The organism is Bowmanella yangjiangensis, assembly GCF_018531185.1.
GTDB lineage: Bacteria > Pseudomonadota > Gammaproteobacteria > Enterobacterales > Alteromonadaceae > Bowmanella > Bowmanella yangjiangensis.
This window is the reverse complement of the sequence record NZ_JAHDJU010000001.1, coordinates 632,058-688,328: the sequence shown is the minus strand read 5'-3', so window position 1 is coordinate 688,328 and position 56,271 is coordinate 632,058. Positions and strand designations below refer to the sequence as shown.

Annotated in this window: 59 protein-coding genes and 1 riboswitch (2 of these 60 running past the window's edge); of the genes, 27 read left to right on the top strand and 32 right to left on the bottom strand. The window is 49.2% G+C overall.

Annotated elements, in window-relative coordinates; translation table 11 throughout:
- From soxR to KJY73_RS03115, 6 genes are all read left to right on the top strand, one after another.
- A protein-coding gene (soxR, locus tag KJY73_RS03140) for a redox-sensitive transcriptional activator SoxR (RefSeq protein WP_214340257.1) crosses the window boundary here: on the top strand, nt 1-439 show its 3' portion. 38 nt of this gene lie to the left of the window's left edge; 439 of the gene's 477 nt are visible here — the last part of the coding sequence; its start codon lies beyond the left edge, outside the window; the stop codon is at nt 437-439.
- A 168-nt stretch (nt 440-607) separates the two neighbouring features.
- Nucleotides 608-784: a DUF1328 domain-containing protein gene (locus tag KJY73_RS03135; protein ID WP_214340256.1), complete on the top strand. Its 177-nt coding sequence runs from the start codon at nt 608-610 to the stop codon at nt 782-784.
- 28 nt (nt 785-812) lie between these two features.
- Nucleotides 813-1,121, top strand: coding sequence for a hypothetical protein (locus KJY73_RS03130; RefSeq protein WP_214340255.1), 309 nt, complete (start codon nt 813-815; stop codon nt 1,119-1,121).
- Nucleotides 1,122-1,229: 108 nt separating this feature from the next.
- Entirely contained in the window at nt 1,230-2,846 is a 1,617-nt protein-coding gene (locus KJY73_RS03125) for a diacylglycerol kinase family protein (protein WP_214340253.1), read from the top strand.
- A gap of 327 nt (nt 2,847-3,173) precedes the next feature.
- Nucleotides 3,174-3,716, top strand: a complete 543-nt coding sequence (locus tag KJY73_RS03120; RefSeq protein ID WP_206592437.1) for a BON domain-containing protein — start codon at nt 3,174-3,176, stop codon at nt 3,714-3,716.
- Between the two features lie 123 nt (nt 3,717-3,839).
- On the top strand, nt 3,840-4,526 hold the full coding sequence (locus tag KJY73_RS03115; protein ID WP_214340251.1) for an SDR family NAD(P)-dependent oxidoreductase: 687 nt from the start codon (nt 3,840-3,842) through the stop codon (nt 4,524-4,526).
- A gap of 6 nt (nt 4,527-4,532) precedes the next feature.
- Here KJY73_RS03115 and KJY73_RS03110 read toward each other — a convergent pair whose 3' ends face one another.
- The 7 genes from KJY73_RS03110 to KJY73_RS03080 form a co-directional block, all read right to left on the bottom strand.
- A complete protein-coding gene (locus tag KJY73_RS03110) occupies nt 4,533-5,375 on the bottom strand; it encodes a lysophospholipid acyltransferase family protein (protein ID WP_214340249.1) in 843 nt (280 codons plus the stop codon).
- The gene (locus tag KJY73_RS03105; RefSeq protein ID WP_214340247.1) at nt 5,368-5,616 is read right to left on the bottom strand and encodes a phosphopantetheine-binding protein; all 249 of its coding nucleotides are present in this window, start codon (nt 5,614-5,616) and stop codon (nt 5,368-5,370) included. The genes KJY73_RS03110 and KJY73_RS03105 overlap by 8 nt, the downstream gene beginning before the upstream one ends.
- Nucleotides 5,617-5,797: 181 nt before the next feature.
- Nucleotides 5,798-6,154 carry an OmpA family protein gene (locus KJY73_RS03100; RefSeq protein ID WP_214340245.1) on the bottom strand — a complete coding sequence of 119 codons (357 nt, stop codon included), beginning with the start codon at nt 6,152-6,154 and terminating at the stop codon, nt 5,798-5,800.
- A gap of 95 nt (nt 6,155-6,249) precedes the next feature.
- Nucleotides 6,250-6,468 carry a calmodulin gene (locus KJY73_RS03095; RefSeq protein ID WP_214340243.1) on the bottom strand — a complete coding sequence of 73 codons (219 nt, stop codon included), beginning with the start codon at nt 6,466-6,468 and terminating at the stop codon, nt 6,250-6,252.
- Between the two features lie 72 nt (nt 6,469-6,540).
- Complete coding sequence (locus tag KJY73_RS03090) at nt 6,541-6,759, bottom strand: EF-hand domain-containing protein (protein ID WP_214340241.1); 219 nt, start codon at nt 6,757-6,759, stop codon at nt 6,541-6,543.
- 77 nt (nt 6,760-6,836) lie between these two features.
- The gene (locus KJY73_RS03085) at nt 6,837-7,061 is read right to left on the bottom strand and encodes an EF-hand domain-containing protein (RefSeq protein WP_214340239.1); all 225 of its coding nucleotides are present in this window, start codon (nt 7,059-7,061) and stop codon (nt 6,837-6,839) included.
- A gap of 445 nt (nt 7,062-7,506) precedes the next feature.
- Nucleotides 7,507-9,132 carry a methyl-accepting chemotaxis protein gene (locus KJY73_RS03080; RefSeq protein WP_214340237.1) on the bottom strand — a complete coding sequence of 542 codons (1,626 nt, stop codon included), beginning with the start codon at nt 9,130-9,132 and terminating at the stop codon, nt 7,507-7,509.
- A 439-nt stretch (nt 9,133-9,571) separates the two neighbouring features.
- Here KJY73_RS03080 and KJY73_RS03075 point away from each other — a divergent pair, with 439 nt between their 5' ends.
- Entirely contained in the window at nt 9,572-10,375 is an 804-nt protein-coding gene (locus KJY73_RS03075; protein ID WP_214340235.1) for a putative porin, read from the top strand.
- Between the two features lie 546 nt (nt 10,376-10,921).
- On the opposite strand, the gene KJY73_RS03070 is transcribed toward KJY73_RS03075, so the two are convergent.
- From KJY73_RS03070 to KJY73_RS03060, 3 genes are all read right to left on the bottom strand, one after another.
- On the bottom strand, nt 10,922-12,811 hold the full coding sequence (locus tag KJY73_RS03070; RefSeq protein WP_214340229.1) for a PhoX family protein: 1,890 nt from the start codon (nt 12,809-12,811) through the stop codon (nt 10,922-10,924).
- 145 nt (nt 12,812-12,956) lie between these two features.
- A complete protein-coding gene (locus KJY73_RS03065; RefSeq protein ID WP_214340227.1) occupies nt 12,957-13,820 on the bottom strand; it encodes a universal stress protein in 864 nt (287 codons plus the stop codon).
- Nucleotides 13,820-15,307 carry a SulP family inorganic anion transporter gene (locus KJY73_RS03060; RefSeq protein ID WP_214340219.1) on the bottom strand — a complete coding sequence of 496 codons (1,488 nt, stop codon included), beginning with the start codon at nt 15,305-15,307 and terminating at the stop codon, nt 13,820-13,822. The genes KJY73_RS03065 and KJY73_RS03060 overlap by 1 nt, the downstream gene beginning before the upstream one ends.
- 243 nt (nt 15,308-15,550) lie before the next feature.
- On the opposite strand from KJY73_RS03060, the gene KJY73_RS03055 reads away from it, so the two are divergent.
- Nucleotides 15,551-16,669 carry an S-(hydroxymethyl)glutathione dehydrogenase/class III alcohol dehydrogenase gene (locus tag KJY73_RS03055; RefSeq protein ID WP_214340218.1) on the top strand — a complete coding sequence of 373 codons (1,119 nt, stop codon included), beginning with the start codon at nt 15,551-15,553 and terminating at the stop codon, nt 16,667-16,669.
- An 18-nt stretch (nt 16,670-16,687) separates the two neighbouring features.
- A complete protein-coding gene (fghA, locus tag KJY73_RS03050) occupies nt 16,688-17,536 on the top strand; it encodes an S-formylglutathione hydrolase (protein WP_214340217.1) in 849 nt (282 codons plus the stop codon).
- A 62-nt stretch (nt 17,537-17,598) separates the two neighbouring features.
- Here fghA and KJY73_RS03045 read toward each other — a convergent pair whose 3' ends face one another.
- The 5 genes from KJY73_RS03045 to KJY73_RS03025 are packed head-to-tail and all read right to left on the bottom strand — an operon-like array spanning nt 17,599 to nt 21,875.
- Nucleotides 17,599-18,255 carry a tetratricopeptide repeat protein gene (locus KJY73_RS03045; protein ID WP_214340216.1) on the bottom strand — a complete coding sequence of 219 codons (657 nt, stop codon included), beginning with the start codon at nt 18,253-18,255 and terminating at the stop codon, nt 17,599-17,601.
- Nucleotides 18,252-19,058, bottom strand: coding sequence for an SDR family oxidoreductase (locus KJY73_RS03040; protein WP_214340215.1), 807 nt, complete (start codon nt 19,056-19,058; stop codon nt 18,252-18,254). Before KJY73_RS03040 ends, KJY73_RS03045 begins: the two co-directional genes overlap by 4 nt.
- Nucleotides 19,059-19,067: 9 nt before the next feature.
- Nucleotides 19,068-19,739, bottom strand: coding sequence for a TenA family transcriptional regulator (locus KJY73_RS03035; RefSeq protein ID WP_214340214.1), 672 nt, complete (start codon nt 19,737-19,739; stop codon nt 19,068-19,070).
- On the bottom strand, nt 19,726-21,189 hold the full coding sequence (locus KJY73_RS03030) for an AMP-binding protein (RefSeq protein ID WP_214340212.1): 1,464 nt from the start codon (nt 21,187-21,189) through the stop codon (nt 19,726-19,728). Before KJY73_RS03030 ends, KJY73_RS03035 begins: the two co-directional genes overlap by 14 nt.
- Nucleotides 21,189-21,875 carry a thermostable hemolysin gene (locus tag KJY73_RS03025; protein WP_214340210.1) on the bottom strand — a complete coding sequence of 229 codons (687 nt, stop codon included), beginning with the start codon at nt 21,873-21,875 and terminating at the stop codon, nt 21,189-21,191. Before KJY73_RS03025 ends, KJY73_RS03030 begins: the two co-directional genes overlap by 1 nt.
- Nucleotides 21,876-22,061: 186 nt before the next feature.
- On the opposite strand from KJY73_RS03025, the gene KJY73_RS03020 reads away from it, so the two are divergent.
- On the top strand, nt 22,062-22,817 hold the full coding sequence (locus KJY73_RS03020; protein ID WP_214340208.1) for a hypothetical protein: 756 nt from the start codon (nt 22,062-22,064) through the stop codon (nt 22,815-22,817).
- Between the two features lie 94 nt (nt 22,818-22,911).
- On the opposite strand, the gene KJY73_RS03015 is transcribed toward KJY73_RS03020, so the two are convergent.
- Nucleotides 22,912-23,463, bottom strand: a complete 552-nt coding sequence (locus tag KJY73_RS03015; protein WP_214340206.1) for a TMEM165/GDT1 family protein — start codon at nt 23,461-23,463, stop codon at nt 22,912-22,914.
- A 3-nt stretch (nt 23,464-23,466) separates the two neighbouring features.
- Nucleotides 23,467-23,660: riboswitch (yybP-ykoY riboswitch) on the bottom strand.
- A 124-nt stretch (nt 23,661-23,784) separates the two neighbouring features.
- Here KJY73_RS03015 and KJY73_RS03010 point away from each other — a divergent pair.
- On the top strand, nt 23,785-24,057 hold the full coding sequence (locus tag KJY73_RS03010) for a hypothetical protein (RefSeq protein ID WP_214340204.1): 273 nt from the start codon (nt 23,785-23,787) through the stop codon (nt 24,055-24,057).
- Here the strand turns inward: KJY73_RS03010 and KJY73_RS03005 are convergent.
- Nucleotides 24,018-24,296 carry a hypothetical protein gene (locus KJY73_RS03005; protein ID WP_214340202.1) on the bottom strand — a complete coding sequence of 93 codons (279 nt, stop codon included), beginning with the start codon at nt 24,294-24,296 and terminating at the stop codon, nt 24,018-24,020. The two genes, KJY73_RS03010 and KJY73_RS03005, sit on opposite strands and share 40 nt — an antisense overlap.
- Nucleotides 24,297-24,416: 120 nt before the next feature.
- On the opposite strand from KJY73_RS03005, the gene KJY73_RS03000 reads away from it, so the two are divergent.
- Both KJY73_RS03000 and KJY73_RS02995 read left to right on the top strand, forming a co-directional pair.
- Nucleotides 24,417-24,827 carry a hypothetical protein gene (locus tag KJY73_RS03000; RefSeq protein WP_214340200.1) on the top strand — a complete coding sequence of 137 codons (411 nt, stop codon included), beginning with the start codon at nt 24,417-24,419 and terminating at the stop codon, nt 24,825-24,827.
- A 53-nt stretch (nt 24,828-24,880) separates the two neighbouring features.
- Nucleotides 24,881-25,498: a YigZ family protein gene (locus tag KJY73_RS02995; RefSeq protein ID WP_214340198.1), complete on the top strand. Its 618-nt coding sequence runs from the start codon at nt 24,881-24,883 to the stop codon at nt 25,496-25,498.
- A gap of 12 nt (nt 25,499-25,510) precedes the next feature.
- On the opposite strand, the gene yjjG is transcribed toward KJY73_RS02995, so the two are convergent.
- The 6 genes from yjjG to KJY73_RS02965 form a co-directional block, all read right to left on the bottom strand.
- A complete protein-coding gene (gene yjjG, locus KJY73_RS02990; protein ID WP_214340196.1) occupies nt 25,511-26,188 on the bottom strand; it encodes a pyrimidine 5'-nucleotidase in 678 nt (225 codons plus the stop codon).
- 9 nt (nt 26,189-26,197) lie between these two features.
- Nucleotides 26,198-26,761, bottom strand: coding sequence for an inosine/xanthosine triphosphatase (yjjX, locus tag KJY73_RS02985; RefSeq protein WP_232848375.1), 564 nt, complete (start codon nt 26,759-26,761; stop codon nt 26,198-26,200).
- A gap of 82 nt (nt 26,762-26,843) precedes the next feature.
- Nucleotides 26,844-28,028 carry a hypothetical protein gene (locus tag KJY73_RS02980; RefSeq protein WP_214340194.1) on the bottom strand — a complete coding sequence of 395 codons (1,185 nt, stop codon included), beginning with the start codon at nt 28,026-28,028 and terminating at the stop codon, nt 26,844-26,846.
- A gap of 10 nt (nt 28,029-28,038) precedes the next feature.
- Nucleotides 28,039-28,836 carry an outer membrane lipoprotein-sorting protein gene (locus tag KJY73_RS02975; RefSeq protein ID WP_214340192.1) on the bottom strand — a complete coding sequence of 266 codons (798 nt, stop codon included), beginning with the start codon at nt 28,834-28,836 and terminating at the stop codon, nt 28,039-28,041.
- Complete coding sequence (locus KJY73_RS02970; RefSeq protein ID WP_214340189.1) at nt 28,802-31,135, bottom strand: efflux RND transporter permease subunit; 2,334 nt, start codon at nt 31,133-31,135, stop codon at nt 28,802-28,804. Before KJY73_RS02970 ends, KJY73_RS02975 begins: the two co-directional genes overlap by 35 nt.
- Nucleotides 31,132-31,977 (bottom strand): TetR/AcrR family transcriptional regulator, encoded by an 846-nt coding sequence (locus KJY73_RS02965; RefSeq protein WP_214340188.1) that lies wholly within the window; start codon nt 31,975-31,977, stop codon nt 31,132-31,134. Before KJY73_RS02965 ends, KJY73_RS02970 begins: the two co-directional genes overlap by 4 nt.
- Before the next feature lie 675 nt (nt 31,978-32,652).
- Between KJY73_RS02965 and KJY73_RS02960 the strand changes: the two genes are divergently transcribed.
- The 5 genes from KJY73_RS02960 (at nt 32,653) to KJY73_RS02940 (ending at nt 35,977) form a co-directional block, all read left to right on the top strand.
- Entirely contained in the window at nt 32,653-33,231 is a 579-nt protein-coding gene (locus KJY73_RS02960) for a thymidine kinase (RefSeq protein WP_206592393.1), read from the top strand.
- 9 nt (nt 33,232-33,240) lie between these two features.
- On the top strand, nt 33,241-33,846 hold the full coding sequence (locus KJY73_RS02955; RefSeq protein WP_214340186.1) for a LysE family translocator: 606 nt from the start codon (nt 33,241-33,243) through the stop codon (nt 33,844-33,846).
- A gap of 51 nt (nt 33,847-33,897) precedes the next feature.
- Nucleotides 33,898-34,116 carry a hypothetical protein gene (locus KJY73_RS02950; RefSeq protein WP_214340184.1) on the top strand — a complete coding sequence of 73 codons (219 nt, stop codon included), beginning with the start codon at nt 33,898-33,900 and terminating at the stop codon, nt 34,114-34,116.
- 84 nt (nt 34,117-34,200) lie between these two features.
- Nucleotides 34,201-35,364, top strand: a complete 1,164-nt coding sequence (locus KJY73_RS02945) for a benzoate/H(+) symporter BenE family transporter (RefSeq protein ID WP_214340181.1) — start codon at nt 34,201-34,203, stop codon at nt 35,362-35,364.
- 1 nt (nt 35,365) lies between these two features.
- The gene (locus KJY73_RS02940) at nt 35,366-35,977 is read left to right on the top strand and encodes a GntR family transcriptional regulator (RefSeq protein ID WP_214340179.1); all 612 of its coding nucleotides are present in this window, start codon (nt 35,366-35,368) and stop codon (nt 35,975-35,977) included.
- 4 nt (nt 35,978-35,981) lie between these two features.
- On the opposite strand, the gene KJY73_RS02935 is transcribed toward KJY73_RS02940, so the two are convergent.
- The gene (locus KJY73_RS02935; RefSeq protein ID WP_214340177.1) at nt 35,982-37,739 is read right to left on the bottom strand and encodes a monovalent cation:proton antiporter-2 (CPA2) family protein; all 1,758 of its coding nucleotides are present in this window, start codon (nt 37,737-37,739) and stop codon (nt 35,982-35,984) included.
- 138 nt (nt 37,740-37,877) lie between these two features.
- Here KJY73_RS02935 and KJY73_RS02930 point away from each other — a divergent pair, with 138 nt between their 5' ends.
- Complete coding sequence (locus KJY73_RS02930; protein ID WP_214340175.1) at nt 37,878-39,812, top strand: alpha/beta hydrolase family protein; 1,935 nt, start codon at nt 37,878-37,880, stop codon at nt 39,810-39,812.
- Nucleotides 39,813-39,913: 101 nt separating this feature from the next.
- Complete coding sequence (dgt, locus tag KJY73_RS02925; RefSeq protein ID WP_214340166.1) at nt 39,914-41,398, top strand: dGTPase; 1,485 nt, start codon at nt 39,914-39,916, stop codon at nt 41,396-41,398.
- Nucleotides 41,399-41,629: 231 nt separating this feature from the next.
- On the opposite strand, the gene KJY73_RS02920 is transcribed toward dgt, so the two are convergent.
- Nucleotides 41,630-42,298: a hypothetical protein gene (locus KJY73_RS02920; protein ID WP_214340164.1), complete on the bottom strand. Its 669-nt coding sequence runs from the start codon at nt 42,296-42,298 to the stop codon at nt 41,630-41,632.
- A gap of 519 nt (nt 42,299-42,817) precedes the next feature.
- Between KJY73_RS02920 and KJY73_RS02915 the strand changes: the two genes are divergently transcribed.
- Together KJY73_RS02915 and cspE are read left to right on the top strand one after the other, a co-directional pair.
- Entirely contained in the window at nt 42,818-43,969 is a 1,152-nt protein-coding gene (locus KJY73_RS02915; protein WP_214340162.1) for a helix-turn-helix domain-containing protein, read from the top strand.
- A 344-nt stretch (nt 43,970-44,313) separates the two neighbouring features.
- Nucleotides 44,314-44,526, top strand: a complete 213-nt coding sequence (gene cspE, locus KJY73_RS02910) for a transcription antiterminator/RNA stability regulator CspE (RefSeq protein ID WP_214340160.1) — start codon at nt 44,314-44,316, stop codon at nt 44,524-44,526.
- 86 nt (nt 44,527-44,612) lie between these two features.
- Here cspE and KJY73_RS02905 read toward each other — a convergent pair whose 3' ends face one another.
- On the bottom strand, nt 44,613-45,314 hold the full coding sequence (locus tag KJY73_RS02905) for a hypothetical protein (protein WP_214340158.1): 702 nt from the start codon (nt 45,312-45,314) through the stop codon (nt 44,613-44,615).
- A gap of 208 nt (nt 45,315-45,522) precedes the next feature.
- On the opposite strand from KJY73_RS02905, the gene KJY73_RS02900 reads away from it, so the two are divergent.
- Together KJY73_RS02900 and KJY73_RS02895 are read left to right on the top strand one after the other, a co-directional pair.
- Nucleotides 45,523-46,086, top strand: coding sequence for a LemA family protein (locus KJY73_RS02900; protein ID WP_214340149.1), 564 nt, complete (start codon nt 45,523-45,525; stop codon nt 46,084-46,086).
- A gap of 10 nt (nt 46,087-46,096) precedes the next feature.
- On the top strand, nt 46,097-47,086 hold the full coding sequence (locus KJY73_RS02895; protein ID WP_214340147.1) for a DUF3137 domain-containing protein: 990 nt from the start codon (nt 46,097-46,099) through the stop codon (nt 47,084-47,086).
- A gap of 3 nt (nt 47,087-47,089) precedes the next feature.
- Here KJY73_RS02895 and KJY73_RS02890 read toward each other — a convergent pair whose 3' ends face one another.
- Nucleotides 47,090-47,605, bottom strand: a complete 516-nt coding sequence (locus tag KJY73_RS02890; RefSeq protein WP_214340145.1) for a zinc dependent phospholipase C family protein — start codon at nt 47,603-47,605, stop codon at nt 47,090-47,092.
- Nucleotides 47,606-47,867: 262 nt separating this feature from the next.
- On the opposite strand from KJY73_RS02890, the gene KJY73_RS02885 reads away from it, so the two are divergent.
- Together KJY73_RS02885 and KJY73_RS02880 are read left to right on the top strand one after the other, a co-directional pair.
- Complete coding sequence (locus KJY73_RS02885; RefSeq protein WP_214340143.1) at nt 47,868-49,241, top strand: serine hydrolase domain-containing protein; 1,374 nt, start codon at nt 47,868-47,870, stop codon at nt 49,239-49,241.
- Nucleotides 49,242-49,498: 257 nt separating this feature from the next.
- The gene (locus tag KJY73_RS02880) at nt 49,499-49,816 is read left to right on the top strand and encodes a hypothetical protein (RefSeq protein WP_214340141.1); all 318 of its coding nucleotides are present in this window, start codon (nt 49,499-49,501) and stop codon (nt 49,814-49,816) included.
- 198 nt (nt 49,817-50,014) lie between these two features.
- Here KJY73_RS02880 and KJY73_RS02875 read toward each other — a convergent pair whose 3' ends face one another.
- From KJY73_RS02875 to KJY73_RS02865, 3 genes are read right to left on the bottom strand one after another with little or no spacing between them, the layout of a single operon-like run.
- Nucleotides 50,015-51,184, bottom strand: coding sequence for a metallophosphoesterase (locus KJY73_RS02875; RefSeq protein WP_214340140.1), 1,170 nt, complete (start codon nt 51,182-51,184; stop codon nt 50,015-50,017).
- The gene (locus KJY73_RS02870) at nt 51,181-51,759 is read right to left on the bottom strand and encodes an HAAS signaling domain-containing protein (protein WP_214340139.1); all 579 of its coding nucleotides are present in this window, start codon (nt 51,757-51,759) and stop codon (nt 51,181-51,183) included. The genes KJY73_RS02875 and KJY73_RS02870 overlap by 4 nt, the downstream gene beginning before the upstream one ends.
- Before the next feature lie 26 nt (nt 51,760-51,785).
- Complete coding sequence (locus KJY73_RS02865) at nt 51,786-52,130, bottom strand: PadR family transcriptional regulator (protein ID WP_214340138.1); 345 nt, start codon at nt 52,128-52,130, stop codon at nt 51,786-51,788.
- Between the two features lie 472 nt (nt 52,131-52,602).
- Between KJY73_RS02865 and KJY73_RS02860 the strand changes: the two genes are divergently transcribed.
- Nucleotides 52,603-53,352 carry a class I SAM-dependent methyltransferase gene (locus tag KJY73_RS02860; RefSeq protein ID WP_408611358.1) on the top strand — a complete coding sequence of 250 codons (750 nt, stop codon included), beginning with the start codon at nt 52,603-52,605 and terminating at the stop codon, nt 53,350-53,352.
- 50 nt (nt 53,353-53,402) lie between these two features.
- Here the strand turns inward: KJY73_RS02860 and KJY73_RS02855 are convergent, their stop codons facing one another.
- Nucleotides 53,403-54,527, bottom strand: coding sequence for an ABC transporter permease (locus KJY73_RS02855; RefSeq protein ID WP_214340136.1), 1,125 nt, complete (start codon nt 54,525-54,527; stop codon nt 53,403-53,405).
- Between the two features lie 2 nt (nt 54,528-54,529).
- Nucleotides 54,530-56,271, bottom strand: the 3' portion of a protein-coding gene (gene rbbA, locus KJY73_RS02850; RefSeq protein WP_214340133.1) for a ribosome-associated ATPase/putative transporter RbbA. Its footprint extends 1,003 nt past the window's final position; 1,742 of the gene's 2,745 nt are visible here — the last part of the coding sequence; its start codon lies off the right edge, out of view; it ends in the stop codon at nt 54,530-54,532.

Here is a 56,271-nt window from a genome sequence, read left to right as displayed (position 1 = left end):
CAAGCACACAACACTGAGCGTTGGCCAGGTTGCCAAACGCAGCGGCATTGCCGTCTCGGCGGTACATTTTTACGAACAGAAAGGACTCATACAAAGTCGCCGCAATGCGGGCAATCAGCGTCGCTATCATCGCGATGTACTGCGACGTATTGCAGTGATTAAAACCGCTCAACAAGTCGGCGTGCCTCTGGCCAAGATAGCCCATGCCCTGTCGTCGTTACCCGACAACAAAGCACCTAATGTTGAAGACTGGGCGCACATGTCGAGTCTGTGGCTGGACGATCTGAACCACAGAATTGATACCCTCATCGCCTTGCGAGACAACCTCAGTAATTGCATTGGTTGCGGCTGCTTGTCCCTACAACATTGTTGGCTGAGAAATCCCGGTGATACCTTATCCCAGCAGGGTTGTGGCGCCAGACTGATTGACCCGGACTGAGACTCAGCTCCTGCCCAAAGCAGCATGAAGAAATGCCTTCAGAGTAACGCGCTGAGCAATTAAAAACCCCCTGACCAGATAGGTGTTGGCACAGTTCTGGCTTATTAACTTTTGCGACTCATTGGCTGGCAAGCAGAAGGATCGCCGGCCGAAACAACAGGAGGCTTTATGTTAGGCTGGGCACTTACCTTTTTAATTATTGCCATTATCGCCGCGTTATTAGGATTTGGCGGTATAGCAGGAGCGGCAACAGGTATCGCGAAAGTCATCTTCTTCGTGTTTATTCTGTTGATGCTGATATCACTGCTAGCCAATGCGTTAAGAGGAAAACGACCAAAACTGTAAATTCAGCTTAATTAACGGAGTAAATATCATGAACAACAAAACTTTAGCAGTGGCAATGTTACTGGCGACCCTTGGCCTGACGGCTTGTGATAATGCTGGCAAAGCCGAACAAGCTGGCGAGAAAGTTGACCAAACCGTTGAGCAAGCCGGTGAAAAGCTGGATGACGCGTTGGAACAAGCAAAAGACAAGATGCAAACCGCTAAGGACGATCTTGAGAACCTTGCAGAAGAAACCGGCGAGAAGCTGGATGACGCTGCACAGACCAGCGCCGATAAATTAAAGGAACTTTGCGAAAAAGCGAAGGAGAAAGCCGAGTTTAAAGACAAGGAATGCTAATAATCAACAGGGGGGCGAAAGCCCCCCTTTTCACTTTGACTCAATAGCCATTTTTAGCTGCGAGGCTTTTTATTCGGCAAATCGCCAGTCTGGTTAAAAGGAGGACGAATGCCGGTTGCGATGTATTACCTAAGTGGCTGTCTAGCTGCCTTTGTTCTGTTTTTACTCTCTCCATGGATGGCCCTCAGTATCATCCTGGCCTGGACCAGTTTGTCATTACTTGCGGTGGGTCTAGCCTATCTTTTCAACTATCCGGCCTTATTTCGCAAACGGGCTGACGGCTCGATTCCCATAGCCATTCGCTGGCTTTTCATTCCATTTTTATTTGGTGCCACGCTTTACAACTATTGGGCCAGGAAGCGGGACAAGGTGCCGCAGGTACAGAAAATCACGGATCAGCTTTACCTTGGTGCCCGATTATTTAGCCGCGACTTGAACTACCTAAAAGCACAGGGTATTCGAGCTGTGTTAGACGTTACTGCTGAGTTCAATGGTCTGGATTGGGCCATTGAAGAACAGCCCCTTCACTACCTGAATGTACCCGTATTGGACCATAGCGCACCGAATGCCGCACAACTAAATCAGGCCATCAACTGGCTACACCAACAGCACCGCCAAGGGCGTAAAGTGCTAGTGCATTGTGCCCTGGGGCGGGGACGCTCGGTGTTAGTCGCCGCTGCTTACCTTTTGGCTACACAGCCAGATAAATCGGCAAATGAGGTGCTGGACAGTATCCGCGCTATACGCCAGACAGCCAGACTAAACCGCTGGCAATTTAAACAACTAGAGTACTTGCATCAGGAAGACAAGTTGAGATTTGCGGTAAACGCCTGGTTAATTGCAAATCCAGTGGCGGGCGGCGGCAAATGGCAGGACTGTAAAGCGCAGATAGAACAACAACTTGCCCCTAGGCTCGCGCTAAAAATAAAACTCACCAGCCCTGACGAGAACGGCCGAAAGTTGGCTGAGCAAGCCATCAAGGCGGGGGCAGACATAGTAATAGCCTGCGGCGGCGACGGTACCATCACAGAAGTCGCTTCGGTGCTGACTGACACCCAAGTGCCGCTGGGCATCATTCCGATGGGAACCGCCAATGCCCTAAGCTATGCAATTTGCGGCATCAAAAGCAAAGTATTTCCCATAGATACGGCCTGCCAGGCTATTTTGGAAGGGGAAGTTCGCGCCATTGATACTGCCAGATGCAACGGCAAGCTGATTTTGCTATTAGCCGCCGTCGGTTTTGAACAGCAGATGATTGAAGCCGCCAATCGTAAAGAAAAGAATGCACTGGGGCAATTTGCTTACTTATTGGGACTTTGGCGCGCAATTGAGCAAAATCAAAACCTGCAACTTGAGGTGCAGTTTGATGATGAGCCCGCGCAGACTCTCCACACTCACAGTCTGGTGGTCGCCAATGCAGCGCCGCTTACCACCTTATTAGCCCAGGGAGATGGCGAACCCGATCTGGCTGACGGCAAACTGGATGTCACCTGGTTGTCACCCAGCGAAAACTCAACACAGCATCTGTTAAGCCTCACCGAGCTGGCTTTGGCAGGTATCAGTCCAACAGGGGAAAACATCCACCATCGTCAGATAACCCGCATTCGTATCGATGGGCCAGATCTCTCGAGCTATGTGATTGATGGCGAGGTATTCGACGACCTTCCGCTGGATATCCAGATTCGCCCGGCGTCCCTAAACGTTTTGGCACCGACCCTCAAATGACATGACTCGCAGCCCTGCAAAATAGGGGCTGCGAGCAATTGTCGGGCTGTGGGGACATTAGTGACCAACACCTCGTTAACCCTATCCCACATGCTGTAGAAACGGCTGAAGAGCCCGCCAATACAGGGGTTCAATCCAAAGGTTAGGCTCTGTTTTAAATCCATTCGCAGCGAGAGCTAATTCAGCCACACCCAAAAAAATGTCCCCTACAGGCGACACAAACACCATCCAACAAAAAATATATTTATATTTTTCAATAAGTTAAAAGTTGGCATTATCTTCGCTACAGGTAAAGTGAGTTTAATGACAATGTCAAAGGAGACGATGATGAAACTCACAACCACCCTGATGACTCTGACACTGATTGCGGCCCCGGTAGCCATGGCAGGAGAGAATAGCTGGGAAAAGGAAGCCAAGGACGCCTGGATTGACGGCAAGGCAGAGACAACCTTACTGCTAAACACCAATCTGAATTCATTCGACATCAACACCGATGTCAAAGATGGTGAAGTTACCCTTACCGGTAAGGTCGAGAGCGAAGTGGACAAATCCCTGGCTGGAGAATTGATTGAAAGCCTGGATGGTGTCACCAAAGTCCATAACAAGCTGGCTGTCATTAACAGCGACAGCCCAAGTAAAGTGGTGCAAACCCTGACAGACTCGAAAGTGGTCGCCGTGGTTAAAACCCGCCTACTGATTGAATCTGAAGTCACCGGCAGCAATATTGATGTTGATGCAAAACAAGGTGTAGTGACTTTAGAGGGCGAAGTCGCCACTGACGCAGAGCGCGATCTGGCCATCGCCATCGCCAAAAACACCGCTGATGTCACGAAAGTCGTAGATAAGCTTGAAATTGTAGAGAAATCTTAATGTCCATAAGCCCACCCTTCGGGGGTGGGCTTATATCTAATAGTTCACCGCCACAAACTCCCCTGCTCGCCCAATCAAGGTCTAAAGTTGTAGTGAGCTTGACGGCATTTCTGAAGACAACTCATGACAGAAAAAACCAAAACCGCCCTGATAACTGGTGCCAATCGAGGACTGGGTTTTAGCATTGCCAAAGGATTAGCCGAAAGAGGGAACATCAAAGTACTGGCGGCAGCTCGCAGTAAAGTAGATGCGGAGAACGCCGCACGCAATATTGGCCATGGTGCCGTAGGCGTAGAATTAAATTTACTGGATAAGCCCGAACTGCGTGCGCAGGCCATAGCCCAGGTGTTAGGGCCGATAGATATTCTGATTAACAACGCGGGCATACTGCTGCCTGGCGAAGCTCCTGATTGTCAGCGAACAGAGTTAGAACAAGCTCTGCAAGTGAATGCCATTGCGCCTTTTTTACTGATGCAGGTACTAGGTAGCTTGATGCAACAGCGCGGCTGGGGGCGAATTGTGAACCTTACGTCGGGATGGGGTACCTTTTACGATGGCTTAAGTGGCCCTATGTCCTATTCGGTCAGCAAGGCTACCCTTAATGCCATGACTGTTAATATGGCCCGCGCGTTAGGGGATAAGGTGAAGGTCAATGCAGCCTGTCCAGGCTGGGTCAGAACGGATATGGGAGGTCCAGATGCACCGCTTTCCGCTGAGCAAGGTGCCGATACCCCCATCTGGCTGGCGACCCTGCCTGATGAGGGACCAACAGGTGGTTTGTTCCGTCACCGTCAGCCTTTGCAGTGGTGAATACGCTCATGTGCGCCAGCGATTAAACGACCAATACCACTGCTCAGGGTAGCGCAAAATGATCCGCTCAAATCTGTCATACAAAAGCTGCATCGCCTCTGTATAGGCGTGTTTAGTCCTCGCAACCGGCTCTGTCATAAAAGACTCAATGTAAACCTGATATCGACCGTTCTCGCCAATACAGCCGTAGGCAAGCAACATAGGCGTACCGGCAAAGGCGCTCAGCATGGCAGGGCCAGCAGGTGCGGTAGTCTGGTGCCCGAAGAAATTGACGTTCACATCTCTGGCAAATAAATCTGCATGCAAAGACACTACCGCACCTTGTTGTATATGCTGTAGTAAACGCACAAAGGCTCCATCTTGTTTCTTCTCCACATAGTTTATCCCTGCCTGCTGGTATGGATTATGTGCGGAGGGAATAAAGGCCGGCATATGTGTGAGGGTAACCGAGCGACCGGTCAGGCGTTGTAGCGCCAGCGGCACCAACTCATAACAACAAGTATGTAAAGTTGCTACGCACAGCCCCCGACCTCCGCTAAGTTGTTGACGCACTGACTCGTCGCAGTAGATCTCTATCTCAAGGTTATTCAGATCCAGACAGTCCAATAAACCACGGATTATTGTTGCATAAGAGCGAAAACAAAGACGCTTCACCTGCTCGCTACTCAAATTCGGCAAGGCCTTATTTACATTGCCAGCCGCCCGGGTCCGGGTACGTCTTGCCACAGCAAGAATCAAACGCGCCAAACCACCTGCCAGATAGGGGCGAGTGCGACGCGGTAAGCAAGTCAAAAATCGCAGCAGAACAACCACCGAATGCTGCTGTATGCTGATTCGCCCATCACGCATTAGCCTTGGCCTTTTTAATAAAGTCGGTGAGTGTTGCTACAGAATAAAAGGTCTCACTATCAAACCCAGCATCCTGAACATCCAGGCTGAAGCTCTGGCTGACTTCCGTCAACAGTAGCATCAAGGCCATGGAATCAAAATCGGGCATTTCTCCCAGCAATCGCGTATCGGCGTTAAAGTCTGTCGCCGGTCGACTGAGTATATTACTCAGTAATTCAGTTAGTTGAGTTTGAATATCCATACATGCTCCTACTCGTATTGAAGAGCACTATACATCCCGTATCGGACACAATTCCGTGAGCAAATTGTTGATAGCTGTAGGCAAGTGTATGGAACTGTTTGGGGCTAAACAGGCATAGCGAACGACAAAACGTTCGCTTTGGTTTAATGGTAAAAGGGCAAATCAGGTGAAGTCAAAGACGTTAACTTACTGAACATTGCTGAATAAGCACTGTCATCGCCGCACCTTGCAAAGACGGATGAGGAACAAGCAGATTCTGGTCTTCAACGATATGCAACAGACTGGGCCTTATACCAAAACTGATTAGCTCTCGCTTAACCGCTTCGGCTCGGGATAAGGCGAGACTTTCTGGCAATGCGTCCCCTGCACCAGGATCACGATAACCATAGATCATTGCCAGTGAACGAGGGTTTTGCTTAATCAGCTCAGCTTGTTGAAACAGTTTATCCAGTTCTGTGACGGGTATTTTGGCGCTGCCACTTGGAAAACCAACCAACAACTCTTTCAACGCCTGACGTTGTACATGAAAATTTGTCATCAGTCCCTCCAGCATATGGACCTGAATAAGCTTTCCCTGCAAGGGAAATGGCGCGCCCGTCCATGTGGCGCACCCAGGTTGAGAATTGTTAAGGCTTAGTTACCTTGAAACTTATCAAATTCTGCCCTTGTGATTTGGCCATCACTATCGGTATCAATCTGCTCGAAAACAGCTGCCAGGCGGCTATCTACCGAGGCTTCTTCCTTGCTTAGTGCGCCATTGCCATCCTTATCCAGGGATGTAAACAAATCAGCACCTGTTGCAAATGCCCCCATGGCAGGCAGGAAAAACAGAATAAATGCGAACTTTTTCATCTTAGTCTCCTTTGACTTTTGCAATGTCCCGGCCTGTCACACTGATAAGCAAGCCGGGTAAGATCTTAAGCTTTAGTTACCTTGATACTTGTCAAACTCAGCCCGAGTAATTTGGCCATCACTATCGGTATCAATCTGCTCGAAAACGGCCGCCAGGCGGCTATCTGCAGAGGCTTCTTCCTTGCTTAGTGCGCCATTGCCATCCTTATCCAGGGATGTAAACAAATCAGCACCTGTTGCAAATGCACCCATGGCAGGCAGGAAAAACAAAACACATGCGAACTTTTTCATAATATTCTCCTTCAACATTGGGACGACCCGGCCTGTCATTCAGCTAATTAAGGCCGGGTACGCTTTAGCATTAATGCTTAGTTGCTTTGATACTTATCAAATTCAGCACGAGAGATTTGGCCATCGCCATCGCTATCAATCTCATCGAACGCCGCAGCCAAGCGGCTTTCAGCAGAGGCTTCTTCTTTACTCAACGCACCATTACCGTCCTTGTCCAGGGCAGCAAAAAGGTCGCTGAGATTGCCGCTAGCCAAAGCACCAGTGGCAGGCAGGAAAAACAAAATAAATGCGAACTTTTTCATAACTTTCTCCTTCGACTTTGTTATTACCCGACTTGGTGTTAGTGCAAGTCGAGTCGGCATCGTTGCCGGGGTAGCGGTAACGGCGTTGTCGCTAGCGCTTGAACTAGACATTACAACTTCAATGCCAACTTTGTTTTTTTCTTTTAAAACAAACAGATAGAAAATTACGCGAGGAATTCATCAGTAAATACTGTCGCCTTGTCCCAACACTAAACGCGCAGATAATTTTTTATTCTTTAAAATCAAATAGATAGTCTGTCATCTATCTGAAACACAGTGCTCTGGGGCCTGTTTTGGCGGGCTTTTTACACTAGCGGTCAGACAAGGTTTCGCTCCGCGGCAGGGAGCTAACTCATTGTGTTACTGATAAAATCCGGTTGGAAAGGGTAATCAGTGGCAATCGCAGGTATAAAAAAGGCCGGAATGCCCGGCCTGTTGTAGATGATTAAATTCGGAATACCGACACCTGCCCCTGCAGATTCACCGCCAATCGCGACAGATCATCACTGGCTTGGGCATTCTGATTGGAGCTGTCAGTGACACTGGCAATGCTGGTGCTGAAGTCGTTGACATTAGCACTGATCTCATTGGCCACTGTCGTCTGCTCTTCGGTGGCAGTAGACACTTGAATATTCATATCGGCAATCACCGTCAGGGACGCGATAATGTCTTTAAGAACCTGTGAAGAGTCTTCTGCATGATTGACACTGTCTGTGGCCATCTGCTGTGCCTGACTCATACTTTCCACTGCGTCCTTAGCCGCCACTTGCAGTTTACCAATCATCTCGCTGATGGACTCTGTGGCCTTTTGGGTATTATGCGCTAGTTGTCGCACTTCATCGGCCACCACCGCAAAGCCGCGTCCAGAGTCACCAGCCCGGGCCGCTTCAATAGCCGCATTCAACGCCAGTAGATTGGTCTGCTCTGCTACATTCTGAATCAGTTGAACAACCTGGTTAATGTCATTGGCCTGACTATGTAACTGCTGAATGACTTCACTACTGCGATTAACCACACCGGATAATTGGTTTATGGAGTGGATATTCTGCTGTACCTTTTGCTGACCGAGCTGGGCCTGCTCATCAGCGTCATTGGCTTTTTGTGAGGTAAGCAATGCATTTTGCGCCACTTCTTGAATGGCCGCAGTCATCTCAGTCACAGCCGTCGCAATTTGCGTGCTTTGATGTTCCTGCTCATTGGCCGTGCTGGCAACTTGCGTACTGATAGCATGCATTTCCTCCGCTGAGGCGGCCAGAGTAGTCGAGGCCTGGATCACTTCCTTAACCAGTGTGTGTATGCGTTCCAGCATATTGTTAAAGCCTTTCGCCGTCTGGGCAATTTCATCCTGCCCAACCACACAAGCTCTTACGGACAAATCCGCCGAATCCGCAATCTTGGTGATAGTGTCGCGAAGACCTAGCAATGGGGAGTTGATAGAACGGTAGATCAACCAGGCTATTACTAACATCAATAAAAACAGTACCGCCATCTTAACGATGAAGAGCGTTACCGTTGTCTCATAATCTGCTGCCACCTGCTGACGAAATTTATTCGCTTCGTCCAATTGCAGTTGAATCAAATCGGCATAACTTGCACTCAAAGGATCGAAAGCCAGGTATAGCTCTCTGACAAAGCTATTAGGGTCAACAGATGAAAGACTGCCCTGCGCCATCAATCGGCGATAGTCAGCCAACTTCGTCAGTACGGCATTCAGGTTGGATTCAACCTGACGTACCAGTTGTTCTTCCTCGCTAGTCAGCTTGGTACCTTTATAGTCCTGCCATTGCTTATCTGCGGTGTCCTGCGCTGCCTGCATACGACGAGACAGCTCATCTTTGGAAATCACTCCAGCCCGGTATTTATGCAATATGTCGACAATTTCAACGGCATAATTGTCTGATACCACTTTAATTTGTTGCAGCGGTACCACTCTGTCTTTGTACAAACTATCGATTTGTTGGTTTAACTGACGAAGGTCCTGAAGGGAATTAAAGGCAGAAAGTGCAAAGAAAAATAGCGGTAAAGCAACCAGGATCACCAACCGCACTTTGACTGTTACTTGATTCAGCATGATGTATTCTCTTGTCACAGCGGAAAACTACATCCATAACTCATGTCCTCTCAAGCATATTTTTTGCCTGAGATCAGTCCTTTAGCGAATGGGACAAATTCAGTTTATGCCACTTATAGGCGCTTCTCCACTGAATAATGTCAGTTACTTAAAAACAGTTTAGAACACGGTTCTGGTCAAAAAATAACAAATAATTTAGTAGCTACCCTGTAGTCACAAAAAGTAACAAGCTAAAAAAACACAAATTCGGTTAACAAAAAGTAAAGGATAAAAACCATCAAATTACAATTGTGACAGTTTTATTTCAATATCGATGGATTAGACATCAGTTGAAACAATTCACCTGAAAACCACGTTATTTAAGGCTTCCAATCAAATCTCACAGCCGATAGGATGCGCGCCGCAAACTTGTTTGCAGAACAACAGATAAAGGAACATCATGAAAAAAATTAATGTAGTGCTGACTTCTCTTCTACTTTCCTCTTCCGTAGTAGCACAAGAATATAACCTGTTCAGTGAGCTGAACTACACGCGTGCAGAAGTAGGCCAAGCCGATGCCGACATTCTCGGTGTAAGCTCCATTTACTACTTTGACAAGAAAGCGGTATTGGGCCCACTGGCAGAACTGTCTTACATCAACGACAAAACCAATGTCTACGGTGCATACATTGATAGTGAAGGTGGAGTTAATGACCTGAACATCGGCGGCGAGTTGTTCTATAACAACTTCCTGTTTGGTGCCGAATACAACCGCGCCGAAGTAGGCAGCGACGATTTCGACAGCAGCACAGTTACCTTGGGTTACCTGATCAACCCTAACTTCCTGGTAAAAGCGGATTACACTGACTTAGAGCACGGCGGTTTCGCCACTTTCGGTGCTCAGTACACCCACTCTCTGGGCGGTGTTGACTATGTTGGTTTTAGCCTGAACGTTGACGATGAGTTCGACGTATGGACAGCGTCCAGCAAATACTTCAGTGCACTGGGCGAAGACCGTTTTATTGCCGCAGAACTGTCTGTGACTGACAACGACGGTGACACTGACTGGGGTATTAGCGGTGATTACTACTTCACTACTATGACCTCTGTTGGCCTGAGCTACGCTGACGAAGCGAGCGACGATGTTTGGGGTATCAACGCCAAGCATTACTTCAACACTAACTGGGCAGTATCTGCTGCTTACGCCAGTGCTGACGAAAACGATGCAGATATCTACAGCATCAGCCTAATTGGCCAGTTCTAATTATCAACCGATAATTGACTGACAAAAAAGCGGAGCCCAGGCTCCGCTTTTTTATGTTCAGGATGAACGGTATGCCGCGGTGGCATGGATGCCAAAGAGCGGCAATGTCCATGGAGGGACTGAATGACGACGTTGCAGGAGCATTCGTCGTCGATGTTCAGGATGAACGGTATGCCGCGGTGACATGGATGTCAAAGAGCGGCAATGTCCATGGAGGGACTGAATGACGACGTTGCAGGAGCATTCGTCGTCGATGTTCAGGATGAACGGGCAGATAATTATAAGCTACTTCCATGTAGCTTACCTGCGTTGCAGGCCAGCTAAAGCTGTTCCATAGCGTTCTATACGCTATGGTGCTCCTGCATTTTCTGCACTTCCACCATCCCTGGCGGTCGGCCGAAAAATTGCTCCTGCATTTTCTGCACTTCCGCCGTCCATGGCGGTCGTATACCTTCGTAGCATGGATGCCAAAGAGCGGCGATGTCCATGGAGGGACTGAATGACGACGTTGCAGGAGCATTCGTCGTCAATATTCAAGACCGGCAACTAGCTGCCGATACGTCCCCCGCCCTGCTTAGTGACCACCACCACTGAGGGCCTTGGCGGTAGATCATCCCTAAAATCTGGCCAACGGGTTTTGGGATTATCAAAGCTACTGCCGCCGCCAGGATGCTGTATCGAGCAAAACAGGTTTTGCGAGTCGGGAGTAAAAAACGGCCCGCACAATTCCGCGCCTTCAGGGGTGCGCAGGAAACGTTTGGTCAAGGCTCGGTTAGGGCCACTGACCTCGGTTGCCCAAATGCCATCTGCAACACCCAGCACTTCAGCGCCATCAGTGGCAATCCAAAGGTTACCCAGATTATCGAAGGCACAGTTATCCGGGCAGGCCAACCAGCCATTGTCGGTAATATCCGGATGATATTGGCTGCCGGACTGACCTTTTTTACCAGCCACAATCATCAGCTCCCAGCTAAAGGTGTCGGCACAGTGGTCACCACCTGGCGGCGTCAGCTCCAGCACTTGTCCGGTCAGATTTTTCGCTCTGGGGTTAGGGCCATCCACCTGTGCGGTCTGGCGGTTACTGTTATTGGTTAGCATTACATAAACCTGGCCAGTTACCGGGTTAACGTCTACATCCTCTGGCCTGTCCATCGGGGTCGCCCCCAGTAAATCTGCCGCTTTACGACAATCCAATTGCACATCCGCCTGGCTATGGAAGCCGTTTTCAGCGGTCAGCGGCCCATGTCCAAATACCAAGGGCAACCACTGCATGCTGCCATCATCATTAAAGCGCGCACAATACAGCGTGCCCTCATCCAGCAGATGAAGGTTGGCCTGCCGGTTATCTGGCTGGTAGCGACCTTTACTAATAAAGCGGTACAAGTACTCAAATTGCTGATCATCACCGCTATACGCCACAACGCTGTTGTCAGCATTGACGAACACATTAGCCCCCTCGTGCTTATAGCGGCCAAGTGCAGTGCGCTTTTTGGGTACGGAATGAGGGTCAAATGGGTCGATCTCTACCACCCAACCTACATGTAGAGGCTCTGCCGGATTTTGACGCATATCCCAGCGCTCATGATGCAGTCCCCAACTGGTTCTGAAGTCACTGACCATGCCAAAGCGGCGATAATTTTCACCTTCGTTACTGGCACTGAAATCGCCACCAAAGAAGGTATCCACATTCTCCTCACCGGTCAGAATAGTGCCCCAGGGGGTGACACCACCCGCACAGTTGCCATAGGTTCCGCGGGTTTGCACCCCATCCGTGCTGTAACGGGTAAACAAGCGACTGCTGCCTGCTGCAGGGCCGGTCATCTGCATTGGCGTATGGGGAGTAATACGGCGGTTGTAGGGCGAATTTAACACCAACTGCCACTGCCCATCAGCCTGGCGGGCAATTTCCACCACACTTAAACCGTGGGCGGCAATATTTACATCGGTTTGCTGTTTGTCGAGCGCCAGTTCAGAGGGCGAGCCTGGGAACATCATCTCGGAACTGCAATATTCGTGGTTAACCACCAGCAAACCACGGTCGGATGCTTGCGAGCCCAAAGGCAAGGAAACAAAACCAATGAAATCATTGTTATAACCAAACTGCTTGAGCTGGCGCTGCTCGGTTTGCTGCTCAGGGTCAAAGGCGGGGGTATTGGGGAACAGCGCATCCCCCCAGCTCACCAATACCTGTGTCTGATAACCGGGCGATACCGACAAATAGGCATCCAGGCCATGTTCGAGCTCGGTAAAGATCAGCGAACCCTGCGCCTTACTCACGGCAGAGGCTGAGGTCACAACTGATGAAGTTTTGATGCTGCAGGCCCCCAGCATCATAGTGGCGCTGCTAAGACCTAAACCTTTCAGGGCATTCCGACGGGAAAGGCGTACAGCCAAAACGGATTGAAAGTCTGGGGAAGAAGATGATTTTTGCGGCATAAAGGTCTCTGTTCTCGTGCAATAGGTGCCAACGCAACAGGTCCAGTCGACGCTGCCAGAATCAGCACTAAAAGCGCAGGAGACTAAAAGCCGATGATGACAGCGGCATGACAATTCGATGACAAGCCGCTGATTCCCGATGAAATTATCTTAGCAGCAAGAGCGGCACTCTGGCCTGTCCAAGCATTTTCAGGGTAAAACTGCCGAGCAGCATTTCGCGCCAGCGGCTATGCCCAAAAGACCCCATTACCTGCATCTGAATACCGTGCTGCTGCTGATAGGCCAGCAGCTCCTGGTCTGGAATACCGTGCAGATTTGCCTGCACCACCTCTATGTCAGCGCCGGCCAAGGCATTCTCACCCTTTTGCAGTATTTCACGACCTTTTTCAACGTCATCTCCCACATACACAAGGTGACAAACCATGCCTGTAAACAGCGGACTACTTGTCAGTAGCTCTAACGCACGGCATGCAGCTTGGCTGCCGTCATAAGCCAGCATAATACGTTGGGGCGTTTCAAACTCGCCATTAACCACCAAAATGGGACGGTGCAAAGAGCGCAGCACTGTCTCCAGATGGTTACCCAGACGGCCAGGTTGTTCGGCATGGTCTTCACCGCGAATACCCAGCACCAACACCCGGATTTCCTCTTCCAGTTCCACCAGCGTCTCTGTCAGGCTGCCGTGACGCTGGCAGGCCAAGATATCACTTACCCCAAATGCACTGACGCGATCAGTGGCATTGCTAAGCAGCAATTTACCTTGCTCCAGCATAATTTTACTACGCTTGGCTTCCAGCTCGGTAAGCTCTTCCAGCAAGTGCTCGCGGCTACCAAAGCCAATATTGCCAGATAAGTCCGCGACCATCACAGGTTCGCGATGCTCCAGGTTATGCAGTAACTTAAGCGGCGCATTCACCCGACTGGCAATCCACGCCGCATAATCGGCCACTGCATTGGAGATGGACGAACCGTCGATACCGGCCAGTACTTTTCTGTTGTCATTTGCCATTAATGCAGCACCTTCTCAATCTCTTCCGGTTTGTCGTGTTTGCCGAAGCGATCCACTATGGTTTCGCTGGCCTGATTCAGGCCGATAAGCTCAACCTCAGCGCCTTCGCGACGAAACTTAAGCACTACTTTATCCAGTGCATCCACTGCGGAAATATCCCAGAAATGCGCCCGACTTAAGTCAATCACTACTTTATCAACCACTTCCTTGAAGTCAAAACCAGCGGCAAATTTGTCAGCCGAATTGAAAAATACCTGGCCGACCACTTTGTAGGTGCGGATACTGTTTTCACTATCTAAACTGGCGTCCAGATACAGGATATGACTGACCTTATTGGCAAAGAACAGTGAGGCAAGCAACACGCCCACAAACACGCCGTAGGCCAGGTTGTGGGTAAATACCGTCACCAGTACGGTGGCCAGCATTACGATATTGTATGACATAGGGTAGGTCTTGAGTTTAATCACAGAGTCCCAGCTAAAAGTGCCGATGGACACCATGATCATCACGGCCACCAGAGCCGCCATGGGGATCTGACGGATCCAGTCACTTAAAAACACCACCATAATCAGCAGGAAGACACCGGCTACCAGGGTAGATAAACGCCCTCGGCCACCGGATTTTACGTTAATTACCGACTGACCAATCATGGCACAACCCGCCATACCACCCAGCAGACCGGCACCGATATTGGCAATGCCCTGGCCCTTACATTCACGGTTTTTGTCACTTTGGGTATCAGTTAAATCATCCACAATAGTGGCTGTCATTAATGACTCCAGCAGACCGACCACCGCCAGGGCCGCCGAGTAAGGCAGGATAATCCAAAGGGTTTCCAGATTCAGTGGCACATCCGGCCATAGAAAAACCGGCAGGGTATCCGGCAGCTCGCCCATATCCCCGACGGTGCGAATATCCAGTCCCAGCAGCAGATACACCGCCGTCATGGACAAAATACACACCAAAGGTGAAGGGATGACCTTGCCAATTTTCGGCACATAGGGAAACAGATAAATAATGCCAAGACCCGCCGCCGTCATGGCATACACATGCCAGGTGACATTGGTCAGTTCAGGAAGCTGCGCCATAAAAATTAAAATAGCCAGGGCATTAACAAAGCCCGTCACCACAGAGCGGGACACAAAAGACATAAGGCTACCCAGCTTCAGATATCCCGCCAATATCTGTAACACACCGGTCAACAGCGTGGCGGCCAGCAGATACTGCAGACCATGTTCCTTGACCAAGGTCACCATCACCAGCGCCATGGCCCCGGTGGCGGCTGAAATCATGCCCGGTCTGCCGCCGATAAAGGCGATAATGGTGGCAATACAAAAAGACGCGTACAAACCCACTTTAGGGTCGACCCCGGCGATAATGGAAAACGCGATGGCCTCAGGAATAAGGGCCAGCGCCACCACCAGGCCGGCCAGCAAATCGGCGCGCACATTGCCCAGCCAATCTTGTCGGGTTGAGTGTAAAAGCATAGTAATCCTGTTGATTGTGTGTCGGCATCGGGGATGTGTCCCCAAAGCATAGGTCAACGGCTCGACTTATCCTCGTGCATCCCGGCTACTAAGTCGTATTCGAAGGGCGCGATCATACGGATTGGCTGCTTTACCCGCAACCTTATGAAACAGGCAAAAACTGCGGCCAGATAGCTATAGCCTGTTTGCCAATGCTTGTTAGACTTAAGGTCTTTGTATTTGGCAAACCACTGGAGCCACACTATGCAAACTATCAAAACCCGTGCCGCTGTTGCCTGGGAGGCAGGAAAACCCTTATCTATTGAAGAAGTGGAGTTGATGCCACCACAAAAAGGCGAAGTTCTGGTGCGTATCGTCGCCACCGGCGTCTGCCACACCGATGCATTTACCCTCTCAGGAGAGGATCCTGAAGGCATCTTCCCCGCCATTTTGGGCCACGAAGGAGCCGGTATAGTAGAAGCTGTAGGCGAAGGGGTTACCACTTTGGCCGTGGGCGACCATGTGATTCCGCTCTACACCCCGGAATGTGGTGAGTGTAAATTCTGTAAATCAGGTAAAACCAACTTGTGTCAGGCCATTCGCGCCACCCAAGGCAAAGGATTAATGCCAGACGGCACTACCCGTTTCAGCAAAAACGGCCAGCCCATCTACCACTATATGGGCACCTCTACCTTCGCCGAGCATACGGTGGTGCCAGAAATTGCCCTGGCCAAAATCCCTAAAGATGCCCCATTGGAAAAAGTTTGCTTGCTCGGCTGTGGCGTTACCACTGGCATGGGGGCGGTCAGCAACGCCGCCAAAGTGCAACCGGGGGATACAGTCGCGGTGTTCGGGCTCGGCGGCATCGGTCTGTCGGTGCTGATTGGTGCACGTATGGCCGGGGCAGGCCGGATTATCGCCATTGATATCAATGAAGATAAATTCGAGATTGCCAAGCAACTGGGTGCTACAGATACAGTGAACCCAAAAGCATTCGACAAGCCCATTCAGGAAGTCATTGTAGAAATGACCGACGGCGGTGTGGATTACTCTTTTGAGTGCATCGGCAATGTGCATGTCATGCGCTCGGCGCTGGAGTGTTGCCACAAAGGCTGGGGTGAGTCAGTGATTATTGGTGTGGCCGGGGCAGGTCAGGAAATTTCCACCAGACCTTTCCAATTGGTTACCGGCCGGGTGTGGCGCGGCACCGCGTTTGGCGGCGTAAAAGGGCGCAGCCAGTTACCTGATTATGTGCAGCGCTATATGGATGGCGAATTTGAGCTGGATACCTTTATCACCCATACCATGCCGCTTGAAGATATCAACAAGGCCTTTGATTTAATGCACGAAGGCAAATCCATTCGTAGCGTGATTCATTATTAATCGCGCAAGGAAAATATTATGAGTCAACTAACAGAATTATCCGCGGTTAAGTGCTTCGGAGGCTGGCAGAAGCGATTTAGCCATGCGTCTCAGGCACTGAATTGCACCATGCAGTTTTCTGTCTACCTGCCACCACAAACCAAGCAAGGTCAGGCCCTGCCAGTGCTTTACTGGTTGTCCGGCCTAACCTGCAGCGATGAAAACTTTTCCAGTAAGGCGGGCGCGCAGCGTGTAGCAGCTGAATTGGGTATCATCCTGATCATCCCCGATACCAGCCCCCGTGGTGACGGAGTCCCCGATGCACCGGATGGTGCTTACGACCTAGGACTAGGGGCTGGTTTCTACGTTAATGCCACTCAGGCTCCCTGGGCGGAGCACTACCGCATGTATGACTACATCGCTGACGAGTTGCCCCAGCTTTGTGAAGCTAACTTTAAACTAGGCAAAGCTGCCATTGCCGGTCACTCCATGGGCGGTCACGGTGCGTTAATCATGGCTCTGCGCAATCCGACGTGTTATAGCTCGGTATCCGCCTTTGCCCCCATAGTGAACCCCAGTGAATGTCCCTGGGGTCAAAAAGCATTGACGGCCTATCTGGGTGATAATCGAAACCAGTGGCAGCAATACGATGCCTGCGCCTTATTAAATGACCTTGGCCAAAACTGGACAATGCCCATGTTGATTGACCAGGGATTAGCGGATAACTTTCTGGACTCGCAAGAACTCAGCCGCCCGCTGCAGGCCGTATGTGAACAGCACGGTGTGCCTGCAGAGTTTCGCTACCATGCAGATTACGACCATAGTTACTACTTTATCGCCACGTTTATTGAGGACCACCTGCGTTTTCACGCAGCGCATCTTCAATAACCCGGCCAACATAAAAAAGGCCGGTGTTCTGCACCGGCCAATTCACGGCAATCGCACGCAAGTTAACGGGAAAGCTTCTTTTCCACCTTAGTTAGCAACATCTCGATTTCTTTTTGTCTGGAGCTGTCGGCCAAGGCTCGGTTAGCACGAGGTTCAGCCTGTTGCGCCAGCAGCAGATACTCTTTGGCCTTGGTATATTTTCCATCGTCAAACAAAAACTCGCCATAGAAATAGTTTGGATCAATCCCCTTTGGGTTCATTTCCAGGGCTTGCTTAAGCAGTTTTTCGGCCTTTTTGTCGCTACCAAAGCTCACCGGCCAACCGGGCAACTTATGGTAAAGCACGCCCAGGCTGGTTAAGGCCGAGCCACTTAGCGCCTTTTCATCCAGGCTGATGGCTTTTTCCAGCGACGCTTTCGCCTGCTTAGCCAGCCCCAACGCATCCAGCCCCCCTTTTGCACCGGCCGCACTGGATTGACTGATTCCCAACCAAATCCAGCCTTCAGCTCGCTGGGGCTGCGCTTGTGTCAGGGATTCTGCCTTGGCAATCAACTCGTCAAACGCCTTATCCCGCTCTTTTTCAGCCAGCGTGTAATTCACCACTGCCCATTGCTGCTGTACAGCCAATAGCTCTGGCCATTCATCCGCCTGAGCAATGGACATCAGCATCAATGACATACCACCAGCCACTGTTATCAAAGTACGTTTCAGCATATTCATACCAGGATCTCCTTCGCATGTTGTGCAGCAAATTTCTTAATAATGGGTAGTTTTTTAACCAGAGCGTTATCCACCAAAGAGGGAAATGCACCGTTAATTCGAACAAACAATTTCTCGGGAAAACCAATGAATTTACGCCGAATTCCCTGTTGTAATTGGGCTTTCAACGCTTGTGCAACCAAGTCAGGGCTATCCACCTGATTGCCCAGCGCCTTATTCATGGCCACCACGTCATCACTATTGATAGCGGTTTGGGTCGCACGCGGGGCCAGATAAAACACCTTTACCGATGACCCGGCCAGTTCACGTTGCAAGGCCTCAGTAAAACCTCGCAGGCCGAACTTGCTGGCGCAATACAGGCTGTTGCAAGCAAAACCTATGCTGCCGAAGGTGGAACCGACGTTAACGATGTAAGCCTCCGAATGTTTTTTCATCGTGGGCAGCAAGGCACGAATTAGCGCCATGGGAGCTAACAAGTTGGTCTGAATCGTCTGTTCCAAGTCCTCATCAGACATACTTTGCAGCTCACCAAAAGGAGCGATACCTGCGTTATTAATCAACATGCTGATGTTGGGAAAGCGCGCCAGTTCCTTGAGCAATTCATCGCGCCCCTGACTCGAGCTGATATCCGCCACCACTATCTGGTGGGTGCCGGGCAGACTGTCGGCCAGCGCTTGCAACGCCTGCTCATTGCGCCCCTGTAAAATCAATTGAACACCGGCGTCAGCCAGGGTTCGGGCAATAGCCTGGCCGATACCGCCACTGGCACCTGTCAGCAAACAAAGTTGAGTTGACCAGTTCATATCCTTCTCCTAGGCAGCCTGAGCCAGACCATGGCAAGGGTCCAGCTCATAAAAGATATTGCCGTATAAGCGAAAGAACATGCGGGCGGCATGCAAAATCACGTCCTGCTCGGCTTCATCGTCAATCTGATTCATCAGGTTTTCAAAGAACACAATATGCTCCTGATCCAGTGCACCATGTGAACGCAGATAACTGAAGGCTTTGGTGGGTAAGTCCAACTTACCCTGAATCTGCGCTGCTGCATTGTCAGCCAGGGCAATACTGGTGCCTTCCAGTACAAACACCATGCCGAAAAACGCCAGTGGATTGACCCGCTGAACAGCATCATAGGCATAGGCCACCATCAATTCGGTGGCACTTGATGGTTTACTTTGTCTGGCTTGCTGCTTGTCAAAACCGCAAGCAGCAATGTCATTCAGGATCCATTCCTGGTGGCCCATTTCCTCTTCAATATATTCGCCCACGGCTTCGCGAAGCCATTCTTTGCTTTCCGGCAAGCGGCTACCCACAGTCATTAACAGTGGCACTGTGTGCTTAACGTGATGGTAGGCCTGTTGCAGAAAGGCGACATAATCGTTGAGGTCAAACTCACCACGAAAACAGCGCTGAATAATAGGGGCCGATAACAGGTAGTCGCGTTCAGTGCGGGTTTCTGCTTGCAATCTTTCATATAGCTTCATGATAAGCTCCTGATTCAACGTAATTTTCCATTTGATAAAAGGCGTCGATGTATTTAGCGAAGCGCTGTAACATGGCATCGCGTTTTAATTTGCCATTGGCAGTAAACAGACTGGTATCCTGCATGTCTTCTGCGCTAAGCAGGTGCCAGGCTTTGATCTTGGCATAGTCGGGTAAGCGCGCATTGCTAGTGTCAATGGCAGAGGCAACCAAAGCCGCCGGTAACTGAGCTTGCATAGGCACCAACAGGGCTGTGCAGAAGGGCTGACTGTCACCCACCAGCATCACATGCCGAAACACGCCACTGGCCATGACCTCCGCTTCAACCCACTCAGGCGAAATGTTTCTGCCCAGCGAGTTAATCAGCAGATTTTTAAACCGCCCATCGATGCCAACATAACCATCAACAAAGCTGGCTTTGTCACCGGTACGCACCACATCCGGATACCAGGACTCAGGTTGGTTTAAATAGCCAAGAAACAGATTGCCACGCACCAACAATTCGTCATCTTCAATTTCCAGGCGATTGTGTGGCAGCGGACGCCCCACGCTGTGAAGCTGATTGTTCTCTGGGGTGTTTAAGGCCACCACAGAGACACACTCGCTAAGTCCGTATCCCTGATAAACCGGAAGTCCGATAGCTTGGGCTTGCTTAAGCAAAGCCGCCGACACCCTAGCGCCGCCCACCGCAATAAATTGCAACGATGCGGGTGGACGCCAGCCTTGTCGCCACGCCTGAATCAGCAAGGTCAACAGCTCGGGTACTAAGATCAAACTCGTGGGCTGCCATTGGCTAATCAGAGCCAGCATGGCTGCGGGGTCTGTGAGCTGGCTCCCTATAAAGCCTCGCTGTGCATCATCGGCCAGTACAACTTTGCCTCCCGCCAGCAGCGGTGCATATACACCCGCCACATTCTCCAGCAATGTAGCCAATGGCAACAAACAGAGGTGCACGACGTCATCCATTGCCAGCGTATCCACCAGGGCTTGCGCAGTAATTTGCTGTGAGGCATGACTGAGACAAACCCCTTTGGGCATGCCGGTTGAGCCTGAGGTAAAGGTGATCTTTCCGGTGCCTTGTGGCAATTGTGCGGCTTTTTCGGGCCTGATGTGTTCAACGCTAAAACTACCAAATGGTTGATTGTCCTGCCCTTCCAAAGGCGCACTGACTATCAGGTCAACCGCTGCAGCACTCAGCAGATGGTCCCGCTGTGCTTTGCTGAAAAACATAGGTACAGGCACACAGCATACATCAGCACGTTGGCAGGCTAAGTCCATCAACACCCATTCAATGCTGTTTTCAAGGGTAAGCGCCACACATTGGATGCCATGTTGCTTGAGCCAGTCGGCGCGCAGCTCAACCTGCTCGGCTAGCTGCCCATAAGAAAGTTGCGCATCACTACTGCAAAGTGCCATAGCGTCTGGGGCAAAGTCGCAGGCTGGGAAATACATTACAGGCTCCTCAGTTCAGCGGTCAGGGTTTGGATATCAGCACAAAATGAGGAAAACAGGCCTGGCAACAAGTCTCGCTCAAGCATGGGCGTCATGGCGTCTTTCAGATCAAGCACCATGATTTTGGGGTCAGTCTCATAGTAGCTTCCCCAGTCATCATTGGATGGCGCTAAACGAGAAGGATCTGCATCAGCCAGATAGGTCAGCTTGACACCTTCCCTTTGCAACAAGGCAATTAAGTGGTTGGTACCGCAAAACAGCAGATGGCTATAGTGATTGAGAAATAAGCCCAATGTGCTTGCCATAAACAATGGCATGGCGTATCGGCGTGATAGTGCAAACAGATTGCCTATTTCCGCAATCTGCTCCGGCTGAGTGGCAATTCCTTTAGCTGCCAGACAATCCATCACATTGTCGTCAAGGTACTGTTGAACAAATAGGGATTCGCGTCCGCTGCGCAAACCAAGCGCAGCCTGATAATGCTGGCCCTTAATCGCCAGCAGTGTAGGCATAAAGTGATGGATATCTGCGCCGTACGCTTTGGCGAAGCCTTTCTTAATGAAATTTTCCAGCTCAGGGCGAGCCAGATCACCAGGCAAGGCACTGGACAAACTCAGACCACTGCCACTTTTAATCGACGCATGGCGGGTAACATCGCCGCAATACTGCACAACTTGCTGGTACATAAACGTCTCCTATCACTTACTTCTGATAGGAAGGTATGCCGTCAAGCTTAACGAACTCTTAAGGCAAAAATAATTTTTCCCTTTGGTGAGAAAAATGTCTGTTAACCAATGAAAACCACGCTGTTATCAACAAGGGCCATTTCCATGACGTCATGAACAGACAATCACTCAAAAAGGAGACGCACCATGTCAGTACAAAAGTGGTATGCACGAGCTACCAGATTAATTTGTCACAGATTGCTGAGCTATTCAGTGCTGCTGGCAGCACTTTGCAGTTTCCCGGCAACTTCCACACCGATATTTGGCTATGATGGCGCTAGTGGCGGTTTTGTCTCCATTCAACCGGCCAAGGGCAGCGGTAATGAAGGCCACTGGACCGCGCAGTCATTTACGCTAACCAGCCAACTCAGCATTTCGGCTATCGAAGTCGGCTTGTATCATACCTCTGAATTTGCAGCCGCAGTGCAACTGGTAAAGGGCACACCGTTGCCCTCCTTTGACCCGGGATTTGGCGCACAGCAAGCTCTAGCGACCGGCCAATTCAGTGGTCCGAGTGAGCCTTCCACTTACGATGTATTTTCCTTTGATGCGAATCTAACACTGGAAGCTGGCGAATATTTTCTAATCGTCGCCAATACCCTGTTCAACGGCGGAAATTTTGGCTGGGCATTTGGCAACAATCAGCTCGCCAGCACGCAAAGCTATGGCAGCGTAGGCGACCTATTCAGTTGCCTAAACACCACTGCAGGCGTGGATTGTGACAGCACTAACCCCAGCAATTCATCCTGGCTGCCAGTCGCCAACGAACTAAACGAATTCGATATGGAGTTTCGCCTTATAGACGCTGTAGCAGCGGCTATCCCAGCGCCAGGAACCTTATGGCTGATAGTGTTTGCCCTGGTCGCCTTGGTTTGCATCCGAAAGCAGCAGCAGGCGGGGTAACTGCAGCCAGAACCTGATAATCAGCGGTACAGAGTTTGTACCGCCGACTCTTTGAATTGTTAATGCTAACCTACCTGCTGAAATCTGATCGGCTTCACAACAGGGTCAGTATCCCCATAAGAATAAACAGCGCACTGGCTACAATGCGGGTAAGATTTAATGGAATTTTCTCCATCAGCCGGGCTCCAAGATAAACCACAGGCACATTGGCTAAAAGCATGCCGACGGTAGTACCCATAGTCACCCAGAATACGGACTGATATTCGGCGGCTAAAAGCACCGTCGCCACTTGCGTTTTATCGCCAATCTCTGCCAGAAAAAACAACACAAGAGACACCAGAAAAGGGCCGTACGCATCAAAACGATTGCTCACCCCATCTTCTTTATCTGGCACTAGCAACCACAGTCCCACTAAGATAAAACTGCCCGCTAGCCCCCATTGACCAAGACCGGAATTAATAAAACCGGCTAACCAGGCGCCCAGCCAGGCAGATGCTGCATGATTTAACAGGGTGGCCAGCAGAATACCCATGACAATTGCAGATTTATTGCGAAATTTGGCAGCCAGCAGAAGCGACAAAAGCTGGGTTTTATCACCCATTTCGGCCAATGCAACAACAGCGGTAGAGGTAAAGAGAGCTTCCATTTAGACAATCTCAGGCGGGATACAAAACCAAAGGCAAACAACCCTCTCCCGCCTAATGGAGTGGCCATTTGCCTTAGGTCTCGCCGATATCCGCATTACCACGAATACAAATTTGCCACAGGCATGAGGCCTGACTATGTTGACAAACTTACCTGCCAGTAGGTGGCAGGCGGGCTACTCCCCCAAGACGGAGCAGAGACTATCACAAGCGACTTTGCAGTTCACCCGCTTTCTGATATTGATAGCTTACTGACTTGGATCAAGCTGCACCAATCAACCTGATTTATGCTAACCCTATGCGTCGTTTAAAAGATGCTGCCAGTGACTGATGACAAGTTGATCGTTCTGTTAAAAATCTTAATGGGGGTAGGCATTAGCTTTATCCTGCTTGGTGTTATCTTGCATTTTAATCCGGCAATGGAATCACTTGGCGTCACCGGCATAGTAATAAGTGCCTCGCTGGTTGCGATCGGAATGGCTATGTCGCTCCCCACAAAAATGTACCTGACTTTTATTTTTATGCGAATGGAGGCGGAGCAGGCGGACAAAGACACTCAAGCCATGGCTGAAGGAGAATCCCCCAATAAAGATTGAAAATCGGCCGTTGGTGATTCACAGCGCCTGGCCCTTGGCAAACTGACCAAAAGTTGTAAAGGTTCGCTTAAGTATAAGTCTATCTGGCAATGCAAGCCTTGCCCCCGATAGCAGTAACCGGCTTGCATGCTGGAGGGTCGACCGGCGCCCTGCCACGCTAGATTAAGCACTTCTTGTAGTTCATACATTTTGCTCTGAGCGACTAATGCATCCCCCAGCGACACCACATACCATTGCATTCAGACACTCCTTAAAATGTGCAAGACGCTAACAAATCCCATAGTAGTTAAATCTGCCGGCCTTGCCTCTTCTTCTTTCTGTGCTAAACATTGAATAGAGAGGGAATTTGAGAATACAAAATGAAATTTTTGGCGACTTACAGTTACGATGAATCTCTAGGTGTATTGTTTTCTACCGCCAAGGGCGTGGCGGATCCAAGCGACATACTCGCCCTTTACAATAAACTGCATAGCCTCGCCAATCGCCATCAATGCCGAAAAGCTCTTGTTGACTTACGACAAGTTCAGCTTAGCTATGATAGCGCCAGTGTGCTCTCGATTTTGGATAGGCTTGAACCTCTGTTGTGTAATTTACAGATAGCGCGAATCGTTAAGCCTACCGATGCGCGTCAACAGTTCGTGCAAGCCTATGCCGAGCAACTTAACTTACCGCTGCGCAACTTCTATCAGGATCAACAAGGTCTGGCATGGTTAATCAGTTCCCAAAATACTGCCACAGAAGCTCAATCAACCGAAGAAATGCTCAGCTAGCGACACTGCTTTTATGGCATAATAGCGGGCGATATCGTCAACCAAGTGTCTTCATGAGCAGTCGTTTTCCCGTTCCCTCCGCCCCTCATCAGTATGAGTTTGAGATAAAACGTAGCCGATTTTTAACTGTGGTGGAACGTGCGGTTAATCGAGAAGCAGCGGAAAACTTTATTCGCCAGCAACGTCATGCACATCCACAGGCAGCCCATGTTTGCTGGGCCTACATAGCGGGTTCACCCTATACGACAGTACGTTCCATGAGCGATGACGGCGAACCCTCAGGCACCGCAGGCAGACCTATGCTTAAAGTGTTGGAACATTCCGGGTTAGGTGAGATTGTGGTCGCCGTAATTCGCTATTATGGCGGCATAAAACTCGGCACCGGCGGCTTGCAGCGAGCATACTCCGATGCCGTTACCGGCGCTCTAAAAGATCTGCCCACCACGCAGTGGGTGCCTCGCACGACCATTACCATCGAGTTCGATTATCCACTCGAGTCCAATGTACGCCACTGTTTGAGCCAGTTTGATACTGATGAACCGGCCATAAATTACGCCAATCAAGTGAGTATCCATTTTGCCATTGCAGACAACCAAAAAACACAATGTCTGCAGGCACTGACAGATTTATGTGCGGGCGCAATCCAGATAGGCGAACTCGACCAACAATGAGATTAGGGCACGTTAGTGCCCTACCAGCAGTTTCTTCAACTGATACAAATCAGTAATTTCATAATGTGGGTCGATACCTTCAGGCCTGACCTGACCTTCTACATTTAACCAGCACGTATGAATACCGGCATTCAGCCCTCCCAACACATCGGCATGCGGGTTGTCACCTACCATCAGAACCTGATCTTTGGGGGGATTGCCAAGTAGCGCCAGAGTGTGTTCGAAAATGCCTTTATGCGGCTTCGCCACGCCTATCTGCTCGGAAATTACCAGATGATGGAAATGTTCGCTGACACCGTTATTATCCAAGCGCATCTGCTGCATACGGGTAAAACCATTGGTGATGATCCCCAAGGTTGCTTTACCGCTTAAGGCGTCAAGAAGCTCACGCGCTCCCGGCAATAATTTGCTGGTCTGTCCCATAGCTTCAACAAAATGGGTGTTGATCTCGCCCGGACACATCTCATGCTTGTCAGCCCAATGTGCAAAACGGCGTCTTTGTAATTCATCAGAACTGATTTCACCGTCCTGGTACTGACGCCACAGCGGCATACTCACATCCAGAAAATGCTTAAAATCCAGCTCTTCAAATGCTTGTTCAAAACGCGAAAATGCCAGCTTTAAGCCAGCAAAGGCGTCAAAGTCAAATAAGGTATCGTCAGCGTCGAACAGGATCCATGGATACTGCATCAGGTCTCCTTAGCAGGCATATAGGGAAGCATGTAGAAAAGGGGCCATGGCCAGCACCAATGCCTGGTGATAAGCGCTTTGGCGCGTTTCACGTCCATTGGTAAGTAAACCAATGGCACCACCTTTATGCTTAATATTGGTCTCTCCGAATAATCGGTCCATTACCGGCCCCAACTCCTGACCTTGCAACAAGGCTTGCCAGACAGTTTGAGGTAGAGGCAAGTTGGCGCTGCGCCCAACGCTACGCTGCTGATTATTGGCAATCACCACATAGGCAAAGGTAGCGGGGCCGTCGATAAAACTATCCACGCCCCCTTCAGCAGCCACATAAAAGTCAGCCTCCACAGCGGCTTGGCAAGCTTCAACCCGATTTATTGCGCCCAAGCGGGTGTCTGCCTCGCTCATAGGTTGGTCTGCCACCCCCGATGCCGCACTCATGCCCTGGCAGCTTATCTGGTAGTCAGGAAACAGTGCTTCAAAGGCACCGCTAACGGCTGCCACTTTCACAGGGTTGGTGGAACCCACCACAATACTCAGCTTTTGCATACTTTTTGCGAACAACAAAAGCGACATTGTGCCATATCCCTATGACAATTTGTCGCTCATATTGGCTAACAGGCTATAGATTTGTTGAATACTATCTCACCACAAAAAGCTAGAAATAGTACTCCAGGCTAAGCTGAACATAGTCATCACGACGCAGCAAATAGGCGGGGTCAGAAGGAGCATCGGAGCTGAAAAACCAGCCGTCCACGCGCCATTTCCAGTTATCGTTGATACGGCTGGACGCTTCGATATAGCCACTATGTCCGCTGCTTTCATCAAGGTCCTGGATATAAGCAATCAAGATTTCCGTGCCACGAATATCGTTGAATACCAAACGAGTCCCCACCATCAGGTCGTTCTGACCGAGGCTGGTCGCCAATTCATCCCGCTCGTCATACTGGTATTCCATTAACCAACCTATGTCATAGGCGGTTTCAAACACCCCCACAGAGGTGTGTTCAAACCCTGCGGTCAGGGCGTAATAGCTGTCCTGGTCGGTTTTACGGTGAATGGCTTCCAATTTATACAAGGTAGCCCCAACGACCGTCAGCATGTCCAGTCCAATTTGCTGCATCTGTCCGTAATAAGGTCTGAGCACTTGTTCGTCACCCGTCATGGCTGGAACAAAAAGCGGCTCCCGGTTAGTACCATCGAACCAGGACAACCCGATCTCGGTATCGCCAAGATAGCCCATATAGCGAAACGCCCAATCCAGGTGTTCCTGCTCATCGTCAGACTCATATAAGGGATTGTCAGTATCAACTCTTAAAGGAAGACGAAAACGTCCTTCCACACCAGCAAAGGTCCGCTCACGAAAATAGGGTAAGGCAAACAGACTAAGGGTTCCCCAATCCTGAATTAAGGAAAACTGCACCATGGGTTGGCCGAGCTTTTCTTCACCGTCAATGGCTTCGACAAAATCCGTTTGATTAATAACATCGACTAAATGCTGGGACTCAGTTTGCCCCCAGAACACCTTGCCAATCCCGGTTCTCAGTTCCCAGGCATCCCCAACATGCAACCACATCAGTTCACGCACATCCATATGTGTGCGCTCACTGTCACGGTTGTCGTAGCGGAAAAATGGCTTAAAGTTCAGGCTGTCAGCACCATCATTGAAGCTATAGTAAAGCTCCGGCTCAATAAAGACCGAAAGGTCACTGTCATGTTGCTCTGGGTACAAACCATCCTGAAAATAAAAACGCTGCTCAATGGCGCTACGGATATTGGTCTGCGTGTCTGCCAGCGCAGAACTGGCCAGTAACACGCCCAAAGTAAGTAAGGATGTTTTCACCCAACTCTCCCTATTTAGCACGCTTCAGTGCCGCCTGGCTGAAATCATCTTCACTCAGGCCGGTACGAAAACGTAGCTCGTGTGTAATCAAATCAGTACTTTTTCTGGTCTGGTGATTCTTCATCGACAATTTCATCGGACGCCAGTATTTATCCAAATACAGCTGATAGTCGTGCATGGTGAGTGTTTTCAGCAAGCTGTCTTTACGATCATAAAACTCAACCTTTTGCGCACGATAATGTTCTTTATCCAGCCAGGTTATCAATTTGGTATAACCTGAATGCTCGTATGCGGGTTGCTGTTCTATTACAAAGCAGTCCATCCCCTCATATTGCTCATCTCGCAGGTATTTGTAATTGAACTTCGCAACTTCAAACGAGCTAAGGTCTTCAAAAGCAAACTCACTACCCATAAAAGGGCCGGATTTATTCTTTGATGCGATGCGTTTAACCCGTTTGAGGGCAGGTAAATACATCCACTGCTCATCCGGCTCTATGGCGTGAGAGTAATTCAAAAACGCTGTGCCTTTCACATCAGCGGGTTGGTCAAAAATGGTCAAGCCCTTGTCGCCGTCATTCTGCACCTCAAGCGTCAGTAGACGCATACGACGTTCAATTTCCTGACGACTGGCATTGCGCAAAATCATGCTGGCTTCGGCCTGATTATCCTGCCAGCCGAGATCACTCTGCTTACGCTCTTTGGCAATAGCCAAACCTTTTTCTTCGGCCGTCTGAGCCTGCACTTGTACCACCAGTAACAGGCTTAGCAACACACTAAAGAGTGGTTTGAAGCTTCTTATCCGTGTCATCTGCGTTATCCTCTTTATTTACGCTCTTCTTATCAAAAACCATTAAAAATGCCGGCAGGAACAGGAAATCAACTGCCAGGGCAACCAAAATAATAATGCCCGTTAACATGCCCATGTCGGCATTTACACCGAAATTGGACAACGACAAAATGGCAAAACCAGACACCAACACTACCGTAGTAATCCACAAGGCTCGACCCACACTACTGAAAGCATAGCGCACGGCCTGCTCGGCATCCGCTCCATCTTTTCTGGCCCGCTGATACTTGGCGAGAAAATGTACCGTATCGTCGACAATGATACCAAGGGACATACTCATTACCACCGATAAGCCCATATTGATCTGGCCAGAAATCACTGCCCAGATACCAAAACCTATTCCAGCCGGCAGCAGATTGGGTAACAAACTGATTGCCCCCATTTTCCAGGAACGCAATGCCACCACCAACAAAGCAGAAATCAGAATAAGTGCCAGCACCGTGCCACGCAGCATACTGGCCATATTGGTTTCGCCAATATGAGCAAACATAAGCGATGGACTGGATGCTCTCACCTCAATCTGTGGCGCACGTTGTGCAAGCCAACCTAAAGCTCGCTGCTCAAAGGCGGTAAACTCTTTGCTCCCCAGGTTTTCCAGAGTCGCCATTACCCGAGTGGCAGACTTATCCAGATTGACCTGGTTATTCAAGTCCAATCCAAACGGCAGGGACATTTCGTACAGCAGCAGATACTGTGCGGCCAACTCACGATCTTCCGGTAATCGGTAGTAGCTATTGTCATCCGCATGCATGTTTTTATTTAAACGCATGAAGGTGTCGCTGATACTTGCCACATGGTCAATCTCAGGTTGTTCACGCAACCACTGAGTAAATTCGGCAATAACCTGAAGATTTTCTGGCTTATTCAACGCCGATGGTTCGCCCAGAAACAAGCCGAAGTCCATGGTGGCCATACCACTGATATGCTCTTCCTGATAATCCGCGGCAAATCTGAATGGCATGGACTTATTAAAATACTCGGTAGCCTGGTCATTCACTTCATTTTTCAGTGTGGCACCAATAGCCACCAGCGTCAGTACAACGGTAAAGGGCAGCAAGCGTTTATGGTTGGCAATCACCCACTCAGCAAAAGCTTCCATACGTCCTGATGATGCTTGTTGCTTAACTGTGACGCGCATAGGCAGCAGCAACAACAACGCCGGCAACATGGTCACCGACAACACAAAGGCCAGCATGATTCCCATGGCCGTTAGATTGCCCAAATCAGCCAAAATCGGCACATCTGAAAAGTTCAGAGTTAAGAAACCAATGGCGGTAGTTACACTGGTGATAAACACCGGCATCAGATTCAATTCCATGGCATAGCGGATGGCTTCAGCTTTGCTCTTACCCTGACGCAGTCCATACAGCATAGATGAGATAACATGCACACAATCCGCCACGGCCAGCGTCATGACTAATGTGGGCACATTTACCGTCGCAGTACTCAGGAATATACCAACCCAGCCGCTGATCCCCATAGTTGCGACGATAGTGGTAATCAGCACCACCACGGTCGACAAGGTGCCGGTAAACGAACGCAACAATATCCACAACATGAGAATAATGGTCAGGAACATCAGTGGCACCAGCGTACTGGCATCATGCTCAGCGGACGTCACAAACGCATCGTTCAGATAAACAATCCCGGTATGATAAAACTGATGTTGGGGATAGGTTTCAGATAATTCATGACTTAGTTGACGTGCTGCCGCTGCCACATCCCGAAACGCTTGGTCCAACTGTTCTTCTGGGAGCTGAACGGTGATATTAATCATGGCAGCCTTACCATCGGCAGCTACCATCTTATCGACCAGTGCCGGCTCTGCCAAAGCCACCTGTCTGGCCTTTTGAATCTCAGCCTGACTCATGGACTGAGGATCTTCAAACAGATCCTCGACTAATAGATCATCTTCCTCAGCCGAGGTATGTTGAAAGTTAGTAATAGAATCAACCCTGGTGGCATAGGGAATGCGCCATGCGGCTTCAGTATAATCCTTAATCAACGCCAGGGTTTGCGGTGAAAACACGTCACCGGATTCTGGGGCAATAACAATGCTGGCATTTTCACTTTTGCTGAAAATGCTCTGCATATCTTCGTAAGCCTGCAATTGGGCATTACCTGGCCCAAAGAAGATCTTGTAGTCCCCTCTGAAATACAGATTCTTACTGCCAACAGCGGCCGCGACAATCAATAACAAGCATAAACCTAACGTTAACCAAGGCCTTAACAATATGGCATTTAACCAAACCGCTCTCATGTGATTCTCCCCTTAGCACCAGAGTGCTTGCTATGTTCCTTCAACGTCGACAACTCATCGGCAAAAACTTCCATACCAACGCGCTGCCAACTGTCCCAATAATCAAACTCGCTGGAAAGTGGTAACCACTGCATACCATCCAACATCAAGTTCATGTTGAACATGAGCGTTTTCTCCTCTTCCAGTGCCTGCACCAGCTGCGCAGTGCTGGCAGCCAGCATCAGGGCCGTAGAGCCAAACGCCATAGCCCAGGCTGCAAAACTCAGCTGAGCAAACTCGGCCTCTTCTCGCCCTTGCAGATCCCCATCTTCCATCGCGAGCACAAATAATTGATTACAGACCTCGGCCAGTTGTTGCTCCAACACAAATTGTGTATCCAACCGCTCCTGACTGGCTCGCTCAGCCACCGCAGGAGTTTTGGAGGTCAGCACGCAATAAAATAAAGTGGGATGTAACAACGCATGCAAGCGGTAGGCAAAACATAACGCCAATAATTTCTCTCTGGCATTACCTTTGAAATTTGATGCTTTATGGAAGAGTTGTAGTTCAGTTTGCATGGCTTTGATACACAAGGCACTGAGCAAATCTTCTTTACTGGAAAAGTGGTTATAGACGGTGCCTTTGGAGTAGTCACAGGCAGCCACCAGTTTATCCATGGTCAGGCCACTAAAACCATGTTCTTCCATCAAACGTTCCGCCAGACACAGCAATACCTGCTCCCGCTCGGCAATAGCCTGTTGGCGCTTGGTTTTAAATTTCTTGAACAGACAAGGGCTCTTATCTGCGTCATAACCTATTCTAAAATTCATTTTTGACGAATCGTCAAGTTGACGAATCGTCATAATAGTTCGTTTTCCATGCAAAGCAAGGACGATTTTGTACAAAAACACTAAGAAAATGCTGCAATAGCATTTGGATTGCGAGTGCCAGTGTTTTTAAGCGACTCTGCGGTGCAACAATCCATTGAGTTTGTTGTTGAGTCAAAGCAAGAAGAGCAAAAGATATCTTCAACTTCACAGGCTGAAAAAGAACACCAGCACCGTTAAGCCTAGGAGTTAGTCAGGCTTCCCCAGTAACCACCATGCACAAAACGCATACGCTAAGTATATTTTGCATACGTCTTTTTATACCCAAATCGTTTAATATTTATCCATGGCGGTGCTCTTCTGCCCAAGCAGCAACAAGTTACGGAATAAAATCATGGCAAAGCAAAAATCTGAACCTGGGCGTCCTGCCCCAGGGGCAAAAAAGAACCATACCAGTCCCTACACGTTAGCGTGTAAGCAAGTGGGGCTATTACATTTTAATGTGGTAGGCTCACCAACCAGTCAAGCCGCCAAAGAAAGCCTGAATTTTTTACGTAGCTGTAACTAGAGCAGATTTAGTGGGCAGTTGAACAACAAGCTCAACTGCCCGGTTTTCTCACCAACGACGACTAAGCATCGCGATGTTGACCTTCTCTTTATTCGCCTAAAACGGCAAAATACCCCTCTTTTTTCTCTACGGTGTGTTTAGCCATGGCGCAACTGTACTTTTACTATTCGGCCATGAACGCCGGTAAGTCCACCTCACTATTGCAGTCAGCCTATAACTACAAAGAACGGGGGATGCATGTTGCGCTGTTTACCGCTGCATTGGATGACCGTTTTGGTACTGGCGTGGTTGCATCGCGAATTGGTTTACAATCTGAAGCGGAGCTATTCGGCCAGGATACTCATCTGCTAGAACGCATAAACCAATTAAACCGCCAACAACGTGTCGACTGTGTATTTATCGATGAAGCGCAATTTCTGACTAAACAACAAGTACAGCAGCTGACCTTCGTGGTTGACGAGCTCAAAATACCGGTTTTGGCCTATGGTTTACGCACAGATTTTGCTGGCGAAACCTTCGAAGGTAGCCACTATCTGCTGGCCTGGGCGGATAAATTAGTAGAGCTGAAAACAGTCTGTCATTGCGGCCGTAAAGCGAACTTTGTGGTGCGTATGGACGAACAGGGGCAAGCGGTAAAACAAGGAGCGCAGGTGGATGTAGGCGGCAATGATAAATATGTGTCTATGTGCCGTACCCACTTTAGAAAACTGGTTTGGGAGTAATACAAACAAATGGAATACGCCGCTCTGCTGATGTTTGTGATCTCAGCATCTATTACCCCAGGTCCGAATAATCTGATGTTAATGGCATCAGGCCTCAACCATGGTGTTAAGCGCAGCATTAGACACCTGCTCGGGGTAGATATTGGTTTTACCCTTATGGTCGTGGCGGTTGGATTGGGTATGGCTGGTGTATTTACTGCCTTCCCTCAGTTACACGATGTGCTGAAAGTAGTAGGCACCCTTTATCTGCTGTGGCTGGCTTGGCAAATTGGCTCGGCACCGGTGGATGGCATTAAACTTAAGGATCGTAAGCCCTTTAGCTTTATGCAGGCGGCCCTATTTCAATGGGTGAATCCCAAGGCTTGGATCATGATAGTTGGCGCAGTGGCAACTTATACAGAGGCAGGTAGTAACTACACCTGGCAAGTCTTGCAAATTGCGCTGTTTTTCTTTGTCTTTGGCACACCTTGCACCATAGTCTGGCTACTGTTTGGCACCAGCCTAAAGCGCTTTATCAACACGCCGGGCAATCTGAGGCTGTTTAATATCAGCATGGCCCTGCTGCTGGTCGCTTCCTTGCTGCCAGGCTTGCTGGATCTGGTAATGCAGCGCTAAGTTGCCCCAGTATACTCGCAATCCTAGTATGGTGTTCAATCGGCATTAGTGTTGAACACCATGGTATCAGAAGCACTGTGGGAATTTGTTCAATGTTTACCGCTTCCAGCGCTGATTGCAAACTACAGCAAAGAGCTTAGTTATCTGCTAAGTGATATTCCCGATAAAGACACCGGTGGCAAAGAACCTACCCAGACCCATGCAATCGGATGTGAAGCAGCCCATGCCTGGGATTACCAGATTACATACAACAATTTTTTATTCAGCTAAGTCCTTGGTATCTGCCATTGGCTATTGCAATTAGACAACACTTCACCAAAAATAAATGTATACATTTTTCAAAGAGTATACATTTTGTATAAGTTGCGAAAAGATCTGAGCCTGTCGGCTATTAGCGCGGGTTTTGTCGCTGTGTTGGTTGGTTTTGCCAGTTCAGTGGCGATCGTTTTTCAGGCTGCTCAGGCTGCCGGTGCTGACCAGGCCATGATGATATCCTGGATAGGTGCGCTGGGGTTGGGTATGGGACTGACCTGTATTGGCTTTTCCTGGTATTACAAGGCACCGGTTATCACGGCCTGGTCAACACCGGGCGCGGCTCTGCTGGCCAGCAGCTTAATCGGCGTTCCTATAGCTCAGGCTATCGGTGCCTTCATGTTTTGCGCTGTTTTGACCATCTTACTGGGTGTATCCGGCGGATTTGACCGCCTGATGCGGCGTATTCCTGCTTCCATTGCCAGTGCCATGCTGGCTGGCATTCTGGTGCAATTCGGCCTGGCTATCTTTACTTCCTTGCGGGTAGAGCCATGGCTAGTGGCTGCTATGCTAATCAGCTACCTGCTTGCTAAGCGCTGGCAGCCCCGCTACACCATTATGCTGGTTTTAGCGGTGGGGCTGCTTGGCAGCAGTCTGATGAATAAACTGGATATCAGTCATGTTGCATTGGCATTCAGCCAACCCGTGCTGGTTTGGCCCGAATTTGATCTAAGCGTGTTACTGGGCGTGGGTCTGCCCCTTTTTATTGTGACTATGACCTCACAGAATATTCCCGGCATTGCTACCCTCAGAGCCAGCGGATATCAGCATATCCCCATCTCACCGCTCTTGACGGGTACCGGCCTGACTTCACTAGTCCTAGCCCCGTTGGGTGGTTTTGCCTTTAACCTGGCAGCCATCACTGCTGCCATTTGTACTGGCCCGGAATCCCATACTGACAGCAGCAAACGCTATGTGGCAGGCCTGTCAGCCGGTTTCTTTTATATTCTGGCCGGCCTCGCGGGAGCGTCGGTGGTTGCGCTGTTTATCGCATTGCCTGTGGCATTGGTGGCGAGCGTCGCTGGACTGGCATTATTAACCACTATAGGTAACAGCCTGTCCTTAGCACTCCAGGATACCCGTGAACGGGATGCTGCCCTGTTATGTTTTCTGATTACGGCCTCAGGCGTGAGCTTCTTTGATATTGGTGCCGCGTTCTGGGGGCTGATTGGTGGTATGCTGACCTTGTACTTCAGTAAGAAATAACATGAGCCTGTACGACAAACTTAAAGCAGATTTACAAGCCGGTCGCTTCGCACCCGGCACGGTACTTAAGCAAAAAGAGTTGGCTGAACATTATCAGGTCAGCCGTATCCCTGTCCGTGACGCCATACTCAAACTGAAAAACCAAGGATGGCTGACCGATCATGGTAAATGTGGAGTGGCCGTACCTAAGTTTGACGCCATCGAAGTGGAAGATATTTACCTGATGCGCATGCGTCTGGAGCCTTTGCTTCAGGAATTGGCCATACCTAAATTAAATGCCGAAGTTCTGGGGCGAGCAGAGGATCTGCTTACTCACATGGACCAACCGGGGCTGTCGGCCACAGAAATTGGTGAGCTTAACTGGCAGTTTCACGCCTGCCTTTATCAGCCAGCCCAACGTCCCACCCTGTTTGCGGTGGTGGAACATCTGCAGCGCCAGTGCCAGCGTTACATTGGCTACCAGTCTTTGAGCCTGAATTACCAAGCACGCAGCCAGACTGAGCACCGCGCGCTGTTGGATGCCCTGCGCCAAGGCAAAGGTGAGCTGGCCGAGCGCTTGCTACGCGAGCACATCAGTGAGGCCGGTCAGGCTCTGGTTAATTTTTTGCGCTAAAGGTTTAATTACCTATGTCCTGACTATCCTGACGAAACAAGGACTCCAGTTGCTCTCGACCACGTTTACTGCGTTCTATCAGAGCATCCATATCGTCCAGATCTTCGAGGGTATTAGCCAGCAATGTTTCATCATGCTTACGAAACACTTGCACCAAATAGTCCGCGCGCGCACTGGATACACCATAAGCTTTGAGCACATGATTGGCCGCTTCCAAACTACCGGAATAAACTTCACGTACCAGATCGGTCACCCCGATACGATGGAGATTGCGCACCGTTAGACGGTTATGTGCCCGGGCGATAATATGGATATGGCCAAAATGCTCCCGCACCAGTTCAGCAATTTTCATTACATCACTTTCACGGTTAACTGCAATCAGCAGCACTTTGGCCTGCTCTATCCCCGCAGCCCGGAGTAAGTCTAATTTGGTGGCATCACCGTAGAACACCTTATTGCCAAACTGTTCAACAAAGGCGATATGCGCGGCGTCCTTATCCAAGGCGGTAAAAGGGATCTGGTTAGCCGCCAGGATCCTGGCGCTCATCTGGCCAAATCGACCAAAACCAGCAATCACCACTTGAGGGTCATCGACATTACTGGCCGTATCATACACAGGCGGGCACTGGCGACTGTTTACCCAACGGCTGTACAAAATAACCAGGGGCGATGTCATCGCCATGGAAATCCCCACAATCAGGCTAACCTGATTAGCCAGCGTTGCATCTAGTAGTCCCTTACCGGCAGCCGTGGTCATCACCACAAAGGCAAATTCACCGCCTTGCGACAGCATCAACGCCACTCTGACAGCATCGCCTTTATTCTGACCGGCCATGATTAGCAGGCCACCTATAATCAAGGTTTTAATCACCACCAGCAGTAAACTGGCCCCGACAATAAAGCCCGGATCATCCAGCAATAATTGCAAATCCAGATTCATCCCGATGGCAATGAAAAACAAACCAAGCAGCAAGCCTTTAAACGGCTCTATCTCGGTTTCCAACTGATGACGGAAACTGGAGTTAGCCAGCAACATACCGGCGAGAAATGCGCCCATCCCCATAGATAAGCCGGCTTGTTCCATTACCAGAGCGGTCGCGATGACAATCAAAAGGGCAGCTGCCGTCATCACTTCTTCATTGCCATAGCGGGACAGCAACCTGAGGAAAGGATTTAACAGATACCGGCCAACCACCAACACCATCAAAATGGCCGATAAACTCAGCCACCAGGGCGGCGCAGTGCCATCACTGCCAGCCAGAGATTCCACCAGCAACAGAATGGGAATGACCGCCAGATCCTGCATCAGCAAGATGGCAAAACCTTGCTGACCCGGTGGCGTTTTAAGAATGCCCTGCTCTGCCATCAGTTGAATAGCAAAGGCGGTAGAAGACAATGCCAGCGCCAAGCCTATCACCAAGGAGGGTTGCCATTGCTGCGAGGCTCCGAATACCAGTGCCCCCACCAACAGCAGTGAAGTAATCAGCAGTTGGCCTCCACCGGTAAGCACCACAGCCTGGCGCATAGACCAAAGTTTTTTCGGTTCAAGCTCAAGGCCAATAACAAACAGCAGCAGGATAACCCCAAGCTCAGCAACATGCAGAACATGGTCAGGCTCGTGAATAAGCCCCATCAAAGATGGCCCTATAATCACCCCGGCAACCAGATAACCGAGGATGGCACCAAGTTTAAGGCGCTTAAACAGTGGCACTGCTATCACGGCGGCGATAAGAAAGACTAATCCGGTTGCCAAAGCTGACATCTGTGTTCCTCAATTATGGGCAGTTTGGTGTATTCCAAACTCGTCACTACTGCGCAAAAAAACACTAGACCAAAAGTGGAATCTATTTAAAATCAATCACTAATAGGAAAATAATAATAGTACGCAAAGGAACTTGCTATGCGCACCTTACTATCCACAGTGATCTTTAGCCTGGTTGTATTTGCAGCCATTAACGCCGAAGCAAACTCCAATCAGCACCAACTCCCACTTGAAGCTTTTGGCAGTTTACCAGCAGTCAGCCAGGTAAAGCTTGCGCCTGATGGACAACATCTGGCCATGCTCAGAAATGAGTCGGGAAATACCTTCATTATGAGTGTCAATCTCCAAAGCATGGAGCCGAAGATATTGGCCGTTACCGACAACCAGAAGTTCAAGATTAACTGGTATCAATGGGCGAAAAATGACACCTTACTAATCAGTGCCCGCTTCCCCACCAAACGCTACCGGGTTGAGGTAACCGAAACCCGCTTACTCAAAGTAAATATCAAGGGAGACAGTGAACTTGAGCCAGCATTTAAGGCCAGAACATCCGGACTGTCTGATGATCATGCCAGCCAATTTCAGGATAACGTCGTCAGCTTGCTTCCTGAAGACGATGAGCACTTTTTACTGGCTGTAGATGCCGATATTCCCAATCTTCCGAGCGTATACAAGCTAAGCTTAAAACACACAGGCCGCCAAAAACTTCAACAAGCCAAAGAAGATATTCATGACTGGCATGCAGACAGACAAGGGCGAGTCAGACTAGGGGTTGGACTAGACGACACCCGCGTGTTCTATGTACATAAAAATCTGCAAACCGACGAGTGGGAGACCCTGTGGGAGTACCAGATTTTTGATGCACCCGATATTAACATTTTGGGTTTTGATAAAGACCCCAATATTCTTTACATACGAGCCCTGCATAACAACAGATATGCCGTATTCAAAGTTGATCTGAGCAAAGATAAAGCGCACAAAGAACTGGTCTACGCGGATCCTGATTACGATATTGAAGGCCGCCTACTGTATTCATATAAAACCGGTGATGTTATTGGTGTAACACATGGCGAGGCTGATAATGGTCGCATTTACTGGGACAAGAGTTATCAGGATTTTCAGAAAGCCCTGGATAAAGTATTGCCCAACGCATCAAACATTATCGTCAGTATGAGCAACAACGAGCGTCAGTACGTATTACTGAGTTTTATTGATGACCAACCCGGCATTTACTATGTTGGTGACCGTGATACCCGCCAACTGGAAGCCCTGTCGTCTCAATATCCATTGCTGGATGAGAATAACCTGTCCGGCAAGGTTAAAGTGCAATACCAAGCCCAGGACGGCTTATCCATTGAAGCCTATCTGACCTACCCCAGACATATCACCGAACAGCAACCACTTCCTGCCATTATCCTACCTCATGGCGGCCCCATGGCCCGCGACTATGGCGGCTTTGATTGGTTAACGGAGTTTCTCGCCAACCGGGGCTATTTGGTACTGCAGCCCAACTTTAGGGGGTCATCAGGTTACGGCTTTGATTTTGAGCAAGCATCAGTCCAGGGCTGGGGTAAAGAGATGCAACGTGACTTGCAAGATGCGGCGGATTGGCTTGTTGCTCAGAAACTGGCGTTACCAGAGCGTATTTGTCTGGTGGGTGCCAGCTATGGCGGCTATGCCGCCTTAATGGGCGTGGCAACTCAAGGGGATACCTTTAAATGCGCAGCCAGTATCAATGGCGTAACAGACTTAACCATGATCCTGCGAGAATCCCGCCGCTATACCAATAACAAAGTGGTGAAAAAGCAGTTAGGTGAAAACACCAAGCAACTGCGCGCCACCTCGCCCCTGCATCTGGCAGAGAACATTAAAGCACCAGTATTGCTGTTACATGGTGAGGCAGATAGGGTTGTGCCGGTCAAACACAGTCGCGAAATGGCAGAAGAGCTGCAGGATCTGAAAAAGAATGTTCGTTACGTGGAATTACCTAAAGGTAATCACTATCTGGAGATTGAAGAAAATCGCCTGACGGTATTGCGGGAGCTTGAGGGTTTCCTTAATTCCTATCTGTAGTCATCCCGCTTGGCAGGCTGTTGTCAGATGTAATAATTTGACAACAGCCTGCACAAAACAGGTAGCATTAGCCCATTCATTCCAGTCAATTGCAGTTATCTATGCCTATCGATTTTCGCCGCAAACTCAGCACAGCTCGCCCCTATGGAAAACCAAACGACACCACGCAATTAGACATTCGCAAGCTGGAACGAGCGCTGGAAAGTGACCGCGGCAGAATCATTCAGTCCGCTGCGATTCGCCGTTTACAGCAAAAAACCCAGGTTTTCCCGCTGGAACGCAATGCCGCGGTGCGTTCACGCCTGACCCACAGTCTGGAAGTACAGCAGACCGGGCGCTTTTTGGTGCGCACGCTCTACGATAAATTAGCTGAAAAAGCGGCAGACTATGGTCTGGATGGCTTTGAAAGGGCGGTCGAGTCGCTGGTGGAAATGGCTTGCCTGATGCACGATATCGGCAACCCTCCTTTCGGTCATTTTGGCGAAGCGGCCATTACCAAATGGTTTCGCAATCATCTCAGTACCCTGCCGGTATTTGATAAGCAGCCCGATAGTCCACTGAAAGCTCAGATCATAGCGGACCTTTCCAGTTTTGAAGGCAATGCACAGGCGATTCGTCTGCTGCATTCACTACTGGGACTGAACCTGACTTATATGCAAGCCGCCTGCGTACTGAAATATACCCGCCCCGCGTATGAGGCCAAGCCAGCTAAAGACCAGCCACTTAACTATCTGCGTAAAAAGCCGGGCTATTATTTATCCGAGCTAAGCTATGTTGAAGCCCTGCAACAGAAGCTTGAACTGGGCCAGTATTGTCGCTACCCCCTGGCGTATTTAATGGAAGCTGCTGACGATATTTCTTACTGCCTGGCCGATATTGAAGATGGGGTAGAAAAAGGGCTGCTGAACTATCCGCATTTAACCCAATTACTGATCGAGGAATTCGACGGCGCAGAAGGATTGGCCAATGTGCCCTTCCTCCCCGGCAATGGCCGTGAACCACGCAGTTTTCGCCAGGTAATGGATTATGTACTAAAACGCGCCGAACAAGAGCCGCTGAACAAAGCTCACCAGTATTTTATGTGGCTGCGGGTCAACTTAATTCACCCGCTGGTTCAACATGCTGTCGACGCCTTTGTGGAAAATATTGAGAGCATTTATACCGGTAACTTCAACCGCGCATTGCTGGAAGATGATTCCCTTAACCACCGTTTAATCGAGACCTTCAAAAAAGTCGCCATCAAGCATATTTTCAGTGTGGCAGAAGTTGAAACCCTTGAGCTTCAAGGCTACAAAATCATCAGTGAGCTGCTCAATCAGTACCGGCCTCTGCTGGCACTCTCGGCAGACGATTTCCAGCAAGTTATTGACGGTGGTCATCGCGACCTTTTGATTGAATCGCGCCTTGCTAAACGCTTGGCCAATAAACATATCAGCGCCTATCAACTGGCGGTAAAGCACTTAGATACAGACTTCCTTTTGTGGGAGGGCTACTACCGCTGCCGACTGATTCAGGATATGGTCAGCGGCATGACAGACCAGTATGCCCTGGATGAGTATCGCGAACTCCTGGCCCTGAGCGCGTAATCATTAGGCCAAAGGATTTAACGGACGAGCGCTGTGAATTCTAAGCGTCGGAATAATATGGCCTGCTACGCAGGCCTTCTAACCAACCGTTTAAATCTAGGCCCATACACCAGAGTCGTTAATATCAGGGTTATCATTGTTGTCAGCAGCACATAGGCATTTCGAAAAAGTTCAGCATGAATGCCAATGGATTGAGTTCGCTCTTAATGTTTCGCCTTTCCTGATTTGTCTTTAGTGGGCTGAACGCAGAGATAACCCCAACCAGATAAACCAGACAATTTGGCTTAATCCGAACAGTTCTTTCATTTCTGGCACACTTTGAATCAGAGTCAACACCCCGAAAGTGCCAACCACCAAGCCTAAAATATGCAGACCTTTAGACATCTTTTGCTTAACTAACCCACAGATGCTGGCCAGCAATACCCATAATCCACCAACCAGTTCAATGCCACCGCCAAGACCATTCACAACAGTGTTGTAGGTATAAAAAAGGTTTTCGGCTTGCGCCGGTGACTTATCAAACAGCCCCAACATGGTGTTCATCCCCACCAGCGACAGCATGCCGGACGCCATCATCAATACCGCCCAGATAATGCCAAATAAGCTGGCGGTATTTAACAGACTGGAATTAACCAACTGCATTTTGTTTTGCAGCGCCTGAACGCTAACCAGTAAAAGCGCGCCAAAAACCAGATAGCCGACAATATTGGCAAGACTTATTAATAACTTTTGCTCGCCAATATACTGAATCTTATCCGCTACATTCTCTGAGGACGGGAAAGACAGCATCGCGCCAAACAGGATAAACATAAAAACATAACATAGCGCCATCCCAATTGAAGCGCCCGCCCCTGTGTTCTGCAAAACACGGTTAACTGAGTGTTCTGTACATAACGTCATAGTGATTACCTTTCAGTAGTGGTTTATTTCGCTACACAGTAAAGGTCAGGATTTAAAGAATCGTCTGCGCAACGTGGCGAGGACAAAAAGTCACCCGAGACGCGGGGCATCCAGCAGCACAATGTGAGCAAGTATTTACACAAAAACTTCAGAGGAATGTGAATAACCAGATGTTTTCAATTGACTGACACAAAACCCCAGCGCTTTGATGACAAAGGCTTCAACGGCATTTGATGTTTCACGGTACTCACCATTCGGATGTCCGGGATATTCAGCCAGGACAGATTCATTCCCCTTTGGGGCTAAATTCACAACCAGCGAATTCTGTTGTGCTAAAGCTCAACTCAGTTTGGCTGAGATTGATGACGCCGCGCATAATCAAAAAACAAGAAAACGCACATGCAGTTAGCGATCTCTGGTCAGCCCAGGCATGAACAAGTCACAGAGATATTAGTTCTGCCTGTGGATGCAGCCAGCTATGTTAAGGTAGCGATAGATTAATAAATGAAGCAGTCTTAAATGCTCGATATGTACTTTTCATCCATGGCATTGGCGGTTGCCACCTTTAGCCTTTTCCTTTTGCTGCCGCAGCATAAAAACCCGGCAAAACGACCGTTAGTCTGCGTGCTTACCTGCCTAGCCCTGCTGGCAAGTGGCCCGGTAATATTCTCCACCTTTCCCGCTTTCAGGCAGCTTTATATCGCCGCGATCCCCGTTATTTTTTACCTATTGTTGCCTTGCTTTTGGCTATACCATGAGGCGCTTATCTCACCAGCCCCATGGCAGTGGCATAAAAACACCAATAAACACTTTCTGCCCCTTCTCTTCGCCTTGCTTGTCTCGCTGTTGATTTTGCTATTGCCCGAGGGGGATTTTGACAGCATGTTTTTCTCAGAAATTCCGCTTGAGAACACAATGGCAAAAATGACCGCCACCAGCTTTTTCGCACTGCTGGTGCTATGGTGCGTACTTAGCCTGGTGTATGTCGTCGGCATGTTCAAAAGAACAATTGAATACCGCTCCCGCATAAAACAGATGTACGCAAATGAAAGCGGCAAAACCTTGCTGTGGGTAAACGTTTTTTCTCTGCTGTTAGTGTTCACCTGGATTTATGCCCTGGCAGTGCTCACGGTGGGGAATCACTTTGCACAATATGGCTTGTCCGATACCGGGGTTTTTCTGTTACTACTGGTGTTGGTCTGGCTGATGGCAACCAATGGGCTTCGTCAACAGCCAGGGTTCGCCGAGGTATTATCTCCAGAACCGGACAAAATAGAGGTCGGCGTGCAAACAAATAAAGCAAAGTACCAGCGCTCTGCACTCAACCAGGATGATTTTGAACGTATTGCTACTAAGCTGGTGCATGCCATATCGCAGGATGCCCTGCATTTAGATGCCGAGCTGAATCTGCTAAAGCTGGCAAAACATACGGGAGTGCCGTCACAATACCTGTCTCAGACGCTTAATCAGCATCTGGACACCACGTTTTTTGATTTTATCAATCAGGCCCGCATTGAAAACGCCAAGCCAATGCTGCTAAAAGGCGACCAAACCGTATTAGATATTGCCCTGGCAGTAGGCTTCAATGCCCGTTCATCCTTCTATAAGGCGTTTAAACAATCCACCGGCATGACCCCCAGCGAATACAAAAAGCAGCATAACGCCGGGTAGTCAGATAATTAAATGATGGCGCTGACAGAGGCATATTCCCGACATAGGTTAATGACTCAACCTGAATGCCTGGCATCATTCTCACCGTAGATGGCTCGTTAGCGCGTTTTTTGACCGAGAAAAACCTCATGAGGATTTTTCTATAGGGGCTATGGACAGCCCTGGGCATTAAACGTACAATGCACGGGCTTTAGATAGTTAAAGCACTTTCAACTACTGCACTGTTTTATCTTCGTCCTTTTGTAAAGTCGATATTAGACATTTATATGCGTTCTTGGTAAGTCTTATCTAATGCTCCACCGGTGAATTTCACCAAAAATTTAAGTTTTAAAAAGGTTTATTACATGTCTAATTCAGTAAAAGGCACTGTTAAGTGGTTTAACGAAGAAAAAGGTTTCGGTTTCATTTCTCAGGAAGACGGTGGTAAGGATGTATTCGTACACTTCCGTTCTATCGTTTCTGAAGGCTTCAAAACCCTGAAAGAAGGTCAGTCTGTATCTTTCACCGTAGAACAAGGTCAGAAAGGTCCTCAGGCTGCTAACGTAGTTATTAACTAAGACTACGCACTGAATACCAAGAAAAGCCGGGATTTTTATCCCGGCTTTTTTGCTTATAGAATTCACTGAACCTTCTATTGAGCCAGCTAAGGGAGATTTTCTGAGCCGGTTTTGCTCACCCTTTGTAAAGCATAAGACCACATCAAGAGCCCATGGCAACCCATTAGCAACCACTGCAAAGATAAGCCCAATGAATTCGATTCCGGCTTAAGAAAACAGGCCAAAACCAACCCCACAAGACCGAGCAATAAAATGATTAGTCGACAAGCGTTTACCGCTGGTTGTTTGTCCGACAGCTCCGTGCACCAACGTCCACTGTATAAAAGTAACGAGCTAAACCCGAGGGTCATAAAATAAAGGTTCATTACTAGAAATGGTCGCTCGATAACAGGTGAACTATCAATAAGTCCGAAGTTGTAGAGGACAAAGAACGCAAAGCTCGTTTGGCCAATATCAAATAACACATCAACAATATGAGGGGTGGCATGGGAGTTGAGAAAGTTGGAAATGGTGAAATAAATCATGCACCAGAGTAAAAACGCATAGCCCAGCCCCCTCTGCCAGGTATAAAGTGCAAAAAGCTGGCTAAAATCTATATCGGAGAAATCTTTTAAGATATTGAAGGCAAAGGCAAAAAACAATGATCCAAGCAGCCCACCTACCCACATGCTTTGAAAGTTCTTTTTGGCTTCATTAATTTTATTTGTATCACCAGCCCTGTGACAAAAGGGGGGCAATTTAAAATATGATTTAAAGCCCTCTCGAGGTTTGTCATCGATCTTTGACATAACTGAGTTTTCCCTGACAGCAACAGCTCATTATTCAACCAACCAGAGCAAAAGTTCAAACTTTACGCACTAAATAAACTTAGTCTTTGCAGAACAAAGGATACCAAGCTCCCAGACTTAGGGCTTATTTACCCTTAGCGAATGATCACTAACAACTAGCCATCTCAACAAGGTACAATCCCCACCTAACCAGACGAAGGGATATGCTATGCAAAACTGGCTCATTTGGATCATCCTGGCCGTACTTGTGATTGTCGCCATAGGCATTTACAACAGCCTGATTGGTAAGAAGAATCAGGTGGAGAATGCCGAGGCATCCATCGATGTGATGCTGAAAAAGCGTTTCGACTTGATCCCCAATATGGTGGAAAGCGTGAAAGCCTACATGGCTCATGAGTCGTCGCTGCTCAGTGAGTTGACGGCGTTGCGCGCAAAAGCTCAATCTGGTGGTCTGAACGGCGAGCAAAAAGTTGCGCTGGATAAGCAAATGAACACGGCCATGTCCCACTTTAACATCGCAGTGGAAAACTACCCGGATCTGAAAGCCAGTGAAAACTTTCTGCTGCTGCAACGCACCATGAATGAAACGGAAGAGCAGATTTCTGCCGCCCGTCGCGCCTTTAATGCCGCGGTGACTGACCTGAATAATGCTATCGAAATGTTCCCCTCCAACCTGTTTGCCAGCCGCATGAATCTGAAACAGCGGGCGTTGTTCGAGATCCCACAAGAAGAAAAGCAAAACGTCAATGTAGGTAAGCTGTTCGGCGGCTAAGCGGGAAGACATGGACGTGAACAAAGCGAGAACTTCGGTAAAGGCGGATCTTCATCGGCTTTTTTCCGGCAAGCTGAAAGTTCAGCTACAAGCCCTGGACACCGTCAGACAACAAGCGGTAAAACGCCTGCTTATCGCCTGCATTGTCGTCCCTGTGGTCAGCCTGTTGGGCTTTGCTTATATCCAGGCCAATTATATGGATCCGGACCTGATCTTCTGGGTCGTTGGCCTAAGCGCCATGCTGATGTATTGGTTTGTAATGAGCAAGTGGTCCAGTTATCGTCGCGATTACAAAACCCAGGTTGTGGGTAAACTGCTCAGCACTTTTAACAGTAGCTTTAAATACGCCCCAACAGGACAAGTATCATCGGTAAAATACAAAGACAGCGGCCTGTATCCACGCGCCTATGACCGCTATGAAGGCGAGGACTATGTTATCGGTAAGCTGGGCAAAACGCTTATCGAGTTTTCCGAGTTACATACCCAATACAAAACCACCACCCGGGATTCCAAGGGGCGTACCACCACAAACTGGCATACCATCTTCAAAGGCTTATTTTTTGTGGCCGATGCCAATAAACACTTTAAAAGCAAAACCTACATCAGGCCCGACAGCAGCGGTTTGTTTTCCAGCCTGGGCAAATCTATCGGTAATTTACTAGGTACTCGCGACGCCAGAGTGGCATTGGAAGACCCCGAGTTCGAACGCTTTTTTGAGGTCTACAGTAATGATCAGGTTGAAGCGCGCTACTTAATCTCGCCAGCCCTGATGCGAAGGTTGATTGCCTTCAGACAGGAAGCCGATGCCAGCGTGGCCTTGTCTTTTGTTGGCGGCCAGCTATATATCGCCATCCCCACCCGCAAAGCCTATTTCGAACCTAAGTTGTTTAAACCGGCGGTCAACATGGACGTTATCGAAGAAATCTATCAAGACCTGGATTTTATTACCGGCATAGTCGAAGACCTGGATCTGAATACGCGAATCTGGACTAAAGAGTAAGCCCTAGAAATCGCTTTGTTTTTGCTTGCTAACGCTTTGTACCCAGTTAACAGCGAAATACAGCACGCCACCGACAGCACCGCTGTATAAACAGAGTTTGTGTAATGCTTGCACCGAGATAACGCCAAGAAAGTCGTTTACTTGAGTAACCGGAAAGAAGGGCTCCACATCAGCATGCATAAAACTGTCCAGCAACACATGGCTAAATGTGCCGATAAATGCCGAAAGAAAACATACCCACCAGGCAATACTGACGTTCCACTGACGATTCAGGCCAAGCACAAACAAGCCAATTTCAGATAAATACTTGCCCGATAAGGCGGCAAACACGGCCAGAAGTGAGGCGCCGATATAGGTATGTGAAAAACCATGCAGATGCCCCTCACCAGAAAGCATAACAATCAGGGGTTGAACATCCATAACAATCTGCGCCCAACCAAACACCATTAAGCTAAAGCTGCCTTGCAGCAGACTTTTCAGCAAAATTCCGGGCCCCATATGAAATGGTGTAAATGGCATGCCCCCTCCTCGTGAATTCACTTAAGTTACTTGTCCTAAATTCTGCGCTCAGCGTTTTTATCACCAAGTATTCCTGAATCCAACAAACGGGTCGCGCCTTCGAAATATCTATTAACAATAATCTGCCTGACGGCTTGCGTGTTGGTTCGCTAGTATCTCAAAGCCCAGTTAGTAGATGTTTTTATGCCAAGTTCAAAATCAACTAAAGAGCCAAACTAGCACTGATAGTAGCGGCAACTTTCCGGCAATAAGAGAGTAGGCAATGAATGGATTTCTCCCCAAACTAACGATGTACAGGTTCTTATTGCTTGGATGTTGGGGGCTGTTTCTAACAGCCTGCTCAGACCCTACTCCGCATACAAACGCCGCTAAATTAAATGAAGCCCCTGCCAGCGCAGCGGAAAGACTAAATCAGGCCTTTGATTCAGTAACCGCAAATCATGAGTTTATGGGCAACGTGGCATTACTGCATAAGGGTGAGTTGCTATTTAGCCGTGCAACGGGGTTTGCAGACATCAGCACTAAGCAGTCAGCTGATATGGGCACTAAATATCGTCTAGGCTCAGTGTCTAAAACCTACACCGCAGTATTGATTTTTAAAGCCATTGCCGAAGGGAAGTTAACCCTTGAGCAAAAGGTTGATGCTTTTTTTCCTGAACTTGAAAATGCCGCAAAAATTCGTGTTGCCGATTTGCTGCAGCATCGTAGTGGTATAGCCAGTTATACAAAAGATCCGCGTTTTTTTAAGTACCACACTATGCCTCAAACCCGCCAGCAGATGCTGCAGATGATATTCAGTTACCAAAGTGACTTTGAGCCTGGAAGTAGCGCTGAATATAGCAACTCCAATTACTTTTTACTGGCCTGTATTCTGGAAAAGCTTCACGGCAAACCACTGGAGCAAATACTCCAAGAGCAGATAGTCATGCCTCTTAGCTTAACAAGTACTTACCTGGGCAATCAGGTTACGCCAGAGCAAAATGAAAGTTACTCCTATCGTTTCGAAGCCGGCTGGCAGCTGTTACCACAAACTGATATGTCGGTAACCTTAGGTGCGGGTGATGTAGTCTCTACAGCCACTGAAGCTGCATTATTTTTAGACGCCCTTTTTAATGGGGGTCTAGTGCCAGAGCAACACCTTACCACCATGCAAGCAATTAAAGATGGATTTGGTATGGGCATTATGCGTTACGACCTGGCCGGTCGTGTTGGTTTTGGTCACCGCGGCACCTTGGATGGGTATCGCGCGACAGCAATACATTTTCCGGATGACAAGGTAACGCTGGTTGTTACCTCTAATGGCGAAAATGACAACATTAATCTTGTCTACGAGGCCTTACTTAAAGCATTTTTTAATGATGCGATTCTAGCGGTAGCGGCTGATGAGCTGGATAAGTATGTTGGTACCTACGTTTCGAACCCAGATAAGTCAGACAAAGTGGTATTTATCCGTGATGGTAATCAATTGGTGCATGTTATTCAGAACGAGTTTAAAGAAGCCCTGACTTACAAAGGTGAGCGCCAGTTCTTGTTCGAGCAAATGTACGGCCCTGCGATTTTATTTAGCTTTTCTGAGAATGGCGCTGAGCTGCTGATGGAGCAGGACACATTCAGTGGCCGTTTTACCAAAGAGTGAGACAAGATAAAGCCAATGGCAACTTAAGCGGCGGACAGTTTTCTCTTTACTATGCCCTGAGGCCCTTCATACGGTATTGGTGAAAGCAATGCAGCAGGTATCAATAGTTGTTATACGCCAATAGCACAGAATCCATTGATTCTTCGCTTCTCCAAACAATCTATTTACATTCACGCATCAATACATAGAAACGGGTCGTGGAGTTTGGCAAGATAGCAACAGAACAGGAAAGCTCAGTTCAATAAATAAGGATCCTCATGAACCCCTTTAGTGCTATTGCCCGCAGATACCGAGACTGGAAATACAGGCGTAATGACTGGCGCATAGTGCAGGATATTAGCGCACAACGTTTTACTGAAATCTTACAAGCCCATTTGGATAATGGCTGGGAGATAACAGATAACTACCAGGGTTTTGACCCTGCTATGGCAAAGTGGCATTGCCAACTAAGAAAAGGTACCAGTTGCCTGAGATGCCGCTGGCAGTCAGGTGCAGGACATATATTCGGCCCAGCCCGAATTTTGAATGGCCTTGGTGAGGATTTCGGTTTAACGGTATTTACCACCCCTCAATAGTGCTTGGAGAGCAGTTATTTATTCAAGGCCATCCCGCGAGGCACCAGCAATATTCGCTTAGCAACTAGATGACCTGAACAGGTGCGGCTCATGATGCCTTGTTCTAACAATCTTAGGCGGCCAATGAAAATTGAATTCACCGAGCAACAAAGACGCCGAGTTAGTTTGAAACCTTGTGCTGATGGGCTGCCCTTCCAGCTACAAGGCTTGCCTTTCCCCATCGTCTAACAATCGGTAATAAACACCATTTTCTATCAGCAGCCCCTGCGAACTACCTGACGGAATTTGGGCTCGGTAATCACGAGGCTGCTGCACATCAATGGCATACACCCGGCCATCATACATTTTGCTCACCCGCCATTTCATCGTATGTCCGACAACTGCCGTATCGGCATTAAACTTCTGCAGCCCACGCTCCACCTCTTCAACTGACAGATCGCCAGAAAAGTAGCCGCGGTACCAAGACGGCCCGTTCTCGGTGGAGAGCAAAAACTCTTGATGTCCATCATTCACACCAGGTACGTACACTTTGCTGTAGTTGGCTCTGACGATGTCGTTGACTTGCTGCAGGGTAAAGTCCATCTCTGCCAGGTAGGGATGAATTCCGCCATGCACAAACAGTGTGTTATTAATCCGCTCCAGGGTATTTTTGCTGGCTAACCAACGTCCTAATAAGGAATCAGGGCCATACAACTCGTCCTGTCTTTTACCCAGCGCACCAGCAACATAGAAATATTTGAACGCCGCTTTTTGAAAATTGCCCTGCAGATTTTTAATTTCATGGTTACCCAAAATAAAATGCACCATACCACCCGCGTCTCTGGCTTCCTGTTCAAGCTTGTAGATAAGCCACAACACTTGTGTGGTGGAGAATCCGCGGTCGACAAAGTCACCAACCAACACCAGATGCCCTTTGCCAAACGCCCAGCACAGGCAATCATTGATAACCTTATGGGCAAGCAAGAAATCCCTGAATCCCTTAAAGCCGCCTTCCACATCGGAAATAGCGATGATCTTCTGCTCGGTTTTATATTCCACTGGTGGCGGCACTATCTGGCTATGTAAGCTCAACTCAAAACGACTGTTATCCAAGGGAAAGTGCACTTCGGCGCGCACCGTCTGGTCAAATGCATAGGCTCTACTGTCAATATGAAAACCCGATTGGCGGTCACCTCGAATGTAATTGACCTGCATCTGCTCATCGCTAAAAAAGACATGCGGCCCCTCTCCGTCCAGCTTTGCCATTAGTGGATCATCACCAATGTTCACTGAACCACCGAATGCAATGATGCCGATAAAAGACAGCGTAATCAGCACCAGTATCGACGCTACAAAATTACGCAGTGCCCGCCAGATTCGAGCTTTCATCGGACAACCCTCTCAGCTTTTGACAGGTTATTGGCGAGTACACTCACGACTCTGGTGGTCAGAAAGCCAATCACCAGTGAGACAGCCAGCGCCAGGGGAATAAACCACCAGCCTAATAACTCATCGCTGGCCGGATAAGGCTGACTGAGCGCACCTATAACAAAGCTATTGCCCCCCGCCGTAGACCATACGCCAACACTCAGGGGCTCAATAAACTTATATACGCACAGGCCGAGTAAGCCGATAACCAGGCTGTAACCAAACACCGCCATGGAAATAATCAGCCCCTTGGTGGCACCCCGCTTAACCAGTTGAATAGCTTTGAATCCGGCAGGTGGGGGCGCGCCGTTGAGGATGTGTTCAACATAACGTTGTGCTAACACTCTGGGCTCGCCAAAGCCAGCAAGCACACGCTGAACCTCGGCAGGCCGGCCGTTTTCATCTTGTTGCTCTATGGCATCGTATATATGGCTTTCAATTTCGCGGATCACTTCATCCACATCTGCCTTATCCAGTCTGGCCAGGTATTTTTCTAAACTCTTTAAATAAGCATGAATGATTTGGTGTTCTGACATTTTTGTTCTTCCCATTTCAACCAAAGTTACTTGGTAAGTATTTGATTTATATCCTGCATGGACTGCTGCCAGCGCTCATTAAGCAGCGTCAGCTTTTGTCGCCCAAGATCGGTCAAGGTGAAGTATTTTCTGGGCCTGGTGTCCCCCTCCTGTTGCCAGTAGGCGCTAATCACACCGTCACGTTTGAGCCTGTCCAATAGCGGATACAGGGTGCCTTCGGTTATTACCAGCGAAGGATAGCCGTGCAAAAAATTCAGTAACTCCAGGCCGTACCTGGTCTGGTTATCCAGCGCAGCCAAAATAGCCAGCTCAAGGGTGCCCTTTCTGAGCTGGGCCTCCCACTTAGCAATAACGTCGGTCAATTTATTCATTTTAACTATGTATAAAATCATACTATGCAATACATAGTAACTTTGTAATGCATAGTTTTGAAAAATGCAAAAACATTTTTCCTTTAAGAAGGTTGGGAATGGCGCATCATGGATAGCCGAAGGAGAGGAGCGGCAATACAGCGAAGCAAAAAGTGGTGTGCCCAAGGTCGCTCAGGTTACTCTGGTCAGGTGTACCTGAACCCCGTTAAACCAAGGTGTTTGCCGATATCTGACGAGGCAAATTGTGCTGCAGATCCGAATACAATGAGTTAGCTAACCAGCCTATGCTCCTCGCTAAACACCTTGTTACAACTAACTACCCTGGTCGATGAAAGTTTTCAAAGCTTTGATTGCTCTGTAAGCTGAACAGGTTTTTTAAGCCGTAATAAAATCAACAACACAACAAAGGATAGTGACAATGAAAAAGCTTTTATGCGCGGTGAGCCTTGCCTTGGGTGTCAGTGGCTTTGCCATGGCCGACAGCCTCGACAGTGCCATTAACGGTGCCCAGCGCACTGCTGATTATCAGGCCCGTGACCAGTATCGTCATCCAAAGCAAACCCTGGAGTTCTTTGGTATTAAGCCAGATATGACAGTAGTGGAAATCTCCCCCGGTGGTGGCTGGTACACCGAGATCCTGGCTCCTTACCTCAAAGATAGTGGTACTTACTATGCCGCGGGCTTCGATCCTGAGTCCGAGGTGAAGTATTACCAGAATGCCCACAAGCGTTTCAGCGAAAAGCTGGCCGCCAACCCGGATATGTATGGCAAGGTGCAAGTCAGTATCTTCCAGCCACCGGCAAAGTTGGATATCGCTCCGGCCGGCAGTGCAGATATGGTGCTGACCTTCCGCAACGTACATAACTGGTATATGAATGGCGGCGAAGAGAATGTGCTGGCAAGCTTTAAAGCCTTCGCCAAGGCCTTGAAACCGGGCGGCGTATTAGGTGTCGTTGAACATAGACTGCCAGCCGATCGTCCTGCATCAGACCAGGACCGTAGCGGTTATATGCATCAATCTTTTGTCGTAAACATTGCTGAGCAAGCGGGATTCACCCTGGCTGCTGAGTCAGATGTGAATGCCAACCCCAAAGACACAGCCGACCACCCCAAAGGCGTATGGACCTTACCCCCCAGCCTGCGTTTAGGTGAGGAAGATAAGGCCAAATATCAGGCCATAGGTGAAAGTGACCGTATGACCCTGAAGTTCGTCAAGAAATAAGCTTTATAAGCGCCGCTATGCGGCGCTTTTTTTATATCCCTAGACATAGGCTATCCCATACTGACAATGGCTTTGCGAAAACGCGAGAGGGCAATCCCGAAAAACACCATACCAATCGCCAGTAACACCAGTAGCAGTGGCCAGGCCAATTGCCAGCCAGCCCCCCGATACAAGATATCCTGCGCCAGCGACACATAGTGAGTGGACGGCGACAGTTGCATTATCCAGCGCAGCCAATCCGGCATACTTTCTTGCGGTGTGGTTCCGCCAGAGAGCAAATACATCACCACCACCACAGGGATCACTAATAAGCCAAACTGCGCCATAGTGCGGGTCAGCGTGCCGAGCATGATACCCAGCGAGGTAACAGAGAACAGATACAACGCAGTGGCGAGAGTAAATAACAGCACCGAACCTTGAATGGGCACACCCAACATTTGATGCACCACCAGGGCCAAAGACAGTAACGTCGCCACTAGAATCACCAGACCGTTTGCCCAGACTTTAGCCAGCATAATCTCCGCGGGGGTTACCGGCATCACCAGCAAATGCTCTATAGTGCCGTGTTCCCGCTCACGGATCAGCGCAGCCCCGGTGAGAATAATGCCCAACATGGTCACACTATTAATGACCTGCATCACCGAGTTGAACCAGGCCGAATCAGCGTTCGGATTAAACAGTTTACGCACCTCCAGCCTGACCGGCAGGCCAGCTGCGAAATCCAGCCCTGGCGCCAGATAAGCCAGGCTTTCGGCCTGAATAATCTGCTGAATATAAGTGGCACCATTGCCCGCCTGAGTCATGGCCGAGGCATCTACATTTAATTGCACCTGGGGCCGTTTTCCCTGTAGCAAGTCCCGTTCAAAATCAGGAGGGAACACCAGCACAAAAACAAACTCTCCTTGCTCCAATACGCTGTCCAGTTGCCGGGCAGAGATCTTCACAGCGCTCTGGAACTGAGGGGCTAACAAAGCTGAGGTGATTTGCCTGGATAGCGGTGAGTCATCTTCATCCACTACAGCTACCGCGGCATTGCGCACTTCAAAATTTACCCCGGTGGCCACGGTATACACCGCCACCGAAAAAATATAGAAGATCAGACCCAGCAGTACAGGATCCGCCTTGAGGCTGAACAGCTCTTTTACGCCTAATTGCCATACATGACGCCACTGCATACTCAGCGCTCCTGCTTATGCAGACCCAGCCACGCCAGCCAGGTAAAGAGTACAACAAAGCCCGCCAGCGCCAGCAGATTGGGCCACAGCTGAGTAAAGGACAAGGCTTTAGTGAAACTGCCGATACTGATTTGCTGAAACCAGGCAGAGGGAAACGCCAAGCCCAGGTAGCGCCCAGCCCCTTCCAGCGATGACACCGGGGTTAACAAGCCGGAGAAATTCACCGCCGGTAGAATACTCAGCACCGCAGCAGCAAACAGCGCCGCCACTTGTGTCTGGGTAAAGGAGGACAGCACCAGACCAAAGCCGGTAGTCGCCGTCACATACAGCAGCGCACCTAAACTCAGCACCCAAAACGAGCCTTTTACCGGCACTTGAAACACCAGCAGCGCCATCAGCATCAGCAGCAGATAGCTGATAAAGGCAATCAGCACGTAGGGCGCTTGTTTACCCAATAAGAACTCCAGCCGCCTTGTGGGAGTGGATTGAAAGTTGGCGATTGAGCCAGTTTCTTTCTCCCGCACAATGCCGAGCGCGGTCATCATGGCTGGGATCAAGGCTAACATTAGCATCACCACCCCTGGCACTATGGCAAAACGGCTTTCAAAGGCTTGATTGAAGTGAAAGCGACTCTGCACTTCTACCGGCATGCTGAGGCCAGCTGATTGCGATTGCCCAGCCTGCAAACGGGTTAGTTCGCCAAGCAACACGGCATTCAGATAGCCTGCACTGGTTTCGGCCTTAAACGGCATAGCACCATCAATCAGAGCGCCAATCTGCGGCTGCTGGCCACTCATTAACTGCCGTCCGAATGCCGGGGGGATTTCCAGCAGCAAACTCAGTTCGCCTGTGCGCAGCTGATTTAACCCCTCATTAATATCGGCAGGGGCGGGTTGACGGGTAAAATAGTTTGAGCCATCCAGCCCTTCCAGCATCACCCGGCTTTCCCTGGACTGATCATAATCCAGCACCCCGTAACGCAAATTATCCACATCAAATGAAATGCCATAACCAAAGGTGAGCATAAGCAGTAGCGGACCCAGTAAAGCAAACATTAAACGTATTGGGTCTCGCCGGATTTCCAGGCTTTCCCGCCAAGCGTAGGCCCACCAACGTTTCAGCGCATTTCTCTGCGGTGATACCGTCTTGACTTGCGGTACTTCACTTTCCCAATTGGCGTCTTGCACCCGGCCCTGGGTTTGCGTATTGGCGGCTTCTTCCAGATAGGCAATAAAGGCCTGCTCAAGACTTACAGCGTTACGATGCGCGGTTAGCTCGGCAGGGCTCCCCACCGCCAGCACTTTACCGGCATGCATCAATGAAATACGGTCACAGCGCAGCGCCTCATTCATAAAATGGGTGGAAATAAAAATGGTGACGCCCTGTTCGCGGGAAAGCCTGAGCAACTGTCGCCAGAATTGATCCCGCGCTACTGGATCCACGCCCGAGGTGGGTTCATCGAGGATCAATACCTGCGGTTCATGCAACACCGCCACCGCCAGTTGCAGACGCTGCCGTATCCCCAGTGGCAGGCTTTGCGGCAAGCTATGCTTTACCTGAGAAAGCTCAAAGTCCACTAAAAGCTGAGCAATACGCTGCTTGGCATAAGCCTCATCCAATCCATACAAGCGGGCGTGCAAGGTCAGGTTATGCAACACAGAAAGTTCCGCGTACAAGGAGAAACTCTGTGACATATAGCCGACCTGCTTACGGGTTTGCATATCCCCGGCATCCGGCAAACGCC

Excerpts from the sequence above, each read along its gene's own strand:
- KJY73_RS03120 (WP_206592437.1), top strand. The coding sequence starts at position 3,174 with ATGAAACTCACAACCACCCTGATGACTCTGACACTGATTGCGGCCCCG.
- KJY73_RS03030 (WP_214340212.1), bottom strand. The coding sequence starts at position 21,189 with ATGTATTTCCCAGCCTGCGACTTTGCCCCAGACGCTATGGCACTTTGC.
- KJY73_RS03035 (WP_214340214.1), bottom strand. The coding sequence starts at position 19,739 with ATGAAGCTATATGAAAGATTGCAAGCAGAAACCCGCACTGAACGCGAC.
- KJY73_RS03105 (WP_214340247.1), bottom strand. The coding sequence starts at position 5,616 with ATGGATATTCAAACTCAACTAACTGAATTACTGAGTAATATACTCAGT.
- KJY73_RS03015 (WP_214340206.1), bottom strand. The coding sequence starts at position 23,463 with ATGGAAGCTCTCTTTACCTCTACCGCTGTTGTTGCATTGGCCGAAATG.
- fghA (WP_214340217.1), top strand. The coding sequence starts at position 16,688 with ATGAGTCAACTAACAGAATTATCCGCGGTTAAGTGCTTCGGAGGCTGG.
- yjjG (WP_214340196.1), bottom strand. The coding sequence starts at position 26,188 with ATGCAGTATCCATGGATCCTGTTCGACGCTGACGATACCTTATTTGAC.
- KJY73_RS03060 (WP_214340219.1), bottom strand. The coding sequence starts at position 15,307 with ATGCTTTTACACTCAACCCGACAAGATTGGCTGGGCAATGTGCGCGCC.
- KJY73_RS02870 (WP_214340139.1), bottom strand. The coding sequence starts at position 51,759 with ATGTCAGAACACCAAATCATTCATGCTTATTTAAAGAGTTTAGAAAAA.
- yjjX (WP_232848375.1), bottom strand. The coding sequence starts at position 26,761 with ATGTCGCTTTTGTTGTTCGCAAAAAGTATGCAAAAGCTGAGTATTGTG.
- KJY73_RS03005 (WP_214340202.1), bottom strand. The coding sequence starts at position 24,296 with ATGCAATGGTATGTGGTGTCGCTGGGGGATGCATTAGTCGCTCAGAGC.
- KJY73_RS02875 (WP_214340140.1), bottom strand. The coding sequence starts at position 51,184 with ATGAAAGCTCGAATCTGGCGGGCACTGCGTAATTTTGTAGCGTCGATA.
- KJY73_RS02920 (WP_214340164.1), bottom strand. The coding sequence starts at position 42,298 with ATGACGTTATGTACAGAACACTCAGTTAACCGTGTTTTGCAGAACACA.
- KJY73_RS03040 (WP_214340215.1), bottom strand. The coding sequence starts at position 19,058 with ATGAACTGGTCAACTCAACTTTGTTTGCTGACAGGTGCCAGTGGCGGT.
- KJY73_RS02955 (WP_214340186.1), top strand. The coding sequence starts at position 33,241 with ATGGAATACGCCGCTCTGCTGATGTTTGTGATCTCAGCATCTATTACC.
- KJY73_RS03085 (WP_214340239.1), bottom strand. The coding sequence starts at position 7,061 with ATGAAAAAGTTCGCATTTATTTTGTTTTTCCTGCCTGCCACTGGTGCT.
- KJY73_RS02930 (WP_214340175.1), top strand. The coding sequence starts at position 37,878 with ATGCGCACCTTACTATCCACAGTGATCTTTAGCCTGGTTGTATTTGCA.
- KJY73_RS03075 (WP_214340235.1), top strand. The coding sequence starts at position 9,572 with ATGAAAAAAATTAATGTAGTGCTGACTTCTCTTCTACTTTCCTCTTCC.
- KJY73_RS02900 (WP_214340149.1), top strand. The coding sequence starts at position 45,523 with ATGCAAAACTGGCTCATTTGGATCATCCTGGCCGTACTTGTGATTGTC.
- KJY73_RS03080 (WP_214340237.1), bottom strand. The coding sequence starts at position 9,132 with ATGCTGAATCAAGTAACAGTCAAAGTGCGGTTGGTGATCCTGGTTGCT.
- KJY73_RS02860 (WP_408611358.1), top strand. The coding sequence starts at position 52,603 with ATGGCCGACAGCCTCGACAGTGCCATTAACGGTGCCCAGCGCACTGCT.
- KJY73_RS02890 (WP_214340145.1), bottom strand. The coding sequence starts at position 47,605 with ATGCCATTTACACCATTTCATATGGGGCCCGGAATTTTGCTGAAAAGT.
- KJY73_RS03070 (WP_214340229.1), bottom strand. The coding sequence starts at position 12,811 with ATGCCGCAAAAATCATCTTCTTCCCCAGACTTTCAATCCGTTTTGGCT.
- KJY73_RS03100 (WP_214340245.1), bottom strand. The coding sequence starts at position 6,154 with ATGACAAATTTTCATGTACAACGTCAGGCGTTGAAAGAGTTGTTGGTT.
- KJY73_RS02970 (WP_214340189.1), bottom strand. The coding sequence starts at position 31,135 with ATGAGAGCGGTTTGGTTAAATGCCATATTGTTAAGGCCTTGGTTAACG.
- KJY73_RS02865 (WP_214340138.1), bottom strand. The coding sequence starts at position 52,130 with ATGAATAAATTGACCGACGTTATTGCTAAGTGGGAGGCCCAGCTCAGA.
- KJY73_RS02960 (WP_206592393.1), top strand. The coding sequence starts at position 32,653 with ATGGCGCAACTGTACTTTTACTATTCGGCCATGAACGCCGGTAAGTCC.
- KJY73_RS02880 (WP_214340141.1), top strand. The coding sequence starts at position 49,499 with ATGAACCCCTTTAGTGCTATTGCCCGCAGATACCGAGACTGGAAATAC.
- KJY73_RS03115 (WP_214340251.1), top strand. The coding sequence starts at position 3,840 with ATGACAGAAAAAACCAAAACCGCCCTGATAACTGGTGCCAATCGAGGA.
- KJY73_RS03090 (WP_214340241.1), bottom strand. The coding sequence starts at position 6,759 with ATGAAAAAGTTCGCATGTGTTTTGTTTTTCCTGCCTGCCATGGGTGCA.
- KJY73_RS03125 (WP_214340253.1), top strand. The coding sequence starts at position 1,230 with ATGCCGGTTGCGATGTATTACCTAAGTGGCTGTCTAGCTGCCTTTGTT.
- KJY73_RS02995 (WP_214340198.1), top strand. The coding sequence starts at position 24,881 with ATGAGCAGTCGTTTTCCCGTTCCCTCCGCCCCTCATCAGTATGAGTTT.
- KJY73_RS02940 (WP_214340179.1), top strand. The coding sequence starts at position 35,366 with ATGAGCCTGTACGACAAACTTAAAGCAGATTTACAAGCCGGTCGCTTC.
- KJY73_RS02935 (WP_214340177.1), bottom strand. The coding sequence starts at position 37,739 with ATGTCAGCTTTGGCAACCGGATTAGTCTTTCTTATCGCCGCCGTGATA.
- KJY73_RS03110 (WP_214340249.1), bottom strand. The coding sequence starts at position 5,375 with ATGCGTGATGGGCGAATCAGCATACAGCAGCATTCGGTGGTTGTTCTG.
- KJY73_RS03045 (WP_214340216.1), bottom strand. The coding sequence starts at position 18,255 with ATGAATATGCTGAAACGTACTTTGATAACAGTGGCTGGTGGTATGTCA.
- KJY73_RS03025 (WP_214340210.1), bottom strand. The coding sequence starts at position 21,875 with ATGTACCAGCAAGTTGTGCAGTATTGCGGCGATGTTACCCGCCATGCG.
- KJY73_RS02855 (WP_214340136.1), bottom strand. The coding sequence starts at position 54,527 with ATGCAGTGGCGTCATGTATGGCAATTAGGCGTAAAAGAGCTGTTCAGC.
- KJY73_RS02885 (WP_214340143.1), top strand. The coding sequence starts at position 47,868 with ATGAATGGATTTCTCCCCAAACTAACGATGTACAGGTTCTTATTGCTT.
- KJY73_RS03000 (WP_214340200.1), top strand. The coding sequence starts at position 24,417 with ATGAAATTTTTGGCGACTTACAGTTACGATGAATCTCTAGGTGTATTG.
- KJY73_RS02905 (WP_214340158.1), bottom strand. The coding sequence starts at position 45,314 with ATGTCAAAGATCGATGACAAACCTCGAGAGGGCTTTAAATCATATTTT.
- cspE (WP_214340160.1), top strand. The coding sequence starts at position 44,314 with ATGTCTAATTCAGTAAAAGGCACTGTTAAGTGGTTTAACGAAGAAAAA.
- KJY73_RS03020 (WP_214340208.1), top strand. The coding sequence starts at position 22,062 with ATGTCAGTACAAAAGTGGTATGCACGAGCTACCAGATTAATTTGTCAC.
- KJY73_RS02915 (WP_214340162.1), top strand. The coding sequence starts at position 42,818 with ATGCTCGATATGTACTTTTCATCCATGGCATTGGCGGTTGCCACCTTT.
- KJY73_RS02965 (WP_214340188.1), bottom strand. The coding sequence starts at position 31,977 with ATGACGATTCGTCAACTTGACGATTCGTCAAAAATGAATTTTAGAATA.
- dgt (WP_214340166.1), top strand. The coding sequence starts at position 39,914 with ATGCCTATCGATTTTCGCCGCAAACTCAGCACAGCTCGCCCCTATGGA.
- KJY73_RS03130 (WP_214340255.1), top strand. The coding sequence starts at position 813 with ATGAACAACAAAACTTTAGCAGTGGCAATGTTACTGGCGACCCTTGGC.
- KJY73_RS03065 (WP_214340227.1), bottom strand. The coding sequence starts at position 13,820 with ATGGCAAATGACAACAGAAAAGTACTGGCCGGTATCGACGGTTCGTCC.
- KJY73_RS03055 (WP_214340218.1), top strand. The coding sequence starts at position 15,551 with ATGCAAACTATCAAAACCCGTGCCGCTGTTGCCTGGGAGGCAGGAAAA.
- KJY73_RS03095 (WP_214340243.1), bottom strand. The coding sequence starts at position 6,468 with ATGAAAAAGTTCGCATTTATTCTGTTTTTCCTGCCTGCCATGGGGGCA.
- KJY73_RS03135 (WP_214340256.1), top strand. The coding sequence starts at position 608 with ATGTTAGGCTGGGCACTTACCTTTTTAATTATTGCCATTATCGCCGCG.
- KJY73_RS02975 (WP_214340192.1), bottom strand. The coding sequence starts at position 28,836 with ATGACACGGATAAGAAGCTTCAAACCACTCTTTAGTGTGTTGCTAAGC.
- KJY73_RS02895 (WP_214340147.1), top strand. The coding sequence starts at position 46,097 with ATGGACGTGAACAAAGCGAGAACTTCGGTAAAGGCGGATCTTCATCGG.